Source organism: Pedobacter sp. 05L430, assembly GCF_056397585.1.
The window spans coordinates 1-46,062 of the sequence record NZ_JBFTNT010000014.1 but is presented as its reverse complement, the minus strand read 5'-3'; the positions used below and the strand labels follow the sequence as shown (position 1 = coordinate 46,062).

Below are 46,062 nucleotides of genomic sequence, written 5' to 3'. Positions count from 1 at the left end.
CCTCATTACCACGTTAACATGGAATTTGGCAACAGCGGTTTCGGCAAAAAGCAAGAATGGTCGTTTGGCACTACCCTACGTTACAAGCCCGGCTATTTCTATGTTGTTTCGGGTGGCTTAGCTGAGGGCAGGGTTCCCAGTTYAGCAGTTATAGATGCCCAGGTAAGTTACAAACTTATCAAAGCACGTTCCGGCATAAGGCTGGGTGCTACAAACATTACCAACAAATACTATTCAACCGGCGTTGCCAACCCAAATATTGGCGCGGTCTATTATGTAACTTATGCATATAATATCCTTTAATATGAAAACCATCCCATCATTACTAATTGCCCTTCTTGTTACCCTTTCTTTGTTTTCCTGCACAGGAAACAAATCAACGCAAGCGGGAAACTACAAAACCAGGTTAACCTTTAAACCTGGCGAAGAACAGAAAATTGCCGAAGCTTTCCTGTCGATAAAAGACAGCACACAAATTTTATTGAAGCAGGGCACCTATAAATTCGACAACCTGAGCATTGCACAGGTGAACCACATCATGATACAGGGCGATGGCCATGACAAAACTATTCTCGACTTTAAAGAACAAAGCCAGGGCGGCGAAGGGATCAGGGTAACAGATGTAAAAGGCTTTGTGATTGATGGCATGACCATTCGCGATTCTAAAGGCGATCTGCTAAAGATTAACAAGAGCCGGGATGTTACCATTACCAACCTCCATGCGGTTTGGAGTAAAGCCGACTCAACCAGCGGTGGCTATGCCATTTACCCTGTAATGTGCAAAAATGTATTGATAGAAAACTGTTATACAGAGGGCTCGTCAGATGCAGGCATTTATGTTGGTCAAACGGATAGTGCAGTGGTAAGAAAATGTAAAGCAGCAAAAAATGTTGCAGGCTGTGAAATCGAGAACACATCTAATGCCCAGGTTTACGACAATGAATTTTATAACAACACCGCGGGCTTTCTGGTATTCGACTTACCGGATCTTTCAAAGAAAGGCGGCCATGTTAAAGCCTACAACAATTACATCCACGATAATAATTTCAGAAACTTTGCAAAGGCAGGCAGCTTTGGCACCTCATGGGGTGTGGGTAATGCCTCACCCGGAAGCGGTATTATTATATTGGCGGCATCAGATATTGAGATCTATAACAACCGGATCATTAACAACAATTCATCCTCAATAACCATTGCTTCGGGCTTTGCAGTTGATGAAAAAGCTGCCGAGAAAATAAACGACAATTACTTTCCCATTTCAAAAAACATCAATATTCACAACAATACTATTGAAATGGGCCCCGCCTTTCCGCAGCCAGCCTATGAGCACCGTATTGGAAAAATATTAGTAGCCGTTGAACAGCAGTTAAATGCCAGTGATCCGGCAAGAAAAAACAAACGTATCCCTTTCATTATGTACGATGGMATCTCGAGCAATATCTTAACCAAGGGTACAGCAGTTAATCCGGATTCTATTTGCATAAAGCAAACGGGCGACAACCTATTTGTAAATGCCGACTTTTTAAACATCAGCAATCCTAAAAACTGGAAACCAAACACAAACATTACCCCTTATATCTGCAAGTAAAAATCAGTATCAATGCGTAAAACTTATCTTTTGGGGTTTCTCCTCCTTTTCAGTATTTCACTTTCCATTTTAAGTGAGCAGGGTTGTAAAAACAAAACCGGCCAGGCTGTGCAAAACAGTGGCTTTGTATTTAAAGAAAAACTATCTGATTATGGTTTCTTTAAAAACAAACTAAAGGATCTTGATCCCAATGAAGGGGTTTTGCATTATGATATCAGTACCGCTCTCTTTACAGATTATGCCGTTAAAGACCGCTTCATTGTTTTACCAAAAGGTACTGCAATGAAGTACACGGCACAGGGTGCGCTTGAATTCCCTGACTCAACCATCATCGTTAAAAACTTTGCTTATACCAATGTCAATCATCAGAAAATAATGATCGAAACAAGGCTACTGGTTAAAGACCCTTCCGATAAGAACTGGAAGGTGATGAATTATCTGTGGAACAAAGAACAAACAGAGGCCATCAAACACATTACCGGAGCAAAAATCCCGATTATCTTATTGGATAATGATGGCAATAAACTCTTTACAAATTACCAGGTACCAAACACCAATGATTGCAAGCGTTGCCACATTAAAAATGATGTGTTAATCCCTATTGGTCCAAAAGCCAGAAACCTTAACATTACCCTTGTCGGACAAAGTACCAATCAACTTAAGGCATGGGCAGCAAAAGGAGTACTTAAAGGATTGCCAGATACGGGAGCGGTTGCTCAATTACCGAACTGGGCCGATGCTAAGCATTACAGTCTGGAACAACGCGCAAGAGCATACCTTGATATAAACTGTGCCCACTGTCATACCAAAGGAGGCGACGCCTATAATACAGGTCTGTTTCTAGAATATGAGCAAACCAACCMCAATCATTTAGGGATCAGAAAAGCCCCGGTTTCGGCCGGAGGTGGAGCTGGCGGGCTTAATTATGATATTATACCTGGCGATGCTACCCATTCTATTTTAGCTTACAGAATGAATAGCACAGAGCCGGGCACTGCTATGCCTGAGCTTGCAAGGACCCTTCCTCATAAAGAAGGAATTAAATTGATCAGGGAATGGATAAACAGTTTAAAATAAAAAAGAACAGCCGTATATTTCTTCCGACTGTTCTAACCTAATTCACAAAACTCCCTAAGTTTATGAATGCTGTGCATCCATCCAGATCAACACAGCACTCAGCCTAAATAGTGTTAAACCAAATTGGTATGGCCAGATCAGGGCTAACCATTCCCTGATCCTCTATTAACTAACAATCCGCAAGGGTGGCGGAAGGATCTTTATTACAGTTTCTCCTTCAATGCCTCATAGGTCTTTTTATAATCCGCATTATCGGATTCCTTTTCAACAAGCTTTTTACTCCATGCCAATGCTTTGGCAAGCTCCTCTTTGTCTGCACTATACTCTAATACAAAGTTGGCATTGGTATTTATGGTAGCCAGGTTGGCTGTATCTTCATATTTCTCGGTGTAGTTTACAATTGCTGAGGCAAAAGCTTTCCAGTCCTTACCGTAGTAAAAAAACAGTTTCACTCTGGTAACAGTCCGGTCGGCAGTTGTGGCATCATGCTTTTGCGTTACCGATGCGGCTATTGTTTTCCAGTCAGGGATTTTGTCTTTGGCTTTAGCAGCCTCAACAGCCGGGTTAATAATTGCATCGGCAATGGCTTTATCTTTTTATTTAATATCTGTGGCGTCAGATGATTTTGGGGCGGCAGTTACCACTTTACTCAGCTCATCAATTGCACTCAATTTCAAATACAACTATGAACTGGTCCGAATTTCCGAAGTCAATTATGAGCTCTTCCTCAGGTCAAGGAACCCCGAGGTAAAAATGCTTGGCATACTGGCCAACCTTGGAGATGGCAACCCTAGTAAAGGAAATACGAGCCAGCTTAGAGCCTAAGAAATAAACAAAGTATGACATCAGTCAGCATAGGCGACTAGTCCGCTATCATACGATTTGGCCGTATCCAGTAATAGCAATAAGGATTGTATATCGCTATCATTAACAGTATGCTTTTGAATATTCACCCTGATTTGCCGTATTAAAGATGTGTCCCATCTAAAGTCCGAATGGTAGTGTAATTGATATTGCTTACCTCTATTGGGTAGGAAATTGAACTGTTCCTGTTCACTCTAACTGATCCAGTAGACTTGAGTTGAACAGCAAACCCTCTCTGAAGTTCATGCCTAATCTCAAAATATCGGGTATCAAAAAGCAACGACAATTTGTTTCTTGAGATAGTCTCAAGATCCTCACCGCGGCTGGATAGAGGCAATTTAATGCTACCACAAGTTTCCGACTTATCAAAATTTGGCTTTGTCATTTAGAGAGGTTTTTAATTCGAATATACAAGTGCTAAGTGTTTTTTGTTAAATGATCCAAAATTGGCGGTTCAAGTATTTTTCAATCTCAATAAACCTTCCGGTAATCCTTAATCTTCTATAATTGCTTTAAGATTATCAGAAAGGTAATGATCAAAGAGATTGTTTGTTTAAAGATACATAATTGAATTATTTAAAATTCCTTCCCCCATAAAAGGTTCCCTTTGGAACTTCCCCGGGAACCGTTGTAAGTACTGGCAAATCCTCTTGCTCCCGCTGCACCAATTTACCCATCAGTTTAGTCAAATCCACGCATTTGCTCACAATGACATGAACCACCTCTCCTTCCCGCTGCAAACGCCCCTCCACCATCAACAGCCTGGAATGCAAAATCTCTTTCCGGTAGGTATCAAAAAACTTTTCAAATACCACCAGATTGCTAAAGCCAGTCTCATCCTCAATGGTAATAAAACATACCCCACCGGCAGTTCCCGGTCGTTGTCGAACCAGCACGAGCCCGGCAACCTTCACCAATTGTCCGTTCTGCGCCTCCTTATTGATCTGATGGCAGGACAAGATGCGCAGCATCTCCAGTTGTGATCGCACAAAGCTCACCGGGTGTGCTTTTAACGATAAGCCTACGGTAGCATAATCCTGAACCACATGTTCTCCTTTGCTCATCAACGGCAATTCCACCTGTGCCTCCAACATACTTTCTGAGGGTTGCCCTTTAAAAATCACCACTGGCATATCCTGCAAGGCAGAAACCTCCCATAATGCTTTTCTGCGGTCCAACCCAATCGAGCGGAAAGCATCAGCATCTGCCAGTCTTTCCAGTGTATTAATCGCTATTCCTGCATCACGTAAGGCCGTAACTGTCCTGTACTCATTTCCCCTGCAATTCACCAAAACATCCATCTCCTCCTGCCCTAAACCTTTAATCTGCCGGAAACCCAAACGGATCGCACAATACTTCCCTGATTTTTCTTCCAGCAAATTATCCCATGTAGAATAATTGATATCAACTGGCCGAACCTCCACACCATGTTTTTGTGCATCAATTACAATCTGCGCAGGCTGGTAAAAGCCCATTGGCATACTATTGAGCAAGGCTGTAGCGAAGGCATCCGGATAGTAGTGTTTCAGCCAGCAGGACACATAAACCAGCAAAGCAAAACTTGCCGCATGACTTTCGGGGAAACCATAACTCCCAAAACCCTCCAACTGCCTGAAAATCCGTTTGGCAAACTCCTCGGTATATCCCTTTTTCATCATCCCCTCGACCAGCCTCTGTTCATACAAATTAACCGTTCCGGTATACTTAAAAGTGGCCATACTGCGACGCAGTCCATCTGCTTCGGCGGGTGTAAATCCTGCGGCTACAATGGCAATTTTCATTGCCTGTTCCTGAAATAGCGGCACACCATAGGTTCTTTCTAAAATTTCTTTTAATTCAGCGGAAGGGTATTCCACAAGTTCATCACCATTACGTCTCCTCAAATAAGGATGCACCATATCTCCCTGTATGGGGYCAGGCCTGACAATGGCAACCTCAATCACCAAATCATAAAAACATTTGGGCCTTAACCTGGGCAGCATGGACATCTGTGCCCTGCTTTCAATCTGGAATACCCCCAGTGTATCCGCAGCACTAATCATATCATAGACCTCCGGATCATCCTGAGGGATATTGGCCAGGGTCAGATCTAAACCATAATGCGCTTTGCACAAGTCAAAAGCCTTGCGGATACAAGTCAGCATACCCAAAGCCAATACATCCACTTTCAGAAAACCCAAAGCATCAATATCGTCCTTGTTCCACTCAATATTCGTACGGTCTTCCATACGCGCATTCAGGATCGGACAGAGATCAGTCAGCTTCCCATTGGTCACCACAAAACCACCGGTATGCTGGCCCAATTGTCTGGGGAAACCCATCATCTGCGCGGTCAGTTGCAAGGTCTTCATCAAATGCGGATCCCGGGGATTCAAATCCTGTTCAGTCACACGCTTGCCCTCAAACCATTCGTCTGTAAACTCCCATACTGAACTGGATAACCTGTTAATGGTATCCACAGATAAACCCATGGCCTTGCCCACATCTCGCAAAGCACCTTTCTGGTGCAGCTGTGTTACCGTCGCCACAATCGCTGCACGGTCACGGCCATACTTGGTATAAATGTACTGCATGATTTCCTCCCGACGTTCATGCTCAAAGTCCACATCAATATCGGGCGGTTCATTCCTGTCCGAAGAAATAAAACGCTCGAAAAGCAAGTCGAACTTCATAGGGTCTACTGAGGTTACACCCAGACAGAAACAAATTGCTGAATTGGCCGCTGATCCCCTTCCCTGGCATAAAATGCCTCGGCTTCTCGCTTCGCGGACAATGTCTTCCACAAAAAGGAAGTAATTCGCATAATCCATCTTCCGCACAAAGTCCATTTCATGGGCAATCATGTTCAATACYTTTTCCGGGATAACCTCCCCATAAAATGCATGTGCGCCTTTAAAACACAGGTATTCCAGCTCTTCCAATGGCGAACGACCGCTTTTGTTGATCTCCTCCGGATATACATATTTCAGTTCATCCAGTGCGAAAGCACATGCCTCAGTGATGTGCATCGTATTGCGGATCGCTTCGGGATAATTACGGAACAAGCGGTGCATTTCGGCAATCGGTTTCATATAACGTTCCGCATTCTGATGCAACCTGAAACCAGCCTCCTTGATGGTACACTTTTCTCTCACACAGGTCAGCACATCCTGTAATTCCCTTCTGGAAGGATTGTGGTAATGCACATCACCGGTGGCTACAACAGGTATTCCAAACCTAGCAGATAACTGCTGGATGCGAAAGATCAACTTATCATCATTACCCAGGTACGTACGTGTTGCAGAAAGGTATAACTGCTTACCCAAAGCTTCCCCATATTCCTCAAAATCCTTAACAAAGGAATCCTCAAAATTGAAATGACGGTTCAGCACACCAGGCATCACAACGGTAAACAACATCCCTTCAGCGTGTTCATAAACATCCGCCTTATTCAAATGGCAGGAACCTTTTTCCGCACGCAGATTCCCAACCGTTAATAAAGCCGAAAGTCTGCAATAAGCATCTTTGTCCGTAGGATAAGCCAGTAAACTTGGCCCATCCAGTAAATCCAGGCGACAGGCGGGAATGATCTGAATGTTTTTTTCTTTAGCTGCAGCGTGTGCACGAACAATGCCTGCCACCGTATTGCGATCAGTAATGGCTACCTTTTTATAGCCGAAAGCAGCTGCCTGATCCACCAGTTCATGGGGATGGGAAGCCCCCCTTAGAAAGCTGAAATTAGAAGTCACCTGTAATTCACTGTATTCCATATCTCATTCTTCATGCAAAAAAACCATGTATAAACCATTGGTACCGCTGCTCGCCCCCATAGTGACCCGAACGGAACAGCCAGTAACGCTGTCCCAGTTCATCTTCCACCTGGTAATAATCCCTGTGCTCTCCTACATCTAACCACCACTCCCGTTCTATGCGCTCAGGACCATCGGCCTTCACCACAACATGCCTGATGCCCATATAAATAAAAAACTTTGGCGGATGATCGGGTATCAAGGCCATTACTTCGATTGGGACAGGTTTACTCAACAATTCTGTTGGGCGCGGTCTGTCAATATGCCATTGGGCTATCGGTTTTTCAGTAATGGAAACTGCCCGGTTCGCAGATCGTTCCGGCCAATAGCGAGCTGCAGGGACATAACGATGAATCACATCAGGCCCCATTTTACCGGTTACCCTGTCCAGCAGCTGGATCACACTCTGATCATCCAGTCCGGGCTTACCCGCCCAAAGCGCTTCTTGTCCGGGTAAAATATCATCCACTTTAGGCGCTTCCAACACAAACAGTTCAATGCCCAGGGCCGGGCGGATCTGATCGATCTTCAACTCGAAAAGTTTAAACAAATGACTGACGCTACAGGTTGCCCCGCTGGTTCCTATAGAAACTTGTACCACCTTGCCATCAATACGATAACAAGTCAGCACCCCTGTCCTTAAGCCCTTGCCCTCATTTTGCAGTCGCAGACACAAATGCTCCAGTAATCGGCTGATCGCCACTTCAATGCCAATGCGGGTTTTAATCGGCTCCAGACAAGGCAAGCGTTCCTGAAAAAGAACAGGCACCTGCAAAGGAGTAATCAACTCATCAACTGTACCCAAAGCCTGCCCCAAACGGGCCAAAAAATCCTCTCCGAAACGCCTGCGCAGCACCGAGCGCGGCATACCTATAAAACTCCTGATCCGGTAAAAACCAAGCTTGCTCAGCTTAGCCAGTGTATTTTCCGGTAAACGCAAGGCTTCTGGCGGCAACGCAAGCAGGGCTTCTGTATGCGTCCCGGGTGCAATCAAAGGAGTTACTTTTCCAAAACGAGCTATTGCCCATGCGGCACCGGCAGTATCAGCCATCGCCACACGAACCGTATAACCCTTGCTTTTTAACCTGGATACGATTTCTTTCAGGTATTCCCGTTCCCCGCCCCAAAGGTGGGTACAGCCACTTACATCCAGGAACAACCCATCTACCGAAAAATCATCGGCCATCACCACGGGTGAATAACGCACACACCACTCTCCAAGTCCTTTCAGCAATATGGTAGTGCGCCCGGCTTTATCATCCAAAACCTCCAGTCCCGGGCAAAGGGCCTTGGCATCAGCTGCACGCATTCCTATCTCAATTCCCTGCGAAGCAGCTAAAGGACTTGTCGCAGTAATCATATTGCGCCCATGATCGGGCGCTGCGAAAACAAAAGGAATGTCACAAAGTTCCGGCCGGCGGATCAGCTGCCAGTCTGCCAGCAAATGACGGAACCATATCGAAACATAACGCTTTTGCATTTTTTAGCCGTTTAACCAATTTGTCTTTCCTCTTGATCGTACCATGCTGCTGTTTTCAAGGCTGGAAGTACTTCCACAAAACGATCTCCTCCCCATTCCATGATCCAGCTTCCCGGATTTCCATTACGGACTTTGGTCAGCTCCACCTTCCAGCGAGGGAAACCCACACCAGGCATTTCATCCTCGGTTACACTGGGTACCGGGCTGATCTTCCAGCGCGCTGAAGCCACCGTACTTACGGCCTTACGGGCGTCTTTACGTAAAATAAAACCCGTCACACCAGAACCTTCCACCGCAAGCTGGAGTCTACGGGATTCAATCAAACTCAGTTCATTCAACTCCGCCACCACAGCAGCAAGACCTTCACATTTTAAAGCCTCCTCCATAATCCAGAGCACATCTTTTTCCCTGGTAACATCCATAAAAATGATCCGCTCGGGTTCTACGTTGAACAGACAAAGGGAAACCGGGAATAACTTTCTTGCAGTACTGATCCATACACAAGCAGCGCCATCCTTCATCAATACCGAAAGCAAGCCACCGATAAAACCATCGCTCGCTGCCGCATGTTCGGGCAGCACCGTAATAAATTCATGAATGGCCTTTTTCGGAAAAACCCCGTTTGGAAATACGTTTTCCAGCTCACCAAGGCCAATCGCCTCAGCAGCTTCTTTACCTTGCAGTTTAAAGCCCTGCCACAGCAGAATATCCTGTTGTAATTTACTAACCAATTCCTGTTTTGCGTTCATGATGTTATCCCCTTTCTTGAATCATTGTATTAGCAATGCAAATGAACAAACAAATATAATACTAAAAATATTAGTATTATAAATAAAATGAGAAAGAATTTTTACGCTCGATTTTTCTCGCTAAAATCCTAAAACTCCCGTCATCTCCTTTGGTTAACCAAAGGAGATGACGAGGCAGGGCGATGAAGGGAAGGGCAAGGACGACGTTTACTGTACCAACACCGGACATAATAGTGTGATTGCTAAGGCCAGCTTGAAGACAGCGTCGAGGCAGCATCGAGGCAGCATCGACATTCCTTCGGAAAAAGGTACCTGTTTTCCGAAAGAATCCTATCGCAGTCCTTAATTTGCCTTGATTCAGTCGAGACCCAGGTACTAGCATTAACATATTGAGTGCTATACAAAAGGAGATTAATTGAAAAATTTATTAATAAAAAAAAGTCCTGTATCATAATTATGATACAGGACTTTTTTCATCCTCACGTCATCCCGAACGAAGAGAGAGATCTCTTGGACTACGCCTAAACAAGGGATCTCTCTCTTCGTTCGGGATGACGGAGAAGAGTAATGACGGTCAAGGGTGATATCCATCTGTCCCTACTTCACTACCATTTCTTTTTTGCTAACCGTATGTGCGCTGAAATACCCCAGGGCATCATTGCTAATATTTGAAGGCGGGTTACCTGGAGTAACACCACCACCAGGACCATTCTGTGATTGCTGACTTAATGTATTCCAGTAAGTAAATACATTTTTATCTATACACTGCATCTCAACTTCTACGTTATCGCCTGTTTTCAGCTCATCGTCATCATCATTTTTCCCATTAAAAAACATCACACTCGGAACATTGTTTCCATCGGTAAAGCGATCATTTTCAGAATACACACTTCTCGATTGAAAACCATTCACTTTTAGCACAAACCGGTACTGATTGGCAATTCCGGCAGGATCTTTATAATGTACCTGTGCCTGCTTTTGCTTTTCGCTACCAAAATTAAATACTTTAACATCAAGCGAATCAATGCCTACAGAATCTGGCATGGTTGAAGAAGCAGTATAAAGCACATTATTTATATTTACTTTAAGGCTATATGTGCGGCCCGGTTCTCCTTTGAACGCACCAAAAGTATAGCTGCCGGGTGTGCTTTCGGTAAAGATCCATGAACTGCCCTGATCATCAGTTACATTTACTACGGCACCTTGAACAGCCGGGTAATCGTTAGGTTCAGTATAAGCAACCGATTGACTTATTTTAATGGTTTGCATCCCCAATTTATTGGTAATGTTGCCTTCTATCACCAACTGATTTGGAGAAGTATTAAGCTCAACGTCTATCACTTTTTCACATGAACATATGCTAAAGGATACTGCAAGTAACAGACTTAAATATTTGATTTTTCTTAACATCACTATTAAAATTTAAAGTTGTAAGTTACCGAAGGAATAATGCCAAAAAGGCTGGTTTGCACTGCTTCGGTACGTGTTGGATCATTTTCTTTATCGCGGAACTGGATAGAATAAGGGTTTTTGCGGTTCAATGCATTGTAAACACTGAATGTCCAGCTAGAACGGAATTTCTTGGTTTCCTTAGCCTTTAATGTTGCCCCTAAATCTAAACGGGAAGTATATGGCATTCTGTTGGCGTTTCTATCGGTATAATAATAAGTGGTAAGACCACCTACATTATATTTTCCGGCCGGATAGGTTACGGCATTACCAGTGCTGTAAATGTAATTAGCTGATACCGACCAGCGGCGACTAAGGTTGTACATGGCAACCAAAGCCAGGTCATGTGTACGGTCTTGCTTTGCATTATAATATTTGCCTTTATTGATTTCATCAAACTGCCTTTCGGTTTTTGAAAGGGTATAGCTCAACCAACCGGTAAGCTTGCCTTTGGTTTTTTTACCATAAAGCTCAAGTCCGTATGCCCTGCCCTTGCCATACAACAATTCAGATTCAACATCTTTATTAGCTGTTAGTTCAGCAGCATCTCTATAATCTATCTGATTTTGCAACCATTTATAATACACCTCGGCAGAAAATTCGTAAGCATTGCTTTCGCTATTTTTGAAAAACCCTAAAGCTACCTGATCTGCAATCTCGGGCTTAATGTTATTGCTGCTCATTACATATTGATCTGTTGGAGAGCTGGTGCCTGAATTGCTAAGGATATGGATATTTTGGGTATTTCGGTTGTATGATGCCTTTACAGAGTTTCGCTCATTTAAGGTGTAACTTGCCGAAAGACGCGGTTCCAGGTTGAAGTAATTTTTAACAAATTCACCGCTTTTATAGGTTGATGAGGAACTTACTTCTCCTGAACTGTCATATGTATTTATTGTACCGGGCCCCAAAAGGGAAAACTGGCTTAATCTTAAACCATATAATAAATTAAATTTATCGCCAATGGTCCATTCGTCTGAAGCGTATACAGCCATTTCTAATCCGTACCTGTTCTCTATAGAAAGAGGGTTGAAGCTCGAATTGGCCGATGCGGTAATGTCAGATGGTGCTATTCTATGGTGTGTGGCCTGCAATCCGAATCTTAGGATGTGGTTACTGGTATAATATTGCAGGTCTTCTTTAAAATTAAAATCTCTGATCAAGGATTTTACCTTGGCATTGCTATTTTCATCGAGCAGTTCTATGGCATAGTTGTACTTGTTATAGATCAAAGATGTATTTGAAAACAACCTGTTGTTAAATACATGGTTCCAACGGATAGTAGCTGTTGTATTGCCCCAATCGTTTGCAAAAAGGTCTTTGATACCAATATTATCCTGCCCAAAATAGCCTGAAAGAAACAGCGTATTCTTATCGTCAAACTTGTAATTCACCTTGGCATTAATGTCGTAAAAGTTTAACGTATTGTTCTTTAATGCCGAATCGCCCGAGGCTTTAAGCAAAAGATCTACATAGGTGCGTCGGGCGCTAATCATAAAAGAGCTTTTATTCTTAACGATTGGTCCTTCTGCTTTTATGCGTGAGGCGATGAGCCCTAGTCCACCTTCAAAGCCATATTCTTTATCATTACCATCCTGCATTTTAACATCAAGCACTGATGACAATCTGCCTCCATATTGCGATGGCATGCCACCTTTGTACAAACTTACGTCCTTTATGGCATCGGCATTAAAGGTTGAAAAGAAACCCAACAAGTGAGATGAATTATATACTGTGGCCTCGTCTAAAAGGATCAGGTTCTGATCGGCAGCTCCTCCGCGTACAAAAAAACCTGTATTGCCCTCTCCTCCTGCCTTTACTCCCGGTAAAAGCTGTATGGTTTTCAGAACATCCTTTTCGCCGAATAGAATAGGTACATTGTCAAGATCGGCCATATTGATCTTGTTGAGACCCATTTGAGGGCTCTTTACATTTTCATTTTTCCTTTCACTGGCACTTATTACTACCTCCTGCAAATCTGAAACGGCAGCAAGTTCTATATTTAGTTTTAAGGCCTTGTTTAAGGTGATTTTTTGAGTATTGCTCTGGTAGCCACTGTAGCTTACGATGAGGCTATACTCGCCTCCATCGGCTGTTAGGGAATAAAATCCGTATGCATTTGTAGCAATACCTGAATTTTGCGTGGCACTTTGCAATCTAACCGTTGCTCCAATCAAGGTTTCTCCGGTTGAAGCATCCCTTACMGTACCACTAATGGCGAAACGCTGCTGTGCAGATAAGAAGAATGGTACTGAAGTAATAGAAAATAAGAGGAAAAAGAGATATACTTTCATAGTGTTTTGGTAATTAACCGCAAAATTATCGTATTAGTATACCATCACCTCCAAAAAACTGATGAAACGGACAAAATAAGTAATGAAGTGTTCAAAAACTCCTTTGAATTGTAGGGAGTAACAATAATACAAAAAAGTGGTAATGACAATCGTCATCTCGAAAGAAGAGAGAGATCTCCTGAATAACACAGGCAAGAGACCTCTCCTATCGTCGAGATGACGACAGCTTTAAACATCTGTCATTGGTAATCTATTTCTAATCTTCCAACACGCCAAATTTCCCCATGTTGAAATCAGTGATCGCTTCTCTGATTTCTGCTTCAGTATTCATTACGAACGGTCCGTAGCTTACAATAGGTTCATTCAAAGGTTCCCCGCTTAACAACAAAACAACACTTTGCTGATTTGCTTTAATGTGAATCTCTTCGCCTTTATTTTCAAATAAAACAAAGCTATGTTCTCCAACTATTTCATCGTTTACCTGAACACTTCCGTTTACAACTAATAAAGCGGTATTATGACCGGCCGGAATACTGGTAGTCGTTTCGGCTCCTTCATTCAATTTGATGTCAAACAGGTTCACCGGACTATATGTTTCTGCAGGACCTGCAACACCATTGAAGTTTCCGGCAATTACATTTACCTCGCCGCCATTGTCTGCAAGCTGCACTTTACCCATGCCATCTTTGGTCAACTCCTGATAATGCGGAGCTGTTGATTTGTCCTTTTTAGGAAGGTTAACCCATAACTGAACCATTTCAAAAGGTCCTCCTTTTTTAGAGAAAGTCTCTTCATGATATTCTTTATGCAAGATTCCATTACCGGCAGTCATCCATTGTACGTCACCAGCATTGATTATTCCGCTACTTCCGGTACTATCGTGGTGTGCAACACTTCCTTTGTAAGCAATGGTTACTGTTTCGAAACCTTTATGTGGGTGAACACCAACACCTCTAAGGTGATCTGAAGGCCCAAAATCATATTCAGGATTAAAGTCCAATAGTAAAAACGGACTTATTCTCTCCTGCGGAATGCCAGCGCCCGGGATATAATTAAATACCCTAAACCCATCGCCAACCATATGCGGGCGATCAGAATTTATCACGATTTTTTCAATTAACTTTTTCATTTTAATTCTCCTTTTGATAGTATAACACAAAGTTATCCTAAATAGATGAGCTGTTAATTGATCTAGGATAAGAAGTATGGCCTGGTTATTTGACAGAAAAGTACCACACCCAACCTATAAAAAACAATTGAAGAGGGATGCGCTGCCACAAATAAGACATCCCTTTCCCATCAAACTTTGCAGTTTCATAGTTGATGCTATGCATTGAGGCATATATGTTTGCAGGCAAAAGAAGTATAAAGAAAATGATTAGGAAGTACCCTGCATAAGGCCTAACTGCAGGGAACAACAAGGCTATTCCCAAAACAATTTCCATAATTCCAGTTAAAAATACGATGGAATCTTTAAATGGAATTACGGGTGGTATCATTAGGGCCATTYCTTTTGCATAAATGAAATGCCCTATTGCAGTGAAGCAGAGCATAGCCAGCATTGCCAGATTGCCCCCGAATGTAAAATTCCAGTTTCCCGTTATAAATCTCGAGATAATCGAATACAATAAAAAAGTTATTAATAATATAAATAGGGGCTTCATTGTTCTTTGTTTTAATGTTCAACAAAGTTGCAGAATGATAGCTGCGAAAAAAATGACATATGTTAGTTTCGCACTTGAAGCTTACGGATCCGACTAAGGCTTTCGGGCTGAATCCCTAAATAGGAGGACAAATGTTTAACAGAAATATTCTGTATCAACTCAGGATTTTTACTTAAAAGTAACGCATACCGTTCTTCAGCAGTAAAAGCAAGAAGATCCATTTCCTTTCGCAAGCGTTTTACGTATTGAAATTCAGCCATTAAGCGGCCAATTCTTTCTCCTTCATGATCTTTTTTATAGAATTCCTGTAAGTGTCTATAAGGAATAGCAACTACTTCAGCCTCTTCTAAAAGCTCAATAAAAATAGGGCTTGGTTCTCTGCTAATGAAAGAGAGATAAGCGGTTACAAAATCGCCTTCAAATTGGAAATCTACGGTATAATCCCGGCCATCTTTCAAAAAGTAATTCCGGGTTGCACCTGCATTCAGAAAGTAGATATAATTTTCAGTCTGTCCTTCTCTGATTAGAAAATCGCCCTTTTTGAATGTTTTTAAAAGTAAACCGGAAGAAAAGGCATTCCACTTTTCATCAGTAAGCGCTACAAATCCAGAAATTGCCGACTTTATTTTATCGAAATTACAATTCATAGCTATAAAGATAGCTCTATTGAGTATTCAATGCATCCAGCAACTGTTTTTCTTTATCACCATTCCAGTAAGCACAATCCAACTGTAAAAAGACCGAAGTATAGGGAATGGTCTCATTTGTTTTAATGACCAGAACTTTAAACAGTTTCGATTCCGTATCCAATTTCCTGAATACGGAATCATGAAGCATCGTTTGAACAGTTTGATTGCCAAAAATTGTTTTTGATTCCTGTACAAACTGCTTAACCCCCTTGGCCTGACTTTCTGTAATAAAACCTAACTCCTTATCCTGATAGATAATCGGTTTAACATGGTTAGACAAATTGATTTGTGTAAGTACCTGTTTTAAAACAGGCAGCAAACCTTCATTAATATAAATGTATTCCATTCCCTGAGCATTTTGCTCTGGAAAGGCTTTATCGACAACAAGAATCCAATTCCTGTGACCCAGCATAGGCAGTTTCTGATTAAGTTGTTCTTTCCAGTTCTGATCCTTATTCGCAACATCTCCGTTTGTTTTGCTTGCAGGTTCCTGGCAACCAGACAAGATTACTGCTGTAGTAAACAATAAAACTGTAAGCAGTTTTTTAAACATATCATCTAATTTTTTCATGCTACTTATCTATCTATGAAAAGGTAATATTTAAACGCTCATTGGTTTTAACGCTGATCTTCTTATTGCTGGTAATCTGCAATTCGGCACCGTTCTGTTTAAATTGGACAGGAATATTTTGAGCGCCCAGCATTACGGAAACAGATTTTACAGTGCCTGAGCCTATTTTGTTAAAAGCCAGTTCCTGTAACTGCAACTCGCCATATTTCAGGTGTATGGTGTGTAATTGTTTAGCGCCTGTTTTTTTCTGTGTATAGCTGCCCCATCCATTAGCTGAAGTAAAGGGAGCTTTAAAATCCTCTGCTTTCCAGGCAGGCGCGAATTTGATATAACCTTTAGGGCCATGGTACTCAAAACCACATGCGTTAATAAAGGTCCCATAACTTGCCATAGCCCTTGCATAATGGTCGCTGCACTCTATCTCATTGAATGGGTTTCTTTTAGCTGCATGATACCTGTCGTGAATAAATCGTGTAAGAATCAGGCTCTCTTGTACCATACCTTCGGCCATCAGGTGTGCTGCAACCTGATGTTCAAATCCGCTCATACATTCGTGAAAGTACCCGAGTTGCCAGGTTACATTCTCTCCAAAAGGCTTAGGTTCGTTATGCGGATTGGTATTCATGACCATTCCACCCTCTCCTGGCAAGGCATATGGCCTGCCACCAACATGGGTTTTGATGTATGGGCCAACATCGGCAGTAAAGTTATATTTCCATAAGGCTTTTAGAGCAGCAATGGCTTTGTCTTTACTCAATACCCTTGGTAATCCTACCTGAAACGCCCAGCTTTGGCCGTATACCTGATCAATATGACAGGTATTATAGGAGCCCAGGTTTTTACGACCCTGAACCTTATCTGGCCGATGAATAAAGTATTCGCCATTAAACAGTTCTTGTTCCATATTCTTGCGACCGTTGGTTACATAGGTTTCACAAGTCTGTGCAAATGCAGTGTCGTTCATTTCCTCTGCCATGGCCTGGCCTGCTCTTGCCGCAGCAATACAAAGACCAACAATCCATGCAATTTCACCTTCCCATACTGCATCAAGGGTATTCTCCATTGGTGTATCCGTCATACCATCACCATTCTTATCCTGGTCTAACATGAACTGGGTTGCCTTTTTGATTTTTGGCCAGTTGGTTTGCAGAAAAGTATTGTTGGCACTCATTTGATGCTCACGGTAAAACCTGAGTACAGTGCCTGCTTGCCCGTCAATGGCCGGTCTGTTTTCGTTTTCTGCACGGAATATAATGGCGCCACTGTCTTCCTTAAACCCAACACCTAGATCTACACGGTGTCTCAGGTCGCGCTCCAGTTCAGGAAATATCCTGGCAACCGCTTGTGCATATTGCCATACGTGCGTACAGGTTCCGGCACAAGCACCAACGCCCTCCCAGCTCCAGAAGCGGCCGTCAGCAAAACGATAAGTATTTGCCGTTGCCAGTGTATCAATATTAATAAACGTGCGCTCCAGGAACCAGTGTGGAAGCGTAGCGTCATTCCATGTGGTACTCCACAACTCGGTTGTATTTGTTAGCTTTTCAAAATTTGATTGCAGGTATGCACTTACTGCACCGGYGTCCTTAAATCTGGTAGCGTAATGAAACCCTTGTTCTGCGTCCTTAACTATTTTCTTGAGGTTAACATTTGCATTGTTGAAATGCCAGCTGATTGAATAATCGGCTTTAAGAGATTTTCCGGGACTAACAGTCTCTCCAAATTCAATTCCTCCAACCAGTTTTTCAGGTGCATCTGCAGCTGCAGAACTGGTAGCCGCAGCATTGAAATGCTTGCCCGTAACCGGCCAGGGCTCAATAGCAGCATATGTTTTTCCTTTTGCTTTGTGCAAGGTAAAACACATGGTTCCGCTGTCTTGCGCATTTTTCAGATCATCAGTAAGGGCGTCAAACGAAGAGAAGATGCTGCTCGAGTTTTCAGCTGTTACCACCTCATTTTTCCTTTTTCCGGTATTTGGTTTTCCGCTTAACTTGTTAACCCCATTTTCCATCCAGCCCAATACAGAAACATTGATATTGCTGGTGGTGGTATTCTTTATTTCTATTCGTAAAATGGTTGCAGGCAAAGCCGAATTCTGCGCATCTAAAGGAATAAATGGTGAATACACCTTTAGGTATACTGAAACAGGGAAATCTTTACTGCTGTATTTTATGGTAGCTATTGGATAGGCTGGCTTAAATTCGATCTCATCCCAATGCTCTTCACTTAATTCTTTAATAAAGGTTTTGCCATTCACAACKGCCTTTACGGCAAAACCCTGCTCTAATACCCGTTTATTGTTGGCAATGGCCGGCTCAATGTAAGCCGAGCCATCTCTGGCACGGATCTTTCTTACTTCTGTTCCGTCATTCCAGTTCACGGTTTTAGGTTCTATCCCTTCTTGTGCACCTTCGAATGTTTCATTGTAAATTTGCCATAACCAGAGCCGTCCATCGCCACCTACATATACGGTTCCGGCGTGAAGGCCGCCAACAGGCATTCCAATATATTTAAATTCATTTTTACTTTTATAATAAGCCGTCTCTTCGCCCCGGTTGTAAAGAGATTTGACCCATTGTGGATCTAAGCCTTTACTTTCGGGTATGTTGTGAAGAGGATAGTCTAACGCAAATATACTTTTACCCCATACCGGGAACTGTACCGCTGCCAGACTAGCCGTAAGCAGGCCGGCTTTTTTAATAAAATCTCTTCTATTGGATGGTTTATTGTGCATATTGATTTATCTGGTTCAATTAATTAAAACTAAACAGTTTATACCAGATAATTTTGAAATTGCCAAAATCGCTTAATACTATGGCAATTTCATTTTATGTTCTGTACACTGCCAGCCAGCTTTACCATTGGCATGCCTGCTGAATGCAAAACGCATCAATAATCCATTTGCTGCAATGAACAATATAATTGCCAGTATGGCGGCAACTTTTGTTAGTGAAACAAGGGTTGGATTTTTAGAAAACCCACCAAAAATATAACCGATGATAAATACCATACAAACACCAAAAAGTATTCGTATGAACATGATAATTGCGAATCCCATGATCTTAAATTTTAATTGTTAATGATTATTTGTTTTTACCTAATAATTCCTGGTTCTCTGTTTTACCCCAGTGTGGTTGAACACTTGATTGCTCCTTCTGAAGCAAGGCAAGGCTTCTGGTTGCCAACTGCTTGCCAGCCTCTTTATCGCCTCCCCACATTTTTGGGGTCTTATACATTTCCCAGGCTTTTACATAGATTGCTCTGGGGTTTTCAGGATTGAGTTCCTGTGCTTTTACACGGTATTGCTGAGAAAGGACTCCGTATTTTCTTCCATATGTCATTGGGTTGATGAACACCTTTGTACGGTAGACCATACTGAGCACGGTATACAGCTCTGAAAGCTCCTTTTTTTGCTTTACGGTATCGAGCAGTGATTTGGCCATTTGCACCTGCTCTTCTCCGCGGTTGCTAAAAGGCTCTATACTTTCGCCATCGTCCTGATTGATGAAACCTACTTTCGCATTGCAAAATGCGGCATAATAATAGGGCAGCCAATCTTTTTTCTGCTGGGCTGCAATCTGTAAAAATTCTTTCTCCAGCAGTTCAAAATCTTTGGCCTTAGTTGCCTGATCTAATTTAGTTACCGCATTTTGTAATGCATTTGGTTTTCCTTGTTCCTGTGCCGCTGAAGTAAAATAGAATGATACCAGGGCCAGAATAGCTAATACTAACTTTTTCATGTTATTGATTTTTAATGGTTAAAAAATATTTATAGATTTTTGTCGAGGAAATCGCTGGTGCGGTCTATCCCGAAGCTCATGAATATGCCTGCATAGAAAAATCGGGTGGCAGGCAGTGTTATGGGCACTTTATTGGTGCCATCCAGACTATAATTATATCCGAATACCTGCTTAGTGCCCAGTATATTATTTACCCCTACACTAAATCCGGAAACGGGCCTTTGCTTCCAGCTGCTGAAGATTGAAAAAAGGTGGGCAATCTGTAAGTTCATTACACTGTATGCTTTTGTTTTTCCCTGATCAAAGATCTTGCAGGCATTGTCATCAGCACTGTATCTGATATCATAATACGGCCTTCCTGTAGCAATTGCATAGGATACATTCACATAGGTATTGATGTCCTGAAAATTTTGTTTAATTGCAATGGTTGCCGTATGCGGCGTAGCAAAAGCAGGTTGCAAAGCAAATGGGTAATTGAGGTAATTGCGTTTGGTATCCAGGTAAGTATAAGTAACCCAGTAATCAAGATTTTTAATCGTTTTTTTATCCCTGAAAAACAACTCTACCCCCTGTGCATATCCACTTCCTTCATTATTAATAACAGGGATTGTTTTTACAAGATCGTTGTATTGCTTACGATAAGCCTCTATCCTGAGGAAACGGTTGTTTGCTTTTTTGGTATAGTTTAGCATGTAATGTGCTGCCCTTGAAAATTTCAGGTCAGTGCTCCGGTACAAGATTTCGTTCAATGGTTCCTGGTAAAAAATGCCGTAAGCCAGATTGAATTGTCCGCCGTCTTTTAAACGATATGCCAGACTTGCACGTGGTGCCACAACTGCCTTATTTAACAAAGAAGAGTACTCTATACGGGTTCCAATTTTTGCAGCCAGATTTTTTGCCAGGTAAATATCGCCCTCAACAAAAGCTGCCGATAGGTTGTCGATAATGGCAAGGGTACTATCGTTGGAAAAGCCCCTGTCCCGGTTATAAAAGTGCTCTGCTCCGAAACGCAGTGCCTGATTGTTTGAAAGTGTATTGGTAAATACTATTCTACCCTGCGCAAAGTTAGATCTGATTAATTTTTGGGCATTCTTATAATTTAGTGCGTCATCTTCTAGATTTACGGGCTGTCCATCGATGTTTAAAAGACCATTAATGGTATGATCCTCATTATAACTATAGACTAAACCTGCATCAACCTGCCATTTATCTGTTAAATAATCTTTATAGCTAAGGTTATTGTAGATGCTCTTTCCTTTTACCTGATAGCTGGATCTTAGTGCTGTGCTATCGATATCAGCATTACGCATACCAACATCACTGATGTCCCAGTTGGTATAAAACTTGAGCATTCCGGTTTTCCCTGTTTTTATTCTAAAATTCGCATCCCCCTCAATATATTCCGGCCCCCTAAAATAATCGGGTTTTTGTTTAACAATAGAATTATAAAATGTTGCATTGCTATAGCGCAGTGTAACACCATAGCTGCTTTTCTTATTGCGCGATAACTGTTGTATACCTGCATTGGAACTTGGCGGAAAAATGGCAAAATAGGCCGATGATTTTTCAGGGAGCTCATTGCTTTCGAGAATCAGGGCACTACTCATTGCCTGGCCATATAATGCGGAATAACCACCGGTACTAAAAAGTATACCCTTAAACAGAATCGGATTAACACGTGCATACTGCTGCATACCAGGCACCCTTGGATAGTTTGGATTTTTGAGCAGTGTACCATCAATAAACTGCTTAGTCTCGTCGCCTGTTCCGCCGCGGACAAACAAGCCATCCAAATCGCCGACTTGTTGTGCGCCCGGCAAGGACCGCAGGGCTAAGGATAAATCAGCCATGCTCCCGGCAACAGTAAAGGCATCCATTGCGGTAAGAGAGGCCCCTTTAGCCTTATCGCTTGCTTCAAAAGACCCGGCACTAATGGTTACTTCGTTCAGCGTTCTGGTATCTGGCTTTAAAACAATGTCCAGATAAAGGGATGAATCTAAGCTGATGTCTTTTTTGAACAGTTTATAACCTATTGAGGATACAGATAGCACTTGTTTTCCTTTTAAACCTTCAATACTGAATTTACCTGTGCTATCTGTTTTAGCTCCTTTATTTGAAGGGCTTAATAAAACACTTGCAAGTGGAATAGCATTTCCTTTATCACTTTTTACAGTTCCTKAAATCCGGTATTGGCCAAAGGCAAAAGAGAAGGCCGATACCAACAAAATTATGATTATGTATGTTGCGAAATTTGTTTTCATTGCCTGCGGGTTTTGTATAACTTACAGGCAAACTTATGCTGAAAACCAATGCAGTTTTTGGAGAGTAGACTACATCAGAAATTTTGTAGACGAGACCGGAGATTCTCTTTATAAAACTCACTTACCGGAATTTCTTTATTGCCAATACAGACAAAATCCCTTTTAACGGCGGTTATCTTTTGCACAACTACAAGAAAAGATTTATGGGTTCTTACAAAGGAATTTGCAGGAAGCTTTTCTTCCATTGCCTTCATGGTCATGCGGGTAAGCACCGGCTTATCGCTGGTCGACAAATGAATTTTGATGTAATCTTTTAACCCTTCTATATATTCAATATCTGCTACTACAATTTTAACAAGGGTATACTCTACATTTACAAAGAAGTCCTGAATCTCATTTACATCGTTGTTCTGATTATGCTGCAAACGGAACAATTCATTGGCGCGGTTACATGCTTTTAAAAAACGTTCGAAACTGAAGGGCTTTAACAGATAATCTACTACCTGCTGATTGAACCCCTCCAACGCATATTGTTCATAGGCTGTTACCAGGATCACCATTGGCGGATGCTGCAAGGATTGCAGGAACTGCAGTCCGCTTAGACCGGGCATTTGTATGTCCAGAAAAATGAGGTCCACCTGTTCGGTTTGTAAAACTTCATAGGCTTCGAGTGCATTTTTACAGGTTTTAATTAACTCTAAAAATGGCAGCTGCCGGATGTTATCTTCCAAAAGATCCCGAACCAGTTTTTCGTCATCAATGGCAATACATTTGATCATTTAAGCATTAAAGTTAAGGTAATATGGAACAAATTGTTTTCCGTTTTAATTTTTAAGTTATGCTTGCCTTTATAAAGCAGATCTAATCGGGATTTAACATTGGCCAGTCCGATGCCCGAATTTTCATCTTTACTGGAGTTGGGCTGATCATCAATCTGGTTCTCTACTTCAAATAGCAGCACATCATTTTTTACGGACGTACTTATGCTTATTTTAGGATACCCCTGGTGGGCGACACCATGTTTAAAAGCATTTTCGACAAAAGGGATGAGCAGCATTGGCTCAATGGAATAATCTCCATTTTCTATGCCAGGATCTACGTTGTAGTTGATTTCAACATCGTTACCAAAACGCAATTTCTGTAATTCTATATAGTTATTAAGATAAGAAACCTCTTTGCCCAGCGCTACCTTTTTCCCTTGTGTATCGTACAACATATAGCGCATGAGTTCAGAAAGCATGATCAGAGAAGGTTCCATTTGATCTGATTTCTTTCTGGCCAGCGATACCAGGTTGGTAAGCACATTGAACAGGAAATGTGGACTGATCTGAGAGCGCAGAAACTTTAATTCGGTAGACAGCTGTTCTGCTTCGATCTTTTGCTGTTTCCTGTCGGATATGATCTTATCAACTACCTTACGATAAACAATACTAATTACAAATATTCCGATAGAAGGTGCAAAGACAAATTTATAAGCCGACATGTCGTTTAGGACATCGGGGAACCACCATAAAAGCAGGTGGTATTTTAACTGAAAGGAACTGATTATAAGAATTGCCGATGCAATAATGTATAACCACCACCACCGCCGGTTTAGTAACCGGGGTATGAGGTAAAAGGCATTAAAATAAAATATAAAAAGATGAATAAAACCCGCAAGGGTAAAGAAAGGCCCTGGTATAGGCCCTATTTTATAATCGTGTTCTGCAGAGGAAACAAAATAAGGTAACAAGAGGATCATTCCCCAGACAAATACATGAAGGGCAATACTGATGTGCTGGAATTTAACAGATATTTTCATTAGCCTCTAGTAACAAATTACAAAGCTACTTATTCATACATGTAACGAAATAAAGAGTAGACGAAGCAGGCAATTGTAGCGACAACAGCCTGCTTTTACTATGGCACTAGCTTCTCAAGTGCCAGGCTTTAGGCTTGGCAAAAGCACGCAAACCCTGGTGGGATAAGGTAGCACCTATACCCGAATGTTTTCTGCCACTCCATGGCACGCCCGCACTTACCCTGTCGCAGCAATTCCAATATCCCGTACCGGAATCAATTTGCGAAAGAATGTGTTCTGCCCTATCTATGTTATCAGAATAAACGGAAGCTGTAAGCCCATAGGCCGTATCCTTCATCATCTCCAATGCTTCATCGTCATCCGCTACTTTCATAATTCCAATTATAGGCCCAAAGCTTTCTTCCTGCATCACCTTCATATCATTAGTTACATTGGTGAGAACAGTAGGTTCAAAATAATGCCCGATATGGCCTTTGCGTTTACCCCCCTGCAATAGAGTAGCTCCTTTTTCTATAGCATCTTCTACCTGATGCTTTAGTACATCAATTTGTTCCTTTCTGGTTAAAGCGCCTATATAAACTCCATCTTCTGTTGGTGGGCCCGATTTCCATGATTTTACTTCTTTTACAAAGGCGGCCACATAATCGTCATATACATTTTCATGCACGTAGATACGCTCTACCGCGCAACAGCTTTGTCCGTTGTTATAGAAGGCCCCATCAGCGGTACCCGCAGCTACTGCAACAATATCTTTTACATCATCTGCAACATAGAGCGGATCTTTACCGCCAAGCTCCAGCTGACAAGGAACCATCTTTTTGGCTACTCGTTCGTAAATGTGTTTTCCTGTTTTATAGGAACCGGTAAAGAAATAACCATCGAAATCCATATCTAATAAATGTTCTCCTGTTTCTTTAGCCCCGATAGCGATCTGAAAAACATTTTCAGGTACACCTGCTTTTTTAAGTAGGCGCTCAATTTCCAGTCCTGTTAAAGAAGCATATTCCGAAGGTTTATACATTACTGCATTTCCAGCAAGCAGGGCTGGCACAAATACGTTTACCCCAACCAGATATGGATAGTTCCAGGCCGATATGTTACAGATTACACCAAGCGGATCATAAGAGATCTTTTCTTTCAGTTCATCGGTATCAGTAACCCACTCATCTGAAAGGTATTTCTCTGCATTGCTAATCATCCATTGAATCCTTGTTCTGGCCCCGTTAAGTTCATTGCGCGATTGCTGTAAGGGCTTGCCTACCTCAGAAGTAAGTATTGCCGCAAGTTTTTCTTTTTCTAAATCCAGCAAATCGTAAAACCGATGGATAACGGCAATGCGTCCTTTTAATGATTGCTTTGCCCAGTGTTTTTGAGCAGCTTTAAGCAGGTTATATTTATTATCTAACGATGCCTTGTCGTTTTCTATTAATATGGTAATAATTTCCTCTGTAGCCGGATTTACAACATTCATCTTTTATGATTTTTTACTGCTTCTATAAACTGTTCTTTAACTTTTTGAGAGAGTGGGTTCGATTCCTTTTCTTTCATTCTTTCAGGATGCCATTGTACGCCTAGCATAAAAGCTTTGTCGGTTTTATCTTTAAATTCCAGGGCTTCAATGATACCGTCGTCGGTATCTGAATACGCACTAACCATTAAATTCTCACCAAGGTAATTCGGATTAATTCCCTGATGGTGGGCGCTGTTTACTTCTCCTTTTTCTACACCGGTTACGCTATACAGCAAGCTTTCCTTTTTAACATTTACGCCATGTACTTTGTCCTCAGCACCTTTTTTGTGGATTTGATTCACCTGCTCGCCATTGTCTTCAAATACTTTGCCCCCCTCAAGGATATTAACATATTGCATGCCCCGGCAGATTCCCAGAACAGGTACTTTGTGATCTTGTGAATAGGTATAAATCTGTAGTTCAAACTGATCTCTTTCGGGTAAAAACACATCCGGCTTATGTGGATAATCTTGTACCCCACCATACAATTCAGGAACTACGTCTATTCCCCCGGTTAAAACAAAGCCATCACATAACTGAAAATCGTAAATATTATCCTTTTGAAAAGAAAGCTCTATGAGTTCAATTTCATCTCCCAATTCCTGCGAGGTAAACCAATTCCAATAGTTCTGAAAATTGGTTTCGGTATAGCTTATTCCAATCTTTTTTTTCATTAGAATATCATTAAAGCGCCTTTAAATACAGTTGTTTAAAATCTTCGCGGCTTACCGGTTTAGGATTGTTAGGATGTGCAAAATCGGCAAGGGCGAGGTCTGCTAGTGTTTCTATATGTTCGGGTTTTACACCGATGTCTCTTAAATGATGCGGGATATTTACTTTAGTATTCAGTTCAAAAAGGTATTTTACCACCGCTTCGCCTGTTTCTTCTTTTAATTCAAGCGTCCGGGCTATCCTGCGGAATTTGTCTTCAAAGCCGGCAATATTAAATTCCATTCCGTATGGGATGTTTACCGCATTGGCCAAACCATGATGCGTATCGAGTAAGGAAGAAAGTGGATGTGCGAGAGAATGCACCACACCAAGTCCTTTTTGAAAAGCAATTGCGCCCATCATAGAGGCCATCAGCATTTTACTTCTGCTTTCCAGATCAGGTTTGTTTGTCGCTTTTTCGAGCGCGTCTTTTATTAACGAAATGCCCTCTAGTGCTATACCATCGCACAGCGGTTGCGGATTTTTTGCCAGAAACGCCTCCATATTGTGGGTAAGCGCATCCATACCTGTTGCTGCCGTTATAAATGGAGGTAAATCCATAGTAAGTACCGGATCAGCAAATACAATTTGTGCCATTAACTTTGGAGAGAACAGGATCTTTTTCTGATGTGTTTCATCATCAGCGATAATAGCACTTCTGCCTACTTCGCTTCCGGTTCCCGAGGTGGTTGGAATGGTAATAAAATGTGGGACATCGTTGGTAACGTAAACATCCCCACCAATCAGGTCATCGTATTTAAACAGATCCTCGCGGTGATTTACCCTTAACACAATTGCCCTGGCCACATCCAATGCTGCACCGCCACCAATACCAATAATGCTATCTCTGGAAGTATTATCCCACACATCGCCCCCTTTGTATACATCGCTTTTTACAGGGTTTTTGTGAATGTCGTTAAATACTTCTACTGAAATGTTATGCGCTTGTAAATCGGCTACAATGGCTTTAAAAAATGGCAATGAAGCTATGGTTGGATCGGTAACGATCATTGGCCGTTTTAATCCATTCTTTTGCAAATAAGCGGGCAATTCCTTTATAGCCCCAGCTCCGAAACGAATGGTGGTTGGGAAATTATACTGATATACTTTATCGAATGTCATATGTATGGTTACTATTAATCAAATTATACCTGAGGTTAAATAATTTCAAAGTAGCGTTTAAGCTCCCAATCTGTTACTACTTTGGCGTACTGCTTCCATTCCCACTCTCTTGTTAACGTAAAATGCTCAACAAACTGATCGCCAAACAGCTCTTTTGCTACTGTTGATTGTTTCATTTTTTGGGTAGCTTCATAAAGGTTGGCCGGCAATACTCCGTTTGAAAGATCCCGGTAACCATTTCCTTCGGTAGCCTCCTTTTCCAGTTTCATTTTGTTTTTAACTCCATATAAACCCGCAGCAAGGCAGGCAGCCAAAGCCAGATATGGATTAGTATCGGAACCTACTACCCTTGTTTCCAGACGCGTTGCTTTTGCGTTGCAAGGCAATGCCCTTAAGGCAACCGTTCTGTTGTCGATACCCCAGGTTAGGGTAGTTGGGGCCCAGGCCCCTTCAACCAATCGTTTATAACTGTTAATGGTCGGAGCAATCATTGGCAATATTTGCGGCAAACAATGCAATTGCCCAGCTATATAGCTTTTCATCAGTTCACTCATTTTGTGCGGATCCTTTTCGTCGTAAAACAGGTTATGTTTCGAATCCTTATCCCACAAACTCTGATGAACATGTCCGCTGCAACCAGGAAGATGTTCAGTAATCTTTGCCATAAAGGTAGCCATAACCCCGTGCTTATAGGCAATTTCCTTGACCGCAGTTTTAAACAATACCGCCTGATCTGCCGCCTGCAAAACAGGCGCATATTTAATGGCTGCTTCGTAAACCCCTGGCCCGGTTTCTGTATGTAAGCCCTCTATAGGTATTCCGAATTTGCAAAGCAGATCAAAAAGATCTGTCATGTATTCATTTTTTAAGGTACTCCGTAAAATGGAGTAACCAAACATTCCAGGAGTTAAGGGTGTAAGGTTTTGATAGCCTTTTTGGTGTGCTGTTTCTGGTGTTTCTGCAAAATTGAACCATTCGAATTCTTGTGAAAAATAGGGTGAAAAGCCACTTTGTTCAGTATCTGCCAACACCTTACGCAGTAACTGCCGCGGACAGGTATATCCTGGTATTTCATCATCATCTACGAAGTCGCCCAGGAAAAAAGGAATATCATTTTCCCAGGGTATTTTACGGAATGTACTTAGGTCAAGCTTTACCAGTGCATCGGGATAGCCGGTATGCCAGCCTGTAAATTTCACATTATCGTAAGCTACATCACCCATATCCCACCCAAAAGTAACATCACAAAATCCTAATCTTCCTTCTGCTAAAGAAGTGAACTTTTCGGCAGAGATATACTTGCCTCTTAAAACGCCATCAATATCGGCAACGGCGAGTTTTACTTTTCCTGACGGATGCTGCTTTACATATGCTAATATTTCTTGTGTTGTCATGCATGAGATGGTTTAAAGATTCTGTACAGCAAAAAGGTTACTATCAATATGGAGAAATAAATAAGTCCGAGTTTAAAATTGAAAATGAACATTGCAATAATAGATACAGTTGCAATGACGAGCGAGATAACCGGAAATGCCGGATAAAATGGAGCCCGAAAAGGTCTTGGCAGATCAGGTTCCCGCTTCCTCAGGATAACAATGGAAATCATGGAAATGATATATAATGTAAGTGCTCCAAAAACAGAGACAATGATGATCTCTGATGTTTTACCGGAAAGCAATGCCAGAATACCGATTACCATGTTTCCTATAAGCGCATTTGCCGGGGTATGGAATCTTGGAGATATTTTGCCGAGAAATGAGGGGATGTTATGTACCCTGCCCATTTCATAGGTTGATCTTCCGGCAGCAAGTATAAGTCCATGAAAAGAAGCTACCAGTCCGAATAAACCAACAGTAATTAGCAGGTGGTACATGAGGTGATTACTGCCTGTTATTTTTGCAAGGGCCAAAGGAAGCGGAGAATCTGATGTTTCTCCGCTTATTCCATTTTTATAAACTATTGCTTCCCATCCGGCGATGCCGGTAGCTGCAATAAAGATTAATACGCACAGTATAGCCAGTGTAAAGATGGCCCAGCCAAATCCTTTGCTGATGTCTTTTTGCGGGTTCTTGGTTTCTTCGGCCACATTAGCGATTCCCTCGATTCCCAAAAAGAACCAGATGGCAAATGGAATGGCTGCAAAAACGCCTCCCCATCCATTGGGCATTGCATTGTGGGTAAGGTTTGCTACCTCGAACTTTGGCAAAGCGATACCTGAAAACAAAAGCAATTCTCCTACGGCAAGAACAGTAATGATCACCTCAAAAGAGGCCGCAGCTTTTACACCATATACATTGAGCCCGGTAAACACGAAGTAAATGGCTATGGCACTGGTTAGTATGGGCACTTGCGGAAAAAATGCATTGAAATATGCACCAATTGCAAATGCAATGGCTGGCGGAGCAAGTATAAACTCTACAATCTGGGCAATACCGGCTATAAAGCCGATATTTTTGCCCATCGCTTTGTTTGCATAGTCAAATACCCCACCCGCCTTGGGGATAGCGCAGGCAAGTTCCGCATAGCTGAATGTAAAGGTTACATACATTACCATGATCACTATAGTGGCTATAGCCATCCCCCCTGTGCCGCCTTTTTCGAGACCCAGGTTCCATCCAAAATACATACCCGAAATGACATACCCTACTCCAAGCCCCCAGAGCATAAACGGGGTGAGTGTTTTTTTTAAACCTTTGTTTTCTGTCATTTGATGATTTCGGTTACATGATTATAAATATAAGATAATTACTACTTTAACAACCACATTTGCTGATTTGTATTATCATTACCTCCGTATTGAGATTGAACAGCTGCATCAAGGTTGTCTGAATTATAACTCAACTCATTAGATGGATATAACCAGCGTAACGGAAAGTTTGTAGATGGTGTATTTAAATTTGTTGTACTGTTTAAAGTAAATACAGGATATCCGGTTCTCCGGTTTTCGAACCAGGATTGATATTTACCTCCCTGTAAGAAATTGGCCAGATATTTTTGCGTGATGATCTGCTTAATCTGCTCCTCAGTTGACCCTGCAAGGGCAACTCCTGGCTTAGCCGGGAAGGCAAGTATATAAGCTGCGTCCATTTTCATGTTGTGGTGATAATCGGCCAGATCAGGTGTATTTATTGCAACTGCGTTCATAGAATTTGTAATACCATCAGCGTAATAAACCTGTGCTGTTGTTCCTGTAATCCATCCGCGTACAGCAGCCTCTGCAAGCGCAAATTGCATATCCCAGCAACTAAATACACTAACCGGCTCAGCATTTACCAGTTGCACATAACGATTATTAAGGTCGGCATAATCTTTACCTACTCTTCTTGTTTGCAAGGCTGAAAAGGCATCAGAAGGTTCTACACCCGGATAAGCGTTATAATCAGACTGCGACACCCCTGCAGTAATTTTAACCGGCGAAGGCTTAGCATAGTAAAACAACCTCCTGTCGTCGGTAGCTTTTAAAGGCGCTAGCAAAGTGTTTGTGAGCATGGTATAGTTCGATTTCACAAATGAGTTACCAGAACCAGCCGGCACATCAGACCATGGGTAATTCTGACCAGCAGTATTGTTATAAGCAAGTGCAAAATTATCTCTGTAATCGCGCATCAGCGGACGGTTTGCAACAATATCTTTGAAACGGTCAATAACCTTAAGATCTGCATCTGCTGTTTTTTTATAAAGATTAATTAGCACATGCAGCTCAAAACTATTGGTAAGCCTTCTCCACTTGTCGACGTTACCGGCATAGATAGGGTCACCTTCAAAGTTTGCACCTGTTGCAAACAACTGGTTTGCCTGATCAAGCTCATTCAGAATTCCCATAAAAACTGCTTTTTGAGTATCATATTTAGGCTGCAGCACATTAGTTTCTCCTTTTACGGCTTCTGCATAGGGGATATCTCCTACCTGCATTGTAGCCATAAAGAATTGCCATGCACGGATAAAATGTCCTAATCCCTGATATGATTTTTTAAGTGCATCGCTTGTAGCATAGTTTTCCATTGATGGAATATTCCGCAATAATGTAATGCGATCAAAATCGGTACGTCCGAGTCTGTTGTATTGAAAGCCTTCTTGACCCTCTCCCCAGGTTAGGTATTTGCCCAATAAAAAGGGCTGCATAAATCCTTTTGTAGAGCTGATGTCGCCACGGGTTACGTTCAGAATCATACCTGTTGCCAGCATGGCCGAATTTACCTGGGTTGTTTCATTTGGATTGGTATTGATGTCTTCAAACTTTTTACAACCGTTTGTTAGCGTTGCCAGTAAAGGCAAAATCAACATATATTTTATAATTCTTTTCATCTTGATTTAAGTTATTTATAAACGTAAAAGCTGCCTTACTAGAATCCTACTTTAAGATTGAAACCAATCATTCGTGATGAAGGAGAGTTCAGGTTTTCAGTATCTATATCCGGATCTGAAAATTTAAAGTCGGTTAACAGCAGTAAATTCTGACCTGTAACTGAAAATGATGCGCTCCGGGCACCGATTTTATTAGCCAGCTTTGCAGGGAAATTATACCCGAGTGAAACTTCACGAAGTTTGATGAAGGTTTCTTTTTGAATACCCATATCACCCCCTCTAAAAGATTGTGCAAAATCCTGATAACCTACTTGTACGTCGTTTGCTGCGTATTGTCTGGTATCGCTGGTAATGTTTCCATATTTGTCAAACTGCACTTCTCCAGACACTACTTTAACACCTTTACCTACATAGTTATTCAAACCGTTTACTACCTGGTCATAGCGATACTGGTTATCGGTTTCTGGGTTAGTACCGGTATCCCACATTTTATCGTATAGGTAGTTGTACATTAACCCTCCAATACGTCCGTCTATATTTACACCCAGATTCCAGTTTTTGTAGCGGAAATTATTAATAAAACCAATGCTAAAATCGGGATCTCCATAACCATATTTTTTATCATAATCGCTTTCAACAGGAAAGCCGTTGTTAAAAATTACGTTTCCACTTGGATCCCTCAACCAATATGAGCTGAGATAAGTATCTAACCTTTGACCTTTTTTAACCCATGGATTATCAGCTGACAAAACAGGATCAAGGTTAACATAATAGCGGTGCTGATTAGACCAGTTAACGGTAGTTTTCCACTCAAAGTCTTCATTTTTTACCACAGAACCGTCAACAGAAATTTCAAGACCTCTTCTGGCATATGTTTCTGCAGTGTTTACCAATATGGTAGCAAAACCAGATGACCCTGGAATATCAGTATTTACCTGTCTGTTGTAATAGTACTTATCATAATATGCAACATCGAAATGTAGTCGTTTACCCAGTAAGTAGCCTGCTGCACCAACTTCCCAGGTGCGCTGTGTACTTGGCAGTAAATGCTCTCCGATCAGCTTTGATGGATAACTGGCAGAATTAAGTGTATTCCATGCTGAGGTAGTAGTGGAGAAAGTTTTATTAATTGCAAAAGGATCAAATGCGTTTTTAAAGAGTGTCCATGATCCACGTAGTTTAAACATATCAATCACAGTCGGCATTTTTACCAGCTCAGATACTACCACACTTGAGCCCAAAGATGGATAAAAGAAAGATCGCGATGATTCTGGCTGAGCTGAATTCCAGTCGTTCCTGCCCGTAGCATCAAAGAACACTGCATCGTTCCAGCTTACAGATGCCCGGCCGTAAAGACTGTTAATTTGCTGAGACCAATTTCTTCCAGGGGTAATTGTTACCGGCTCAACTGAACCTTTCAGAGAAAAATACCTAGGAGAAATTAATCCATTTTTAGTGGTAGCGGTAAAGCCATCATCTTTAAAATAATAAAGTGTACCACCGGCTAACCCCTCAAATGCCCATTTGCTAACTTTCTTATTAAAAGTAAGGATCAAATCGTTATTGGTAGAGAAACCTCTTGAATCACTTGTTTCATACATTCCTCTTGCATTCCATCCGCCACGTGTAGAGAAAATATTAGCTGTAGGGTTTTGTTTGGTATTTGTATTATTATAGTTATCATAACCTGAACGCAGCATCAGGTTAAAATCATTGTTGAACTTATAATTGGCAGTGACATTTGCATTTACTTTATTTTTGACCTCACCGTTAAGCTTTTCGTAAGCAATTAAGTATGGGTTATCATACCAATTGGTATACATCCAGTTCTGTGTTTTGTTAGGAACTACCCAGTAGTCTTTATAATCACGGATATCGTACTCTGTACCCGTCCACATGATAAGCTGGTATAAATACCCCTGATTTCCATATCCGCTACCCCACATTTGAGGCGTAGAACCACGACTAACACCAAAACGTCCCTCTACCCTAAAATGATCATTAACTATGATCTCACCACCAGAAGTAAGGTTCAGGAGATTAAGTTTCTGATTTGGAAACTGGCCTTTCTGGAAAATATGGTTTACCCCAATCCTGAAACTTCCATTCTCATTACTCTGTGCCAAAGAAATGTTATTACTGGCTATAATACCGGTATTCATAAAATTCTTCAGGTTATCCTTTCCTACCGATACTAAGGGGCGTCCATCTTCAAATTGTTTGGTTTCCGGGTTCCAATCTCTGGCTGTATTTCCTGCATCCAGTTTTGGACCCCAAACATAATCGTTATCAATTTCACCATTTTGACCACGACCGTATGAACTTTGTACTTTCGGAATTGCCAGATAACCCAATTGAAACATAGTATTACTATTTACATCAATTGAGAACCCCTTGGCTGCTGCTCCTTTTTTAGTAGTGATCATCAAAACACCACCTTTAGCACGTGAGCCATATAAAGCAGAAGCAGTCGATCCCTTTAACACATCCATACTTTCGATGTCATCGGTAGGCACATCACGTAAAGTCATGTTTGCATAAGGGACCCCATCAATAATTAACAATGCATCTTCACCTCTCAACTCTACTGTAGGTCTTGCATTAAATTCCGTAGAATTCTTAATTACCAAACCTGAAACCCGACCGGTTAAGGAAGTACCCAAGTCCACTCCTTTTACAGTTTGCAGTTCTTTTCCCCCAACTCTTTGCACAGCATAACCTAAAGCCTTTTCCTGTCTTTTAACCCCAAGGGCCGTTACAATCACTTCAGAAAGGCCCTGTAATTCGGCTTCAAGTACAATATTTATACTGGTAACACCTGCCTTTACCAATACCTCTTTGGGTTGATAGCCCAGATATTTTACCACCAATACATCTCCTTCTTTCGCATCTATCGAAAATTCACCGGAGATATTTGCAGAAGTTCCTTTTGAAGTTCCTTTAATCATAACAGTTGCTCCTGATAGCGGATTGCCTTCTGTATCTGAAATTTTCCCCTTAATGTTTATTTGCGCCTCGGCAGTAACAATAACCGATGCTGTTGAAATGGAATTTCTCTTAATTACAATGGTTTTGTTTATGATTTTATATGAAAACGGCCTGTTTTTAAATATCTGGTCCAGCGCTGTTTCCACACTTACATTCTTCAGCTCGATGCTGATTCGGCCTTCCTGTTTTATGAGTTTATTGTTATAAAAGAAGGTATAGCCACTTTGCTCTTTTATACTTTCGAACACATTATTTAGCGTAGTGTTTCTTTCGGAAAGTGTAATACTTTGCGAAAATCCCGTTGCGGAGACTTGAAGGCAACCTATGAAGATTAATAGTACAATTAGTTTCATTGCCAATAAATTCCTGGATGAGAATAACCACCTGAAAACAGATGCTTTCCTACATTGATTTAAATTCATACTTTTGAATGTTTGGTTAATTCATTAATTATTTAACAAGGTATTTTTTGAGATCGACCGGAACTTTGTTCCATTTCTAACTTAAGAAGTGGATCTATCCGGATCCTGTTGCAACCAGGGTCCGGTATTTTCTTCTCAGTTATACGGGTTAGGTATTTATTTTTCCATACAATACTGGTTTTAAGTTGTTTATTTAGTTACAATTAGTTTTTTTCCTTCAATTTTAAAGTGGACACCTCCAAATTCTAATATCTTAAGCACTTCTGATAATTTTACGTTGCGCGGGATATCGCCCATAAACTCATCATCAGTATGGTTTATCTCATATAATACATCTACATCATACCATCGCGATAGCTGACGCAACACAGATTGCAGGTCATCACCCTCGAAATGAAAATACCCCTTTTGCCATGCCATTACCTGATCAATATTGGCTTTACTGATTTTCAGGCTCATATCCTGATGTTCAACATTGGCCTGCTCTCCGGGTCTCAGGAAACGTGAAACTTTTTTATTCCTCCCGTTCAGTAATGATACTTTTACTGAACCCTCAAGCAAGGTTGTTTTGATGCTTGTTTCATCATCATAAGAATTAATATTAAAATGGGTTCCAAAAACTTCAACTTCCTGTTTATCTGTTATCACAATAAAAGGAAGCTTCTTATTCTTAAATACTTCGAAATAAGCTTCTCCGGTTAGTTCTACCCTTCGATAGGTCGCATTAGCAAAACTTGTTGGAAATTTTACGGAGGAGGCAGCATTTAGCCAAACTCTTGTACCATCAGGCAAATTCACTTGATATTGACCGCCCCTGGGTGTACTGATGGTATTATATGCCATCTCTTTTTTCCTGGATTCTATAACAGTATATACCAATTGCCCACTGGCATTTTTTGTTATTGCTACTCCAGCTTGTTTAGCAATCTGGCCGTTACCTGCATCTGTTAGCGAAATTTCAGTACCATCAGCTAAAGTAAGTATAGCCTTATTTCCACCGGGTTCCGCATCTTGTTTTGTGTAAACAGCGCGCAGATTAGCATTATTAAGATTGTGATTAACATAAGAATATAAGCCTATAGATAACGTAACCAATACAACAACCGCAGCAGTTAGTTTGAGCCACAACGGCTTTATTTTAATTTGCTTGTGGTGGTCCTCGTCAGCCTCAGAAATTCCACCTTCCTCATCCATCGCTCCCAAAAGATGTTCATCCAGTTTCCCATCTTTGGTTAACTGTACAAACAATTCCAACTCATCATCAGAGAGTTGTTTATTAATATATCGACTAACAAGTATTCTGTAAAATTCTTTATCTTCCATAGTGAGGGCCTTTCAAATACTAAGACAATATTTGAAGCGCCGAGGGTAGCTGGAAAAATTATTTTTTTGAACTTATTTTAACAGGATAACCAAAAGTACTCCTAAAGAGATACCCAGGTCCCTTTCAACAGAAGTCCTGAGAATTTTCATAGAAGCTACCATATGATTCTTTACGGCATTTCGGGAAATACCCAATGCCGTTGCTACCTCCTCGTAACTTTTGCCCTGCTCTCTGCATAGTTTAAAAACTTCTCTGCTTCGGGGAGATAATACCGCTAATGCTTTTTGAAGGTAGTCGTAATATTCTTTATTCAAAAGCTCGTCTTCAGTGGAGTTCCTTTCTTCAACAAAACTATTGACTATCTCTGACATAGCAACTTCAGAACGGAAGGCTTTTTTAAGGCTATTTAAGGTATGATTCCTGGCAACGATATGTAAATAGGCCTTTAGCGATTGGATATCTGCTAATTTTGATCTGCATTGCCAGATCTTTATAAATATTTCTTGTGTAAGATCTTCTGAAAGATCAGCAGAGTGAACAAACTTTTTAACAAAACCTAAAATTCCGGCACTGTACCTCTCATAGAATTCCGCAAAGGCGTACTCATCCCCAGAGACTAATTTGGCCCTGAGGTCTTGATCAGAAAGCATAGAATATGTGGTCATGGTTTGGCTTACGATACTAATTTACTAAAAATAAATTAATGTTACACAAATGTTACGGAATTAAAAAACCTTCATATTTTACTAGAAATAGATTTTTTGTCTGCTAAAACCATCAGGTAACGTCCTGAGAAGTAATTATTTAAAATTTATTTTCAAATAAAGAAACTTTTTGACAATATCATACGTTATAGTAGTGGTTTGTTTGGTTTAGGTTGATCTGTGGTGGATCAACCATCTTAAAACAGGGATAGCTTTATTGCTCATCCCTGTTCCTATTTTAAGACATACCATAATATTTTCTCTTTTTTTGCATTTACTGAACAGTGTTTATTATATTTGCATCAGTTAGCATTTTAGTATGTCAATAAAAGATAGAAAAGAAAGAGATAAGCTGGACAGGAGAAAGTTGATTATTGAATCGGCTACCAAACTCTTTTTGGAACAGGGTTATGAAAAAACTTCTATCCGCAACATTGCCGACGATATAGAATACAGTCCGGCAACAATCTATCTTTATTTCAAAGAGAAAGATGAAATCTTTTACGTAATCCACGAACAGGGATTCGATCTGTTAAACAAAGAATTTATAAACCATAACCAGATAACTGATCCATTTGAAAGGCTGGCTGAGCTAGGAAAAATATACCTGAATTTTGCGCTGACAAATCCGGACTATTATGATCTTATGTTCATCATGAGGGCCCCTTTAAGTGAAATTAAATGCCATAGCAAGTGGGAAGCCGGAGAGAATAGCTTCCAATACCTGCTTAATACGGTTACAGAATGCCTGGATAAAAAGCTTATTGTTGATGGTGACCCCATTATCGTTTCAATGTCTATATGGTCCTATGTTCATGGCCTTATTTCCTTATTTATAAGAGAGCGGCTGCAGTCGGTAAATATTGAAGGTGAACAAAATCCTAATCTTTTAGCCCAATCATTAGACTATTTTCTAAAAACACTTAAAGTGTAAAAAAAATTTACCTTAACATAAACAGTGTTTAGTAAATAACCAACGATTATTATTTTTCAAAAACAATGTAACAAATCAAAAAATATCAATTCTAATAAACAGTGTTCATTTTATAAACAACGATACGTCATGAATAGAAAAACAGCCTTAAAATCGTTAATACTATTAATCCTGGGGTGCTGGCTTCCCTTTAGTGTCTTCTCTCAAAGTCCTCTTCAGGGTTATATAGACGAGGCCCTCAAAAATAATCTTGGGATACAAAAACAAGATTTCGCTTTACAGCGAAGTCTTTACGCCCTAAAAGAAGCAAAGGGACTATTCCTTCCAGATGTAGAACTAAACACCTCCTACCTGACATCAGGAGGTGGACGCAAAATTGAAATCCCAATTGGCGACCTCCTAAATCCTGTGTACAGCACCTTAAACAGCTTAACAGGTTCGGGTAAATTCCCTCAGGTAGATAATGTGAGTCAGACTTTCAATCCGAACAATTATTACGATGCCAAAGTACATACCACCTTGCCTCTGTATAATGCGGAAATTATTTACAACAGCCGCATCAAAAAAGAACAGATCACTATGCAGCAGATAGAACTAAGGCTGTATAAACGCGAGCTGATAAAGCAGGTTAAACTTGCGTATTATGGATACGAACAATCGCTGCAGGCCATAAAAATTTTTGAAAACGGGATTGCATTGGCAAAAGAAAACCTGCGGATAAATCAATCAATGGTTAAAAATGGAAAAGCGATAAGAACAGTGGTGGCCCGTTCAGAAAATGAGCTTACAGGGCTTGAAACTCAACTTGAAAATGCCAGAACTGAGTCTCTGAACGCTGCCGCGTATTTCAATTTTCTACTCAATAAGCCGCTCAACAGTACCATTGAAATTAGTGAAAACGAGAATACGATTGTTGGATCAGATTCATCTTCTCATTCCGGAAAAAGAGAAGAACTTACCGCGCTGGAATCTTTAAATCAAATAAATACCCTCTCTGTAAAATTAACCAGGGTAGCAGTACTTCCAAAGCTATCCACATTTGTTGATGTAGGTGCTCAGGGTGATTTTTTAAAAGTAAACAAAGATGCGCCCTATTATCTTTTCGGAGTAACACTATCATGGCAAATATTTAATGGCAACAGAAATAAAAACAAAACTCAGCAGGCGCTTTTAGATTTAAAGTCCACCGAAACACAAACAGAACAGGCCTCGCAGCAACTGGAACTTGAGGTTATTACAGCTCAAAACAAACTGAACGCAGCGCTACAGGCTTTTAAAGCCTCAGTTAGCCAGTCGTCGTTATCTCTTCAATATTATAAAGACGAGCAACGTCTTTATAAAGAGGGTCAGGCGCTTTACCTGGAGTTATTGGATGCACAGACAAGACTGATAAATGATCAGCTAAAACAAAGTATTGCCTATCTGAATATGCTAACCAGAACAACCGAACTGGAAAGAGCAAAAGCAAGCTATATTCTTTAATCACCTTTAATTTAAAACAAAATGAAACATATAAATACACTCCCGATCTTCATATTTCTTGGCATTGCCGTAATTGGTTGCAGTGAACCAAAACCGGCACAAAAAACCGATAACTCAATTCCGGTAAAGGTAATTTCCTCAAATGCCCTTAATGAAAATGAACCGGTGGAAACTTCTGGTTTACTATCGTCAGAACAACAGAGTAATCTTTCTTTTAAAACCAGTGGAATCATAAACCGCATCCTTGTTAAGGAAGGTGATCATGTAAGCAATGGGCAAGTACTTGCCTCGCTAAACATGACAGAGGTAAATGCTCAGCTTAACCAGGCCGAAGAGGGATTTAATAAAGCAAAGCGGGATGCCCAAAGGACTGCCAATTTATTTAAGGACAGTGTTAGTACCAGGGAGCAATTGGAAAATACGCAAACGGCTTTGGCAATTGCCAAAAAAAGTTTGGACATAGCGCGGTTCAACGCTGTTCAATCGACCATAAGGGCAAATACAACTGGCGTTGTTCTTAAAAAACTCGCAAATGAAGGAGAACAGGTAGCCGGAGGAACCCCCATACTTTACATAGGTGGCGTTTCAAATAAAGATTGGATAGTTAAATGTGGTATTACCGATAAAGACAGATCAAGAATTAACGGAAAGGAGAAAGTTGAGTTAAACTTTGATGTCTTTCCTCAAACATTAACAGGAGTAGTAAAGTCCCTTGCCCAGGGCAGTGATGAAAGTTCCGGTTTATATCAGGCCGAAATAAGGCTCAATCCTACCGATGCCAAATTGATCTCAGGACTCTTTGCCAAAGTAAAGATCTATCCTTTTGGCAAAACAGACCTTTTGTCTGTTCCGGTAGATGCTTTAGTGGAAGGCAAAAACGACAGTGCTTACGTATTTACTTCTGTGAACAACAGAGCTGTAAAGAAAGCGGTGAAGGTTGCCTACTTAAAAGGCGACAAGGCATTTATCTCCTCTGGTTTATTAGCCACTGATCAGATAATAAGAGAAGGATCAGCCTATCTTACTAATGGTTCTTCAATTAAAATAATCAGATAGCCTAAATTATTTCAAAATGAAATTACCTGAATTTGCAGTAAAAAATTATCAGTTCACACTGATTGTTTTCGTGGCGGTGCTAGCTCTGGGAATATATTCCTTGTTCACCATGCCAAGAAGTGAAGATCCTGAAACCCATCCTCCGCAATTTACGGTAGTTGTAGTATATCCGGGAACTAATCCTAAGGATATGGAGCAACTGGTTGTTGACCCAATGGAAAAAAAGATCCACGAACTTGACGATATAAAACACATAACCACAGATATAAGCGATGGTCTTGCAGTTATGCAAATAATATATAAATATAGCTCTAACCCCGATGATAAGTATCAGGAGGTGGTGAGAGAAATTAACAGCTTAAGAAGTGAGCTACCTTCTGATATAGCAGATATACGGATCAACAAACAGATTCCATCGGATGTTAGTGTGTATCAGTTTGCTTTAGTGAGTGAAAACACCTCCAATGCCACGCTTAAAAAATATTCAAAAGAGCTAAAGGAACGACTCGAAAAAATACAGGCATTAAAAAGAGTTACCTACGCCGGCGTTCCTGAACATCAGGTAAATGTAAGGCTTAACATTCAAAAAATAGCTCAGGAAAAACTTACCCAGAATAATGTTATTGCTGCATTACAAAGTGAGAATGTTAACATTCCAGGTGGTAACATCAGTATGGGAAACAGAAAGCTTAATATTAAAACCAGCGGTAATTTTTCGAGCATAGATGAGGTTAAGAATACGGTAATCTTTAGTGCCCAGGGAAAAGTAGTTTACCTGAAAGACATAGCCGATGTTTCATTAGGCTATGAAGATGAAACACATATTACCCGCTTGAACGGCTACAGAAGCAGTTTTATAAATGCCAGCTTAAAAGATGGAGAGAACATTATATCTGTGCAGGAAAAAGTTGTCCCCTTATTAGCAGCATTTAAAAAGGATTTACCACCGGGTATTGACCTTGTAAAGGTTTTTGATCAGGCTAAAAGCGTAGATGTAAGGCTTTCGCATTTTACCAGAGATTTTGGTATCGCAATTTTATTGGTGTTGGTTACCTTACTGCCTCTGGGTACAAGGGCATCGGTTGTTGTGATGATCTCGATCCCGTTATCTCTTGCCATCGGGCTTACCCTGATGAATGCATTGGGTTATAACATCAATCAGCTAAGCATTGTAGGTATGATTGTAGCGCTGGGTATTCTGGTTGATGATAGTATTGTAGTGGTTGAAAATATTGAACGGTATCTGCGTATGGGCTACAGCAGAATAGAGGCTTCTATAAAGGCTACTTCTCAAATCGGCATTGCCGTTGTTGGCTGTACCATACTGCTTATATTTGCCTTTTTACCAATCGTTTTCTTACCCGAAGGAGCCGGGGATTTTATTAGAAGTTTACCGCTTTCTGTAATCACTACAATTTTTGCTTCTATGTTGGTATCGCTAACAGTAGTCCCTTTTTTAGCAAGCATCATTTTGAAACCGCACATGAGTGAGGAGGGAAATTTTCTGCTCAGGGCAATGAAAAAAGGAATTCATACAACTTATGGAGCGGTACTTAACAAAGCGCTGAAGAGACCATTAGTTACACTTATCATTATCGGAGGGATCTTTATTGCCTCACTTGGATTAGTTCCGGTTATAGGAAGCAGCCTGTTTCCAAAATCTGAGAAACCTATGTTTCTGGTGGATATAGAAACCCCGGAGGGAACCAATATAAATACCACAAATAAAGTAACAAGGTATGTGGAATCTGTATTGAAAAAAGTACCTGAAATAAGTTCATTTTCCAGTAATGTTGGTAAAGGAAATCCAAGAATCTATTACAATGTGATCCCACATAATGAAAGCGAAAATTATGCACAGATCTTTGTCCAGGTAGAGGGACTGGAAACCCGCGAAAAAGTTGCGGTAATTGAAAGGGTAAGAAAAGAGCTGAATGGTTACCCTGGTGCAAACATTAAGGTTAAAGATTTTGAACAGGGACCACCAGTTGATGCCCCCCTTGCCTACCGCATTTATGCCGATGATCTTAACGGCCTGCGCAAAACAGCATTCGATATTGCCTCGCTGATCAGTAAAGTAGATGGCACTATTTACGTAAACAATCCTTTACTGGTAAAACCTACAGACCTTAAGGTTACAATAAATAAAGAAAAGGCGGCTTTGCTGGGTGTTGCTTCTGCGGATATTGACCGTACAGTTCGATTGGGATCTGCCGGACTGAATGTAGCAACGTACAGGGAAGACTCGGGAAAAGCAGACAATTATAATGTGAATGTTTCTATTCCAAGAAATAACGATATTCAGGATATCAGTATGTTCGACAGGCTATATGTTCCGTCTTCCTCTGGGGTAAATATCCCTCTGAAAAACGTGGCATCTAGTGGTTTCGAGAGTTCGCCAAACCAGATCAGACATTATGATAAAGACAGATATGTAACCATTTCTGCATTTGTAAAACCAGGCTATAACGTGCAGCGCCTGGATGAGGAGATCACTGAAAAACTGAACAAATTTAAATTCCCTGAAGGCTTCTCTTTTAAAGTTGCAGGCGAGAAAGAGAGTAAAGAAGAAAGCTTTGGTAATCTTGGTCTTATCCTTATTGTTACTGTTTTTGGTTTTCTGGGGGTGTTGATACTTGAGTTCAAAACCTTTAAAAGTATACTGATTGTATTGTCGGTTATTCCACTTGGAATAGTTGGAGGATTGATCATGCTGTTCTTTGCAGGTGAAACGCTTTCCTTTACAGCCACAATAGGTTTTATTGCATTAGTAGGTATAGAAGTGAAAAACTCTCTGTTGGTTGTAGATTTTACAAATCAATTAAGGGCGCAGGGAAAAAGCATTGAGGAAGCGATTATTGAAGCCGGGGAAATTAGATTTGTACCCATACTTTTGACCTCGTTAACAGCCATTGGCGGATTGCTACCACTTGTAATTGAATATAGTGAATTGTATTCTCCACTTGCTTTGGTGCTTATTGGTGGTTTAATTAGCTCGACATTATTATCAAGACTAGTAACACCGGTGATGTATAAACTTTTACCACCAAAAATTGCAGTTGACCAAACAATATAAGAAACAGTAAACCCTTAAAAAAATACCCATTAATGGGTATTTTTTTAAGGGTTTTATAGGGTTTAATTTGTGGCGGATAATCTTCACAAATTAACTTTATTATGAAATTAAAATCTTTATTAACAGCCTCACTGTTTTTAATTGCACCTTTTGCAATTAAAGCTCAAACCGTCCAAATCTCAGCTTCAGAAGCTGATGCAAAAATTGTTGTAGACGGACAAATTTTAGGTACAGGTAATGCAAAGATCAAAGTCCCAAAAAACTCTTGCGTAAATGTAAAAGTTCAGAAAGCCGGGTTCTTAAGGTATGAGCAAACTTTCTGCAATAAGAAGGGAATGGCCGAGCCACCAAAGAAGCAGTTTTTTGACATGAAGAAGGATGATGCCGAGGAAGCTTCAATAAAAACGGACCAGGCCAACATCGATTTCTCTATTGAAATCAATAAAAAACAAGATGTGGCAGAGGTGTGGAAACGCGCAAATCAAATTGTGACTGATTACTTTGATGCAATTGAAGTTGCCGACAAAGAAACATCTTATTTAAGAACTTCATGGAGCATTCAAAGTTTCCAGCAAAACACTATCAGAACGCGTTTAATTATTAAGCTATCTAAAAGCGAACCGCTTACTTATAAGGTTAAACTTGTAAGTGAATTTTCTGGTGCTCCTTTAACAAGCGTAAAAGCCGATGAACAGTTTCATGATTGGGATCGGGTATTGAGAAAATACCAAAATGTTATTTCTGACTTCACCACACGTTTAGGAAACCAGTAGTTTAATACGCTCGGTAACGCTATCGTTTGCCTCGTCATCTCCTTTGGTTAATCAAAGGAGATGACGATTACCTTTTTATTACTCGGTTGCTTCAACTTTTTTAGTCAGATAATAAACTGGTATCCCTATCAGCATAATTAACACACCCCATCCGCAAGTGTCTGTCTTGTAGATTAAAAGTGCAACACTAAGTGCTGATGCTACTATGATGTATAACATTGGCAGAACCGGATAACCAAAAGCCCGGTATGGACGCTCTGCATCAGGCATTTTTCTTCTTAAAATGAATATCCCATAGATAGTAAGGATATAGAATATCAAAACAATAATCACTACAAAATCCAGAAGAGCACCATATCTACCCGTTAAACACAACGCAGAAGCCCATGCTCCTTGTACCCATAAAGCCCAGCCCGGTACATCTGCTTTATTTAAAGTGGCCGCCTTTTTAAAGAACAACCCATCCTTTGCCATTGTGTAGTATACCCTGGCCCCCGCCATAATCAAACCATTATTACAGGCAAACGTAGAGATCATAATCATTACAGCAATAATTATGGTACCCGCTTGTCCAAAAATATACTGTGCCGCAACTACTGCTACCCTATCAGATTTTGCAGTGGTAATCTGGTCGAGAGGCAATACTGCAACATACATCAGATTAGCAAGAATATAAATTATGCTTACAATTAGCGTTCCCAGGAACAAGCTTAGACCAACATTGCGCTGAGGATTTTTAATCTCTCCGGCAATGAAGGTAACCCCTGCCCATGCATCACTTGAAAACAATGAACCAACCATTGCTGCCGAAATTCCCGATAGTAATAAGCTTCCACTAATAGGCGCCCAGGTCATTGTTTCTAAACTAAAAGAACGTGTTTCCCAGGCATTGGCCCAGTTTGCATCCCAGACCTCAGCTTTCGCTGCAAGGGTAAATCCGAAAATGATTAAACCAAAAAGTGATAGGATTTTTATAATCGTTAAAACAGTTTGCAGAATTTTACTATCCTTAACACCACGGCTATTTACAAAGGTCAGAAAAACGATGGTGACAATAGAAACCAACTGAGCCGCGCTGATTGCGTAATGCTCCGGAATACCTTTGTCGCTAACTCCTGTTTGAATTTGCCATAGGATATTATTTTCACTAAAAGGTTCATAAAGGTAGGCGGCAAACTTAGAAAACGCGACCCCTACGGCCGCAATAGTCCCTGTTTGTATTACGGCAAACAGACTCCAGCCATATAAAAATGCAATCAGTTTATTATAAGCCTCTTTTAAATAAACGTATTGTCCTCCTGCTTTTGGGAACATTGCGCTCAACTCACCGTAACTAACTGCGGCAATAATGGTAATTATTGCGGTAACCACCCAAATGAGAATAAGCCAACCGGCAGAACCGACTTGTCGGGCTATATCAGCACTTACAATGAATATCCCCGACCCAATCATTGAGCCGACTACGAGCATGGTACCATCTAACAGTCCTAGTTCTCTTTTAAAAGAACCGTCTTGATTTTCTTTATCCATATGGTTTGTTTGGTTGGTTTTAGCATAAATCCAATACAAGAGCTTTATAAGTTATGTATCAACTGCCCTGCTAATATATTAAAAATACAGAACGTTCGTACATTCTTCAC

General features: G+C 40.8%; 36 protein-coding genes. 9 read left to right on the top strand and 27 right to left on the bottom strand.

Features of this window, described 5'->3' with window-relative positions:
• The 3 genes from AC1DG9_RS05405 to AC1DG9_RS05395 form a co-directional block, all read left to right on the top strand.
• Positions 1-303, top strand: a 303-nt coding sequence (locus tag AC1DG9_RS05405; protein ID WP_477634380.1) for a hypothetical protein, incomplete at its 5' end; no start/stop codon positions are given.
• Position 304: 1 nt separating this feature from the next.
• On the top strand, positions 305-1,588 hold the full coding sequence (locus AC1DG9_RS05400; RefSeq protein WP_288883952.1) for a parallel beta-helix domain-containing protein: 1,284 nt from the start codon (positions 305-307) through the stop codon (positions 1,586-1,588).
• Between the two features lie 12 nt (positions 1,589-1,600).
• Positions 1,601-2,665: an SO2930 family diheme c-type cytochrome gene (locus tag AC1DG9_RS05395; protein ID WP_477634379.1), complete on the top strand. Its 1,065-nt coding sequence runs from the start codon at positions 1,601-1,603 to the stop codon at positions 2,663-2,665.
• Positions 2,666-2,868: 203 nt separating this feature from the next.
• On the opposite strand, the gene AC1DG9_RS05390 is transcribed toward AC1DG9_RS05395, so the two are convergent.
• Positions 2,869-3,117: a hypothetical protein gene (locus tag AC1DG9_RS05390; protein ID WP_337717382.1), complete on the bottom strand. Its 249-nt coding sequence runs from the start codon at positions 3,115-3,117 to the stop codon at positions 2,869-2,871.
• A 25-nt stretch (positions 3,118-3,142) separates the two neighbouring features.
• Here AC1DG9_RS05390 and AC1DG9_RS05385 point away from each other — a divergent pair, with 25 nt between their 5' ends.
• Entirely contained in the window at positions 3,143-3,490 is a 348-nt protein-coding gene (locus tag AC1DG9_RS05385; protein ID WP_448635711.1) for a hypothetical protein, read from the top strand.
• 142 nt (positions 3,491-3,632) lie between these two features.
• Here the strand turns inward: AC1DG9_RS05385 and AC1DG9_RS05380 are convergent, their stop codons facing one another.
• The 25 genes from AC1DG9_RS05380 to AC1DG9_RS05260 all read right to left on the bottom strand — a co-directional run bounded on the left by AC1DG9_RS05380 (position 3,633) and on the right by AC1DG9_RS05260 (position 37,062).
• Complete coding sequence (locus AC1DG9_RS05380; RefSeq protein WP_477634378.1) at positions 3,633-3,914, bottom strand: hypothetical protein; 282 nt, start codon at positions 3,912-3,914, stop codon at positions 3,633-3,635.
• 187 nt (positions 3,915-4,101) lie between these two features.
• Positions 4,102-7,278: an error-prone DNA polymerase gene (locus tag AC1DG9_RS05375; protein ID WP_477634377.1), complete on the bottom strand. Its 3,177-nt coding sequence runs from the start codon at positions 7,276-7,278 to the stop codon at positions 4,102-4,104.
• A 10-nt stretch (positions 7,279-7,288) separates the two neighbouring features.
• Entirely contained in the window at positions 7,289-8,797 is a 1,509-nt protein-coding gene (locus tag AC1DG9_RS05370; RefSeq protein ID WP_172661145.1) for a Y-family DNA polymerase, read from the bottom strand.
• An 11-nt stretch (positions 8,798-8,808) separates the two neighbouring features.
• Positions 8,809-9,546: an ImuA family protein gene (locus AC1DG9_RS05365; RefSeq protein WP_337717380.1), complete on the bottom strand. Its 738-nt coding sequence runs from the start codon at positions 9,544-9,546 to the stop codon at positions 8,809-8,811.
• A gap of 597 nt (positions 9,547-10,143) precedes the next feature.
• A complete protein-coding gene (locus tag AC1DG9_RS05360) occupies positions 10,144-10,956 on the bottom strand; it encodes a DUF4249 domain-containing protein (RefSeq protein WP_172661146.1) in 813 nt (270 codons plus the stop codon).
• Positions 10,957-10,961: 5 nt separating this feature from the next.
• Positions 10,962-13,289 (bottom strand): TonB-dependent receptor, encoded by a 2,328-nt coding sequence (locus AC1DG9_RS05355; RefSeq protein ID WP_288883959.1) that lies wholly within the window; start codon positions 13,287-13,289, stop codon positions 10,962-10,964.
• A gap of 256 nt (positions 13,290-13,545) precedes the next feature.
• On the bottom strand, positions 13,546-14,418 hold the full coding sequence (locus AC1DG9_RS05350) for a pirin family protein (RefSeq protein ID WP_337717377.1): 873 nt from the start codon (positions 14,416-14,418) through the stop codon (positions 13,546-13,548).
• Positions 14,419-14,503: 85 nt separating this feature from the next.
• A complete protein-coding gene (locus AC1DG9_RS05345; RefSeq protein WP_477634376.1) occupies positions 14,504-14,953 on the bottom strand; it encodes a DoxX family protein in 450 nt (149 codons plus the stop codon).
• Between the two features lie 62 nt (positions 14,954-15,015).
• On the bottom strand, positions 15,016-15,600 hold the full coding sequence (locus tag AC1DG9_RS05340; RefSeq protein WP_172661150.1) for a Crp/Fnr family transcriptional regulator: 585 nt from the start codon (positions 15,598-15,600) through the stop codon (positions 15,016-15,018).
• 16 nt (positions 15,601-15,616) lie between these two features.
• Positions 15,617-16,213 (bottom strand): RbsD/FucU domain-containing protein, encoded by a 597-nt coding sequence (locus AC1DG9_RS05335; RefSeq protein ID WP_337717372.1) that lies wholly within the window; start codon positions 16,211-16,213, stop codon positions 15,617-15,619.
• A gap of 13 nt (positions 16,214-16,226) precedes the next feature.
• Positions 16,227-18,947 (bottom strand): GH116 family glycosyl hydrolase, encoded by a 2,721-nt coding sequence (locus AC1DG9_RS05330; protein ID WP_477634375.1) that lies wholly within the window; start codon positions 18,945-18,947, stop codon positions 16,227-16,229.
• 78 nt (positions 18,948-19,025) lie between these two features.
• Positions 19,026-19,271 carry a hypothetical protein gene (locus AC1DG9_RS05325; RefSeq protein WP_288883961.1) on the bottom strand — a complete coding sequence of 82 codons (246 nt, stop codon included), beginning with the start codon at positions 19,269-19,271 and terminating at the stop codon, positions 19,026-19,028.
• 25 nt (positions 19,272-19,296) lie between these two features.
• Positions 19,297-19,953, bottom strand: a complete 657-nt coding sequence (locus AC1DG9_RS05320) for a hypothetical protein (RefSeq protein ID WP_288883962.1) — start codon at positions 19,951-19,953, stop codon at positions 19,297-19,299.
• Positions 19,954-19,982: 29 nt separating this feature from the next.
• Positions 19,983-22,214, bottom strand: coding sequence for a TonB-dependent receptor (locus AC1DG9_RS05315; RefSeq protein WP_477634374.1), 2,232 nt, complete (start codon positions 22,212-22,214; stop codon positions 19,983-19,985).
• Between the two features lie 74 nt (positions 22,215-22,288).
• Positions 22,289-22,993: a LytR/AlgR family response regulator transcription factor gene (locus AC1DG9_RS05310; protein WP_172661159.1), complete on the bottom strand. Its 705-nt coding sequence runs from the start codon at positions 22,991-22,993 to the stop codon at positions 22,289-22,291.
• Complete coding sequence (locus AC1DG9_RS05305) at positions 22,990-24,015, bottom strand: sensor histidine kinase (protein WP_172661160.1); 1,026 nt, start codon at positions 24,013-24,015, stop codon at positions 22,990-22,992. Before AC1DG9_RS05305 ends, AC1DG9_RS05310 begins: the two co-directional genes overlap by 4 nt.
• A gap of 106 nt (positions 24,016-24,121) precedes the next feature.
• Positions 24,122-25,486 carry an aldehyde dehydrogenase family protein gene (locus AC1DG9_RS05300; RefSeq protein WP_172661161.1) on the bottom strand — a complete coding sequence of 455 codons (1,365 nt, stop codon included), beginning with the start codon at positions 25,484-25,486 and terminating at the stop codon, positions 24,122-24,124.
• The gene (locus tag AC1DG9_RS05295; protein WP_288883964.1) at positions 25,483-26,199 is read right to left on the bottom strand and encodes a gamma-glutamyl-gamma-aminobutyrate hydrolase family protein; all 717 of its coding nucleotides are present in this window, start codon (positions 26,197-26,199) and stop codon (positions 25,483-25,485) included. The genes AC1DG9_RS05300 and AC1DG9_RS05295 overlap by 4 nt, the downstream gene beginning before the upstream one ends.
• Before the next feature lie 10 nt (positions 26,200-26,209).
• Entirely contained in the window at positions 26,210-27,358 is a 1,149-nt protein-coding gene (locus tag AC1DG9_RS05290) for an iron-containing alcohol dehydrogenase (protein ID WP_172661163.1), read from the bottom strand.
• A 35-nt stretch (positions 27,359-27,393) separates the two neighbouring features.
• The gene (locus AC1DG9_RS05285; protein ID WP_337717366.1) at positions 27,394-28,752 is read right to left on the bottom strand and encodes a glutamine synthetase family protein; all 1,359 of its coding nucleotides are present in this window, start codon (positions 28,750-28,752) and stop codon (positions 27,394-27,396) included.
• The gene (gene eat, locus AC1DG9_RS05280; RefSeq protein WP_172661165.1) at positions 28,749-30,065 is read right to left on the bottom strand and encodes an ethanolamine permease; all 1,317 of its coding nucleotides are present in this window, start codon (positions 30,063-30,065) and stop codon (positions 28,749-28,751) included. The genes AC1DG9_RS05285 and eat overlap by 4 nt, the downstream gene beginning before the upstream one ends.
• A 41-nt stretch (positions 30,066-30,106) precedes the next feature.
• Positions 30,107-31,663, bottom strand: coding sequence for a SusD/RagB family nutrient-binding outer membrane lipoprotein (locus AC1DG9_RS05275; RefSeq protein WP_337717364.1), 1,557 nt, complete (start codon positions 31,661-31,663; stop codon positions 30,107-30,109).
• 38 nt (positions 31,664-31,701) lie between these two features.
• Complete coding sequence (locus tag AC1DG9_RS05270) at positions 31,702-35,073, bottom strand: SusC/RagA family TonB-linked outer membrane protein (RefSeq protein WP_288883570.1); 3,372 nt, start codon at positions 35,071-35,073, stop codon at positions 31,702-31,704.
• 189 nt (positions 35,074-35,262) lie between these two features.
• Complete coding sequence (locus AC1DG9_RS05265; protein ID WP_288883571.1) at positions 35,263-36,396, bottom strand: FecR family protein; 1,134 nt, start codon at positions 36,394-36,396, stop codon at positions 35,263-35,265.
• A 72-nt stretch (positions 36,397-36,468) separates the two neighbouring features.
• Positions 36,469-37,062: an RNA polymerase sigma factor gene (locus tag AC1DG9_RS05260; RefSeq protein ID WP_172661169.1), complete on the bottom strand. Its 594-nt coding sequence runs from the start codon at positions 37,060-37,062 to the stop codon at positions 36,469-36,471.
• 358 nt (positions 37,063-37,420) lie between these two features.
• On the opposite strand from AC1DG9_RS05260, the gene AC1DG9_RS05255 reads away from it, so the two are divergent.
• The 5 genes from AC1DG9_RS05255 (at position 37,421) to AC1DG9_RS05235 (ending at position 44,422) form a co-directional block, all read left to right on the top strand.
• Positions 37,421-38,035 (top strand): TetR/AcrR family transcriptional regulator, encoded by a 615-nt coding sequence (locus tag AC1DG9_RS05255; RefSeq protein WP_288883574.1) that lies wholly within the window; start codon positions 37,421-37,423, stop codon positions 38,033-38,035.
• 129 nt (positions 38,036-38,164) lie between these two features.
• A complete protein-coding gene (locus AC1DG9_RS05250; RefSeq protein WP_172661171.1) occupies positions 38,165-39,517 on the top strand; it encodes a TolC family protein in 1,353 nt (450 codons plus the stop codon).
• 21 nt (positions 39,518-39,538) lie between these two features.
• On the top strand, positions 39,539-40,573 hold the full coding sequence (locus tag AC1DG9_RS05245) for an efflux RND transporter periplasmic adaptor subunit (RefSeq protein ID WP_216854390.1): 1,035 nt from the start codon (positions 39,539-39,541) through the stop codon (positions 40,571-40,573).
• A gap of 16 nt (positions 40,574-40,589) precedes the next feature.
• The gene (locus AC1DG9_RS05240) at positions 40,590-43,649 is read left to right on the top strand and encodes an efflux RND transporter permease subunit (protein WP_477612073.1); all 3,060 of its coding nucleotides are present in this window, start codon (positions 40,590-40,592) and stop codon (positions 43,647-43,649) included.
• A gap of 101 nt (positions 43,650-43,750) precedes the next feature.
• Entirely contained in the window at positions 43,751-44,422 is a 672-nt protein-coding gene (locus tag AC1DG9_RS05235) for a hypothetical protein (RefSeq protein WP_048907218.1), read from the top strand.
• Positions 44,423-44,500: 78 nt separating this feature from the next.
• Here AC1DG9_RS05235 and AC1DG9_RS05230 read toward each other — a convergent pair whose 3' ends face one another.
• Positions 44,501-45,952 (bottom strand): APC family permease, encoded by a 1,452-nt coding sequence (locus AC1DG9_RS05230; protein ID WP_172661174.1) that lies wholly within the window; start codon positions 45,950-45,952, stop codon positions 44,501-44,503.
• Between the last annotated feature and the right edge of the window lie 110 nt (positions 45,953-46,062).

What these genes read in the sequence shown, in the direction of transcription:
- AC1DG9_RS05380 (WP_477634378.1), bottom strand. Translation starts at nt 3,914, where the DNA reads ATGACAAAGCCAAATTTTGATAAGTCGGAAACTTGTGGTAGCATTAAA.
- AC1DG9_RS05370 (WP_172661145.1), bottom strand. Translation starts at nt 8,797, where the DNA reads ATGCAAAAGCGTTATGTTTCGATATGGTTCCGTCATTTGCTGGCAGAC.
- AC1DG9_RS05365 (WP_337717380.1), bottom strand. Translation starts at nt 9,546, where the DNA reads ATGAACGCAAAACAGGAATTGGTTAGTAAATTACAACAGGATATTCTG.
- AC1DG9_RS05360 (WP_172661146.1), bottom strand. Translation starts at nt 10,956, where the DNA reads ATGTTAAGAAAAATCAAATATTTAAGTCTGTTACTTGCAGTATCCTTT.
- AC1DG9_RS05350 (WP_337717377.1), bottom strand. Translation starts at nt 14,418, where the DNA reads ATGAAAAAGTTAATTGAAAAAATCGTGATAAATTCTGATCGCCCGCAT.
- AC1DG9_RS05340 (WP_172661150.1), bottom strand. Translation starts at nt 15,600, where the DNA reads ATGAATTGTAATTTCGATAAAATAAAGTCGGCAATTTCTGGATTTGTA.
- AC1DG9_RS05335 (WP_337717372.1), bottom strand. Translation starts at nt 16,213, where the DNA reads ATGAAAAAATTAGATGATATGTTTAAAAAACTGCTTACAGTTTTATTG.
- AC1DG9_RS05325 (WP_288883961.1), bottom strand. Translation starts at nt 19,271, where the DNA reads ATGGGATTCGCAATTATCATGTTCATACGAATACTTTTTGGTGTTTGT.
- AC1DG9_RS05320 (WP_288883962.1), bottom strand. Translation starts at nt 19,953, where the DNA reads ATGAAAAAGTTAGTATTAGCTATTCTGGCCCTGGTATCATTCTATTTT.
- AC1DG9_RS05310 (WP_172661159.1), bottom strand. Translation starts at nt 22,993, where the DNA reads ATGATCAAATGTATTGCCATTGATGACGAAAAACTGGTTCGGGATCTT.
- AC1DG9_RS05305 (WP_172661160.1), bottom strand. Translation starts at nt 24,015, where the DNA reads ATGAAAATATCTGTTAAATTCCAGCACATCAGTATTGCCCTTCATGTA.
- AC1DG9_RS05300 (WP_172661161.1), bottom strand. Translation starts at nt 25,486, where the DNA reads ATGAATGTTGTAAATCCGGCTACAGAGGAAATTATTACCATATTAATA.
- AC1DG9_RS05295 (WP_288883964.1), bottom strand. Translation starts at nt 26,199, where the DNA reads ATGAAAAAAAAGATTGGAATAAGCTATACCGAAACCAATTTTCAGAAC.
- AC1DG9_RS05290 (WP_172661163.1), bottom strand. Translation starts at nt 27,358, where the DNA reads ATGACATTCGATAAAGTATATCAGTATAATTTCCCAACCACCATTCGT.
- AC1DG9_RS05285 (WP_337717366.1), bottom strand. Translation starts at nt 28,752, where the DNA reads ATGACAACACAAGAAATATTAGCATATGTAAAGCAGCATCCGTCAGGA.
- eat (WP_172661165.1), bottom strand. Translation starts at nt 30,065, where the DNA reads ATGACAGAAAACAAAGGTTTAAAAAAAACACTCACCCCGTTTATGCTC.
- AC1DG9_RS05275 (WP_337717364.1), bottom strand. Translation starts at nt 31,663, where the DNA reads ATGAAAAGAATTATAAAATATATGTTGATTTTGCCTTTACTGGCAACG.
- AC1DG9_RS05270 (WP_288883570.1), bottom strand. Translation starts at nt 35,073, where the DNA reads ATGAATTTAAATCAATGTAGGAAAGCATCTGTTTTCAGGTGGTTATTC.
- AC1DG9_RS05265 (WP_288883571.1), bottom strand. Translation starts at nt 36,396, where the DNA reads ATGGAAGATAAAGAATTTTACAGAATACTTGTTAGTCGATATATTAAT.
- AC1DG9_RS05260 (WP_172661169.1), bottom strand. Translation starts at nt 37,062, where the DNA reads ATGACCACATATTCTATGCTTTCTGATCAAGACCTCAGGGCCAAATTA.
- AC1DG9_RS05255 (WP_288883574.1), top strand. Translation starts at nt 37,421, where the DNA reads ATGTCAATAAAAGATAGAAAAGAAAGAGATAAGCTGGACAGGAGAAAG.
- AC1DG9_RS05250 (WP_172661171.1), top strand. Translation starts at nt 38,165, where the DNA reads ATGAATAGAAAAACAGCCTTAAAATCGTTAATACTATTAATCCTGGGG.
- AC1DG9_RS05245 (WP_216854390.1), top strand. Translation starts at nt 39,539, where the DNA reads ATGAAACATATAAATACACTCCCGATCTTCATATTTCTTGGCATTGCC.
- AC1DG9_RS05240 (WP_477612073.1), top strand. Translation starts at nt 40,590, where the DNA reads ATGAAATTACCTGAATTTGCAGTAAAAAATTATCAGTTCACACTGATT.
- AC1DG9_RS05235 (WP_048907218.1), top strand. Translation starts at nt 43,751, where the DNA reads ATGAAATTAAAATCTTTATTAACAGCCTCACTGTTTTTAATTGCACCT.
- AC1DG9_RS05230 (WP_172661174.1), bottom strand. Translation starts at nt 45,952, where the DNA reads ATGGATAAAGAAAATCAAGACGGTTCTTTTAAAAGAGAACTAGGACTG.